Below are 57,671 nucleotides of genomic sequence, written 5' to 3'. Positions count from 1 at the left end.
TGCAGTGCAGGATCGCCTGCTCGGGGGCCTGCTCGATGGCCTGGGTGTAGCACGCCCGTGCCGCCTCGAGGTCTCCCGCGGACTGCAGGGTGTTGCCGAGATTGTTCAGTGCCGAGACATGGCCTGGCTGCAGCTCGAGCACGGCGCGCAAGTGTGCGACGGCGGCGGTGGGTTCACCGTGTCGGCGGGCCTGGCGGGCTGCGTCGAGATGGGCCGATATCCGCTGGCGGTGTGTTGTCGACCGGGCGGATGGGACAGGGTAAGGAACTGGGTGCTGAGGGTCCATGTCAGCTCTTCCATCCCTTTGGAGTTCGATTGATTGTAGAAAGATTTTTCTGGATGTGGGATAGCGCTGTGATTGTGTTCCGTCGAACGCGATTCTTTAGTTCTGATCTCGGGAGTGCTTGAGTATTCGTGATTCACGAATCGTGTCGCGTGTGCAATAACCTAAGGCGCGGGGTTCTATCTTCGATGCGTCGCCTGTTTTTGCATGTTCAAGAACCGCTGTCTCGACCCGTCTTCGGTGGTTCCTGATGCCGGGGCGAGGGGGGGGGAGGGCGTATTCTGGGCGCTGGGCAGGCTGAAGCAGATGCCTGTTAGCAGGTTTTAGGCGTGGTAGGTCGCGTAGAAGATCACGCTCGCCCTTGGTGAGCGTGATCGCCGGGTCCTGTCTGGGGGTGGGGGGCTCAGCCGATCGCCTGACCGGCCTGGATCAGCTCGATCGGGTAGCCGTCGGGGTCCTCGACGAAGGCGATGATGGTGGTGCCGGCGTTCATCGGGCCGGCCTCGCGGAGGATCTTGCCGCCCTGCGCGCGGATGCGGGCGGTGGCGGCCTGGGCGTCCTCGACCTCGATGGCGATGTGGCCGTAGCCGTTGCCGAGATCGTAGTGCTCGACGCCCCAGTTGTAGGTCAGTTCGAGCACGGTGTGCTCGGACTCGTCGCCATAGCCGAGGAAGGCGAGGGTGAACTCGCCCTCGGGATAGTCCTTCTGGCGCAGCAGCCGCATGCCGAGGACCTGGGTGTAGAAGTCGATGGCGCGTTGCAGGTCGCCGGTGCGCAGCATGGTGTGCAGCAGTCGCATGGGGGGCTCCTCGGGGCCGCCCGGTGGCGGCCCGTCGATCGTTGGTGGTGGAAGGGGTCCCTGTCAGTGCTCGTCGATGCGCCCGAGGTCGAGCCCGTCGAGCCGTTCGAGCTCGGCGGCGCGGCGCTCGCCGTAGCCGAGTGCGCGGAAATCCATGATCCCGTCCGGGGCGTGACAGTCGGCGCAGCCGTGGGCCTCGCGCTGAATGCCGTGGTTGACCATCAGGGTGCCCATCTGGCGCATCCAGTGCGGTTCGACCTGGGGGCCGAGCCGGCCGGTCTCGTCGAGCGGGTAGTCCGCCGTCCAGCCATCGAGCACGCCGAAGTAGGCCATGAACTCGTCCATCATGTAGACCTTGAACGGGGTCTGGTACATGCGCTGGACGATGGGGTCGCGCAGCGCCTGCACAACCGCCGCGCGACTGTCGCCGGTGGCGTAGTAGGTGGCATAGTCGAAGGGCAGGATCATGGCGCCGAAGGGACCCTGGTTGGCGGTGTCCTCGTACATCATCGCGTTGAACAGCTTGAACGGATAGATGCGGCTCTTGCCGCGCTCCATCACCGGGCGCAGGTTGCGCTCGATCATCGCGCGGCGCTGCGCGAGCAGCTCGGGGGTGAGCTGGGAGAGCGGGTCGGTGGCGGCGCGGACATAGGCCTCGACGTCGATCTCGGGATAGTCGGCCTTGAGCGCCTCGGCCCTGGCGCGCACCGCAGCGATGACCTCGGGGTCGTCGATGCGGGTGATCTGCGCCATCAGCGGGTCGTAGCTGCCGTCGCCGTCGGGATTGCTACCGAGGGCGTTGGCGAGGAAGGTGCCGTTGCCGTTGAACCACAGATAGGTGAAGCCCTTGCCGGGCGCGCCCGAGCGGTAGATGTCGGTCGGCTCGTAGATGCCCTCCTCGGCGTTCCAGGTCGGGTGGACCCAGTCGCGCAGCACTACGTTGTTGTCCTCGAGCGCGGTGATGTGGCAGGTCTCGCAGGCGAGGCGGTCGATATGGCCGTTGAGCAGCGCCTTGTGCTCGGAGGCGTTGTGCGGCGCGCGGCTGTGACAGCCCTCGCAGGCGACCTCCTTGTCGGGCAGGTCGTTGGCGACCAGGTCGACGCCGAAGCGCCCGCGCGGGATCTTGTGGCCCTCGGGGACGTGGCAGTCGGTGCACTGGATGCCGGCGGCGGCGTGGACGTCGGCCTCGGGGCTGAACGGGTTGCCGCGCTTGGCGCCCTGGTGGAGCAGGCGCTGGTGACGCTCGCCGAGTGCCTGGGCGGCTTGGTTGGCGTGATAGGCGTCGCCGCCCATGTTGTGCTGGTGACAGCGCAGACAGTTGTCGCTGGTTACCGGGCCGACGGTGAGCGCGGCGCGCATGCTGCGGTCCTGGTTCCAGCGCAGGCCGTGCTCGTCCTCGATCACATAGCGCTGGTTCATGTCGTAGTCGGTGGCGTGACAGATCAAGCAGTCGATTCCGGCCTTGGCCTCGGTCGGGACGTCGCCGATCGGCATCATCTTCTCGGTGGCCGGCTGGTAGTTGCCGCCGATGTGACACTGACCGCAGCCCTCGCTGCGCAGCACCACCTCGCCCTCGGCGTGCTCCGGTCGGCTCTCGATCAACGCCGCCCAGCCGGTCCAGGAGAAGCTGCCGGGGATGCCGCAGGCGCGGTTGATCTTGCCCACCGGGATCGGTCGTTCGCCGGGGGCGTTGACCTCGCGCCCGTCGTAGCCGTAGGTCGAGAAGCCGGGCGAGTCGCTCTGGAACTTGAAGTGCACCGAGTTGACCAGGTCGTCGAGGGTGTCGACCACCGAGGTGGTGCCGTCGCCGTGGGTGACCTCGATGGTGGCGTGACACTGCAGGCAGGTCTTGGGGCCCTCGTAGCGGCGGATGCCGGCCTCGCGGAAATATTTGATGTGGCTCGGCTCGGTGGCGCGGACCACCGAGGGGGTGTTCATCAGCATCTCGATGCGCACCTCGCGCGCGAACGCCGACTCGGCCTCGGCCTCGACCCGCTCGGCGGCGCGCGCGCGCCGTGCCTCCTCGGTCAGGTCGCGTGCCATGCGCTCGAAGGCCTGGTCGGTGAGCGCACGCGAGCTGGCGTAGTCCAGCGGCGCGTTGATCTTGCCGACATAGGCGTCGAACAGCACCGGGTAGAGCAGCCGGTAGACGAGATAGAGCGCGAGCAACGCCAGCGCCCCGGCGAGCAGGAGGCGCCTGCGTCTGGTCTGGAGTAGGGGTGCGAGTACGTGCTTCATGACGCGTGCCGATCGGTCTCTTGGGTGTCGTCGGAGGTGCCGTGCTCACCGGTGAGCATGGCGCGCAGGTTGGCGGTGAGGCTGTCGCCGATGGTGATGATGTAGACGTGCACGAGCAGGAAGAGCACCAGCAGATAGCTGGTGAGCACATGGGTCATCGCTACCAGCCACAGGCTGCTGATGCCCAGCAGGGTCTCGGGCAGCTGCGGTGAGAACAGGAAGCCCAGACCGCTGAGGATCAAGAGCGGCATCAGCAGGTACATGGCGCCGAGATAGCTCAGTTGCTGGAGCACGTTGAACTTGGCCGCCGGCCCGGCGTGGAAGGGGTGGGGTTCGTCACGGAAGATGCCGTAGGCGTAGTAACGCGCCTGCACCCAGAGGTCCCGCACCAGCCCGCGCGGTCGGGGTAGGTAGTGACGGCCGTTGTCACTCTTGAGGTTGGCGAGGACGAAGGCGATCCAGCCGAGCGCGAGCAGTGACCCGGAGACGTTGTGGATCGCCACCGCCTGGTTGAAGCCAAGCAACCAGGCGGTGCCGGCGTAGTGCATGCTCACGCCGCTGACCACCAGCGCCAGGAACAGCGCCGCGTTATACCAGTGCCAGACCCTCAGCCACAGTGGGTAGAGTGGGGATGTGCTCATCGGTCGTTCTCCTTGCGGCGGCGGGCGAGGCGGTAACGGCCATAGCCGTGCAGTGCGATGACCAGTGCCACCAACGCGAGGATGGTGAGGCTCAGGGCGTCGAGCAGCGGGCTGCGGCTCATGCCGACGATATAGGCGTCGTTACGCACCAGGCTCGCCAGCCAGCCGTGCTCGGCCTGGTCCTGGGCGAGGCGGTAGCGATAGAGCCCCTCGCGCAGCCGTGAGTCGCGGCTGTGACAGGCCACGCAGCGCTTGCTGCTGTCGGCGGCGGCGAGGATCTGGTGACTGGCCTGGGGCGTGCTCGGGGTGTGGCAGTCGATACAGCGCACCGCCGCCCAGTGGGCGTCGCGCTGCGGCAGCCAGGCGTGCGAGCCGCGCAGCGGGTCGGTCACCCGGTGGTGGCAGTCGAGACAGGTCTGGTTGTCGCGACGCACGATGGCGCCGAGGTCGTCGCCGACCTGGGAGGCACGGAAGCCGTGCGGGTCGTGACAGCTGTGACAGTCGAACTGGCGCAGCTTGTGGTGATCGGAGGTGGCGTGGACGCTGGCGTCGAACTCCTCGGCGATGCGGTCGAGCCGGTAGGTGGCGTCGGCCGGGTCGTCGGCGTGACACTCGACGCAGCCGAGCTGCTCGTCGGTGAGCCGGGCGCGGTGCGGATAGCGGCCATAGCCACGGGCGTGACAGTCGCTGCAGGCGAGTTCGGCGTGTACCGAGTGATCGAGCTGCTGGGGGTCGAGCGCGAGGCTGCGGATCTCGCCGCTGTCGGGCTCGCGATAGGCGAGGGTCGACATGGCGTGACAGCGCAGGCAGTCGTGGTCGCGCGCGGTCTCGACGGCGCTCGCTGCGGGGGCGAGCAGGCTCGTCACGAGCGCGAGCAGGGCGCCCGCCAGCCAGCGGGTTGGACGGGGACGTGAGCAGTGATGGGTCATGATCTCTGTGTCGGTGGCGGACGGTACGGGCGTCGGTTCGACGCCCCGTCGTTGCTGCCGCGATCGCGACGAGGTCGCGCCCGCGTTACCCGGGCGGCGTGTCGGCGGTCCCGGTGACGAGGGATCGGGATACGCCGCCGAGACTCAGCATGCCCAAACCCTCGTCCCCTTAGAAGGCGGATTCGTCGATTGGTTGCGACAGATCATCCCGGTGTCGAGGTCGGGTCGGAGGTGTCGGCGTCGATGCGAAACCGTGCGACCGCCTGAGCCAGGCCCTCGGCCAGGGCCGAGAGATCACGGCTGATCTGGGCCGCATCGCGGGCCCCGTCGCGCATCTGCGAGGCGCTCTCGCTGATGCTGCGGGCCTGGCCGTCGAGTTGGGTGGTGGCCGCCGATTGCTCGGTGACCGCGGCGGCGATCTCACCGCTCTGGGCGCGGATGGTGTCGATCAGGTCGGCGATCTCGTCGAAGTGGGTGGCGGCGGTGAGGGTGCGCTCGACCGCGCCCTCGGCGCGGGCCTCGCTGTTGGTGACGTCCTCGGCGAGATGCTGGGCATCACCACGCAGACGCTCGAGGATGGTGCTGATCTCACTGGTCGATGCCTGAGTGCGGTTGGCCAGAGTGTGGACCTCGCTGGCCACCACCGCGAAGCCGCGTCCGGCATCGCCGGCGCGTGCCGCCTCGATGGCGGCATTGAGTGCGAGCAGGTTGGTCTGTTCGGCGATGGCGTGGATCACCGTCAGCACCTGATCGACGTTGCGGGTATCGGCATCGAGCTGGCGGAGTTGCTCGGCCATGCCTGCGACCTCGGCGGCCAGTTGTTCGACGGCCTGACGGGAGTCGCCGACGATCTCGCGCCCGGCAGTTGCCTTTTGCTGGACCTGTTCGGCGGCGCTGGCGGCGCGTTCACTGCCATTGGCGATCTGATCGGTGCTGCTCGAGAGCTGGCTCAACGCCTCGGCGACCTGATCGGCCTCGGCATGGTGGGTGTCGGCGTGGTCGCTGATACGGTGGGCGATGGTCGCCGCCTGCTGGGTGTGGGAGAGGGTCGAGCCACTGGCGGTGGCGACCTCGGCGATCAGGGCGCGCATCTTCTCGGCGAAGTGGTTGAAGGCGGCGGCGAGCTGATCGATCTCGCTGATCGGTGAGGGGGCGAGACGGCGGGTGAGATCACCCTCGCCCTCGCCGATGTCGCGCATCGCCGCGATTGCGCCATGCAGTGGGCGTAGCACCGAGCGCAGGATGGCCACGCCGATCCCGATGACCAGGACGATCGCAATCAGGTTGATTGCCAAGGTGGTTCCGGCGATCTGGCGCATATCCGCGTCGCTGCCGCTGAATACCGCCTGCTGAGCCTTGGTGGTGCTCTGTTCCAGCGCCAGCAGCGCCTCGTGCATGGTGGCGGTGGCCGCGCGTTGATCGGCGAGCGCCTGGGTCTGGTGGCGACGCGCCCGCAACAGCGCCGCCCGTTGTGTCAGCAGCGAGTCCTGCTCACCGTCGAGTCGATGGGTGAGGTCGGTGAGGTCCTGCGCCAGCTCGGCGCCAATGCGTTGGGTGTCGGTGTCGTCGAGCAGTGCACGTAACTCATCGAGACTGACCCCGAGCCGCGCGATGGCCGGGGCGAGACGGTTGTCGTGTAGGCTCATCAGGGTGTCGTGGTGCTCGGCGGTGGCGAGCAGCCCGGCGAGCGAGGCGAGCTGGGCGGTCTGGATCTGCAGCTCGTTGCCGAGTCGGGTGGCGTTGCGCACCTGCTCGTCGAGTAACTGTGCCGCGGCCTCGCGCAGCGCGGTGGTGTCGTCTGCCGTGGTGGTGCGCAGCGCGCGGGTGAGCGCGATCTGGGCGCTGGTGTTGCGGAAGGTCAGCTCCTCGGCCAGCTCGGCGATGTGCGATTGCAGCACGGTGAAGGCCTGGTCGAGATCGGTCCCGGTGGTGGCGAGTCGAGCGCGTAGCTGATGGATGCGGAGCATCTCGGCGGCGACCCGGTCATCGGTGGCTAGCAGGGTCGCTAGTGCCGTCTCCAGTGCCTGGAGATGACGGTCTGCGGTGTCGGCATCGGCCACCGCCTCGCGCAATGCGCTGATGCCGGCGTCGAGCTGGCGCTCGATCGGATTTCTTGGGGTCAGACTCTTGAGCTGTGCGGCATCCTCGCTGGCGAGGATGCTGGTCTGCCGACTGAGCAGCGCCTGCAGGGCACCGAGGATGGCGCCGTAATGCCCCTGGGTCTGGGACAGCTCGACGAGTTCGGCGCGGTTGTCGCGCATCGCGTTGTTGGCGAACAGGATGGTTCCGCCGAGGATGGCCAGGGCCCCGACACTGATGACGAGCAGTACGACCAATAGGGTCCTAATTGAAGTGCGGCGGCGCGGCTTGGGCATCTGGTGCTCCTGCGTGGATGTTGGCGGACCTATCGATTATAGGCAGTCCGTCCCCGATGGCGTGGTCATTCAGGCGCCATGGCCACGCTGATCATGGTGAGGTGTCGTGTCGTGGTTCAGCCTGCGGCCTGTAGTGGCGGGTGGTCGGGGTTGTCGTCCGGGGAAGACTGGGACTGTAGATAGGCGAGGATGTGGGCGCTGAGATCGATGCCGTGCTCGCGTAGCCCGGCATTGCCGAAACGGGTGTTGAGTTCGATCAGGTACCAGTGTCCGGCGACCTCGGCGAGATCGAAGCCGCCGTGGTCGATGCCGAGGTGTCGCGCCACTCGGGTGACCAGCTCGAGCGGTGCTGCGGGGACGCCGTCGAAGTCGATCCGACCGCCGCGCGCAACGTTGTGATGGAATCCGTCGCCATCGCGGCGCCAGTAGGCGCAGAGCACCTCGTCGCCGACCCAGACCACGCGCAGGTCGCGATCGATATCGAGATACTCCTGGGCATAGAGCAGCGGCAACGTCGGCAGTAGGGTGCTGAGCGCGCGGCGGTGCTCGATGCGGTGCACGCCCAACCCCATGGAGCTGCGCGGTAACTTGACCACCAGCGGGAAGGTGAGGGTGTCGAGGAGTTGCTGCATCGCCTCGGCGGTGGCCGGCAGGATCAGGGTCTCGGGCAGGTGCTCGGGACAGAGGGCCGAGAGGGTACGGGTAAAACGCACCTTGTCCTGGCCGAGCAGATAGCTCTGCGGGCTCGGGAAGACCCGGACCTTGAGCGCGTAGAGCAGGGCGTCGAGTTGCCACTGCTCGGGGAACAGTACCCAGTCGGCGGCGGCGACCTCGGCGCGCCGGCGCAGCATCTCCTCGGGTTTGAGGTGCGTCACCCCGGGGATCCCGAGGGTGCGGAAGGGGTCGAAGCTGATCAGACGCATCACGTCACCACTTGAAACGCAACACGCCGGGGGCAGGGCGGGATGCGCGGCCCGGGGCGGGGCGGCGGATCTTACCGCCAGGCCCCCGCCGTCGACAAGCCGTGCGTGATCAGCGCCGTCGTCGCGCCGCGCGCGGGCCGTGTAACGAGGTCACCCCGGCGATGATCACCGCCAGGGTGACGACGGCCACGATCAGGGTGGCGAGGGCGTTGATTTGCGGCGAGACGCCCATGCGTACGCTCGAGTAGACGACCATCGGCAGGGTGGTCGAGCCGGGGCCGGAGACGAAGCTGGCGATCACCAGGTCATCGAGCGAGAGGGTGAAGGCGAGCAGCCAGCCCGAGAGCAGCGCCGGGGCGATCAGCGGCAGGGTGATGCGCAGATAGACGGTGAGCGGGCGCGCGCCGAGGTCCATCGCCGCCTCCTCGAGCGAGGCGTCCATCTGCGCCAGACGGGTGCGCACCACCACCGCGACATAGGCGGTGGAGAAGGTGATGTGGGCGATGGCGATGGTGGTGAAACCGCGCCCGTCGGGCCAGCCGAGGCCGTGCTGCATGGCCACGAACAGCAGCAGCATCGACAGACCGATGATGACGTCGGGCATCACCAGCGGCGCGGTGAGCAGCAGCTCGAAGGCGTTGCGGCCGCGGAAGCGGCCGTGGCGCACCAGGGCGTTGGCCGCGAGGGTGCCGAGCACCACCGCCAGGGTGGCGTTGACCGCGGCGATGCGCACGCTCAACCAGGCCGCCTCGAGCAGCTGCTGGTTGTGCAGCAGCTCGCGATACCACTTGATCGAGAAGCCCGACCACACCGTCACCAGTCGCGACTCGTTGAAGGAGTAGACGATCAGCAACAGGATCGGCACGTAGAGAAAGGCGTAGCCGAAGGCGAGCAGGCTGAGCAGGGGCCAGCGACGGCGTCTCATGATGTCTCCTCCATGCGTCGCTCGAGGCGCTGCATCAACACGAAGGGCACCACCAACAGCCCTAGCAGCACGATCGCCAGGGCGGCGGCGAGCGGCCAGTCCTTGTTGCCGAAGAACTCGGTCCACAGCAGTTTGCCGACCATCAGCGTCTCCGGGCCGCCGAGCAGGTCGGGGATGACGAACTCGCCGACCACCGGGATGAACACCAGCATGCTGCCGGCGACGATGCCGGCGAGCGACAGCGGTAGGGTGACGCGCACGAAGGCGCGCAGTGGCCGGCAGCCGAGATCGGCGGCGGCCTCAAGCAGGGTCGGGTCGAGGCGCGAGAGGTTGGCGTAGAGCGGCAGGATCATGAACGGCAGATAGGAATAGACCACCCCGACATAGACCGCGGTCTGGGTGTGGAGGATGTTGAGCGGGGTGTCGATCACCCCGAGCGCGAGCAGCAGGTGGTTGAGCAGGCCGTTGGTCTTGAGGATGCCGATCCAGGCATAGACGCGGATCAGGAACGAGGTCCAGAACGGCAGGATCACCAGCATCAGCAGCGGGATGCGCCAGCGCTGCGGGGCGGTGGCGATGGCATAGGCCATCGGATAGCCGATCAACAGACAGAGCAGGGTGCAGACTAGCGCCACCCACAGCGAGTTGAGGAAGGCGATCAGATAGATGCTGTCTTCCCACACCAGCATGAAGTTCTGCAGGTTGACCTGGATCTGCAGCACGCCCGATTCGAGCCACTCCCACAACGGCGTGTAAGGCGGCTGGCCGAGCCGTGGCTCGGCGACGCTGATCTGCAGCACGATCAGCAGCGGCAGTAGGAAGAACACGCCGAGCCACAGATAGGGCAGGCCGATGTTGACGACGCGGCTGAGGCGCTGGCGGCGCACGGGTGGGTTGTCTTGAGGTGCGGGCATCGCGGTGTGTCGGGGTTACTGAGCGGGTTGGGCCAGGGGCGCTGGCGTTGCTGGGGCCTCGGGGCGGTGCGGCGCAACGCCTGCACCCGCCCGGGCTGGTGCGGCGCGGGCGGGTACGGGGCGTGGCGCGGGGCTCGCGTCGGGCTATTCGGTTAGCACCACCGCGCTGGTGGGCGACCACTCGATGGCGACCTCCTGGTCCCAGGTCAGCACCTGCTCGGTGCGCGGCTGGGTGTTGGTCAGGGTCATCTCGACGCGCTGGCCCTCGACGCGCAGCCGGTAGATGGAGACGTCGCCGAGATAGGCGATGTCCTCGACCACGCCGCGGAGCTGGTTGACGCCGTCCTCGCGATAGTCGAGACACAGTCGCATCTTCTCCGGGCGCACCGCCACCGTCACCGGGGTGCCGAGGGCGAGCGGGTGGAAGTTGCGCACCCGCATCGGCCGGCCCAGTCGGGTCTCGATCAGCAGCTGGTCGCCGTCGCTCTCGACCACCTTGCCCTCGAACTGGTTGATCGAGCCGATGAACTCGGCGACGAAGCGGCACGAGGGGTACTCGTAGATCGCCGTCGGGGTGTCGACCTGCATGATCTGACCGGCGTCCATCACCGCGATCCGGGTCGACATGGTCATCGCCTCCTCCTGATCGTGGGTGACGGTGATGAAGGTGATGCCGAGTCGCTCCTGGAGGTTGACCAGCTCGAACTGGGTGTTCTCGCGCAGGCGCTTGTCGAGTGCCCCAAGCGGCTCGTCGAGCAGCAGCAGCTTGGGGTGCTTGGCGAGGCTGCGCGCTAGCGCCACGCGCTGGCGCTGGCCGCCGGAGAGCTGCTCGGGCTTGCGTCGGCGCAGTTCGGCGATGCGCAACAGCTCGAGCATCTCGTCGACCCGCTCGGCGCGCTCGCCGCGCCCGAGTCGCTCCTGCTTGAGCCCGAACTCGATGTTCTGCGCCACCGTCATGTGCGGGAACAGCGCATAGGACTGGAACATCATGTTGACCGGGCGCGAGTAGGGCGGCACGTCGGTGACATCGACCCCGTCGATGTAGATCCGCCCGGTGGTCGGGTATTCGAGCCCGGCGAGCATCCGCAGCAGGGTCGACTTGCCGCACCCCGAGCTGCCGAGCAGCGAGAAGAACTCGCCCTTGAAGATGTCGAGGCTCAGGTCCTCGACGGCGTGGTGCTCGCCGAAGCGTTTGCTGACCCGTTCGATGCGCACATAGGGCGTGGCCTTGGGGTCTTGCCAAGTGTCGAGGTTACGACGGTCGAGGGCGATGGGCATGGACGAGTTGCGTTCGCTCACGTCAGTGGTTGGCCTTGAGTCGGGTCCAGCGGCGGTTGAGGTCGCGGATCTGGCGATCGCTGCGCTGGTTGGGGACGAACAGCCGCGCCTTGACCTCGGCCGGCGGGTAGATGCCCGGGTCGTCGCGCAGCGCGGCGTCGACCAGCGGCGTGGCCGCGAGGTTGGGGTTGGCATAGTAGACGTAATCGGAGACCGCGGCGATCACCGCCGGTTGCAGCAGGTGGGCGATGAAGGCGTGCGCGGCCTCGGGGTTGGGTGCATCGCGCGGGATCGCCATCACGTCGGTCCACATCGCCGCACCCTCGCGGGGGATGCGATAGATCACCTCGACGCCCTTGTCGGCCTCGGCGGCGCGTTCCTGGGCCTGCAGTACGTCACCCGAGTAGCCGTGGGCGAGGCACAGGTCGCCGTTGGCCAGATCGCTGATGTACTGCGAGGAGTGGAAGTAACGGATATAGGGATGGATCGCCTTGATCAGCTCGGCGGCGGCGTCGAGGTCGGCACGCTCGAGGCTGTTGGGATCCTTGCCGAGATAGGCCAGCGCGGCGGAGAAGACCTCGGTCGGGTCGTCGAGCAGGGCGATGCCACAGCCGGCGAGCTTGGCGGCGATCTGCGGGTCGAAGACCAACGCCCAGGTGTCGAGCGGGACCTGGTCGCCGAGGATCTCGCGGACCTTACCACGATTGATCCCGAGTCCCGAGGTCCCCCACATATAGGGGACGAGGTGGGCGTTGTCGGGGTCGATCTCGGCGAGACTGGCCATGATCGTCGGGTCGAGTCGTTCCAGCCCGGGCAGCTGCGACTTGTCGAGCGGCAGGTAGAGTTCGGCACGGATGTGACGCGCGGCGAAGGGGCGCGCGGTCGGGAAGATCAGGTCGTAGCCGCTGCTGCCGGCGAGCAGCTTGGCCTCGAGGATCTCGTTGGCGTCGTAGAGATCGAGCACCGGGCGGATGCCGGTGCCGGCCTCGAAGGTCTCGAGGGTGTCCTCGGCGAAGTAGTCGTTCCAATTGTAGAGATGGACCTGCTCCTCGGCGTGGCCGAGGGGCGCGACGGCCCAGAGCGACAGCGACAGGATGAGGTTGGCGAGCTTACGCACGTGCGCGGTCCCCATGAATGGTGAGAAGGTTGATGGATGCGGTGATGATGGCGGTCTTCGAGCGCGCAATCCTACTGCATTCGTGGGCCTGCCCGCATTACCCGAGTGGCGAAAGGTGGCGCGGCGGGTCAGGGCGGTGAGGCCGTATCATGCACCGCGATAGACGACATCAATGGAGGGGCGGTTGACAACGCACGATGAGCAGGTTGAAGAGCAGCGGTTTCGCATCGGCTCGGTCTCGCAGTTGACAGGGGTGCCGGCCGAGACGTTGCGGGTCTGGGAGCGGCGTTACGCGGTGGCCAATCCGGCACGTTCACGCTCTGGGGTGAGGCTCTACAGTACCGCCGATGTCGCCCGCTTGACGCTGATCAAGCGGTTGGTCGATCGTGGCGACGCCATCGGCAGTGTGGCGCATCTCGACCTCGGGCAGTTGCGCGAGCGCTTGCATCAGACCGGCTTGCTCGAACCGGTCCCGGTGGCTCATCCGCCCTGCCGGCTGATGGTCATCGGTGCGGCCCTCGGCGAGCGGCTGCGGCTCGAGGGTGGACTGCCCGAGGAGGTGGTGCTCGAGCGCGCCTTCGAGAGCACCATGGCCTTCCTCGCCGAGCCCTTGGCCGCCTGTCCGGACGTGTTGGTGGTCGAGCAGCCGACCCTGCACCTCGATCAGCTCGACGACCTGCAACGGCTGCGTGCCCACGCCGGTGGCGCGCGCACCCTGGTCGTCTACGTCTTCTCCAACGGCGCTACCCTCAACCGGCTCGAGGCGTTGGGGATGACGGCCAGGCGGGCGCCGGTGTCGACCGCGGAGCTGGCGCGCAGCTGTCTGTCGCTGCAGCTCGGCGCGGGGCTGCAGGCCAGCCTTGATCCCGAGCTCGAACGTGATCCGCCGCCGCGGCGCTATTCCGATGCCGAGCTGATCGAGATCGCCGCCGCCTCGCGCACCCGCTGCGAGTGTCCGCGCCACCTCGTCGACCTGATCCTGGCGCTGGCGGCCTTCGAGCGCTATGGTGCCGAGTGCGAGAGCCGCAGCAGCGAGAACGTGCTGCTGCACGCCTCGCTCTACCGCTCGACGGCGCGCGCGCGCGCGATCCTTGAGGACGCACTGGCACGCACGCTGTCGCTGCTCGCCAGGGGTGGCTGTGATTGCGATAAGGACTGATCTGCGGCGTCGTTGCGGTTAAACTGGATCGCTTGGGCGTTGCCTGGCCTGTGGCCTCGCGCCCTTGGCGGCGCATCTTTTTCGATCGTCGCGCTTGCGGGACGATGCCTCGTTCCCCGCCCGCGCCCGGCTCTCTCCGGGCGCCCGCTGTCAACCACTGGACCGTCTCGGACTCTAGCTATGATTTCGCTCCTGGACTATGGCGCCGGCAATGTCCGCAGCCTGCGCAATGCCATTCACGCCCTCGGCTTCTCGGTCACCGAGATCGAGCGCCCCGAGGATATCCTCAAGGCCGAACGCCTCATCTTCCCCGGTGTCGGCGCCTTCGGCGCGGCCATGGAGCGATTGCACCGACTCGGCTATGTCGAGCCGCTGCGCGAGTATCTGGCCGCCGGTCGCCCTTATCTGGGTATCTGTATCGGTTTGCAGACGCTGTTCGAGGGGAGTGAGGAGTCCCCTGGGGTTGCCGGTCTGGGGTTGATCCCGGGGCAGGTGCGCCGCTTCGATGACAGCGAGCTGGCGGTGCCGCACATGGGGTGGAACGACGTGCGTGTCGAGCGTGATTCGCCGCTGTTCGCCGACTATGCCGGCGAGAAGCTCTATTTCGTCCACTCCTACCGCGCCGAGCAGACCGCCGAGAATGCCGATTGGGTGCTGGCGAGCACCGATTACGGGTGCCCCTTCATCAGTGCGGTGCAGCGCGGTCAGGTCGGCGCGGTGCAGTTCCACCCTGAGAAGAGCGGGGCGGCCGGGCTGCGGCTGTTGCGCCGTTTCCTCGCCGGTGATGCCGTCTCCGCCACCCCGGCGCGGCGTGGTGCGGCGGCGGCGCCGACACATCTGGCGCGGCGCATCATCGCCTGTCTCGACGTGCGCGCCAACGACGCCGGTGACCTGGTGGTGACCAAGGGCGATCAGTACGATGTCCGTGAGTCGGGCGCGGTACGCAACCTCGGCAAGCCGGTGGAGCTGGCCGCGCGCTATTACGAGGAGGGGGCCGACGAGGTGACCTTCCTCAACATCACCGGCTTTCGTGACTTCCCGCTCGCCGATCAGCCGATGCTCGAGGTGCTCGAGCGGGCCTCGGAGCGGGTGTTCGTGCCGCTGACCATCGGCGGCGGCATCCGCGCCTTCACCGATGGCGAGGGGACCCACTACTCGGCGCTCGATGTCGCCGATCGTTATTTCCGCGCCGGGGCCGACAAGGTCTCGATCGGCTCCGAGGCGGTGCACATCGTCGAACAGGTCCTGGCGCGTGGTGGCGAGGGCGATGGCTCCAGCGCCATCGAGCAGATCGCCGAGGTCTACGGCAACCAGGCGGTGGTGGTCTCGATCGATCCGCGGCGGATCTATGTCGAACGCCCCGAGGACACCCGCCACCACACCGTCGAGACCGCCGAGCCCGGCCCTGACGGCGAGCGTTACTGCTGGTTCCAGTGCACCGTCAAGGGCGGGCGCGAGGGACGCGATATCGACGCCGTGGAGCTGGCGCGGGTGTGTGAGCGTCTCGGTGCCGGCGAGATCTTGCTCAACTCGATCGATCGTGATGGTACCGGTGCCGGATTCGACCTCGAGCTGGTCGGTGCGGTACGCTCGGCGGTTCGCATCCCCGTTATCGCCTCCAGCGGCGCCGGTTGTGTCGAGCACTTCGCCGAGGTGTTCGAGCGGACCGGGGTCGAGGCCGCGCTCGCCGCGGGTGTCTTCCATCGTCGCGAGGTCCCGATCGAGGCGGTTAAAGGCTATCTGCGTGAACGCGCGATCGAGACCCGATTGCGTTGATGTAATACACGGTGCGCGTGATATCGGCGTTGTCGCCAATGCGCGCGCATCGTGATGGGCCGTGCTCGATTAGCGGCTTTTACGGGAGTGAGAATCGATCCCTGAAAAAGATCGCTTGCTTTACCTAATACTTACGATTTATATAATTACGAAAGTCAATAGATCATAATTTCGTAAACTCCCACAGGTTTCTCTGGCCGTGGCAACGCTCCGCTCTCTGGCACGGCCCCTGGTCTGTTGGCCAGGCAGCGTGATCGTCGCGCACGTCGGCGCATCCCGGGCGCCGAGTTTTCCAGACCGCCTTTCGCCGGAATCTCAAGTAGTAATATGGCAACCATCCTGACCGCAGTAGGATTCATGGCCGCGCTCGGCCTCATGCTCGCCCTGATGTTGGTGGTGGCGAACAGAAGTCTCTACGTCTACGAAGATCCCCGTATCGATCAGGTCGAGGACCTGCTCCCCAAGGCCAATTGCGGTGCCTGTGGTGAAGCCGGCTGTCGCACCTTCGCCGAGTTGCTCGTCAAGGGCGAGGTCGACCCCGGTAAGTGCACGGTCAATGCCAAGGCCACCAATCAGCTCATCGCCGATTTCCTCGGCGTCTCGCTGGGCAATACCGAGAAGCGGGTCGCGCGCTTGGCCTGTGCTGGTGGTGCCCATGTGGCCTACATCCGTGCCTCCTACGGCGGCATCTCCTCGTGTCGCGCCGCCGCCCTGGTCAATGGCGGCGGCAAGGGCTGCTCCTGGGGGTGTCTGGGGATGGGGGACTGCGTGGAGGTGTGTCAATTCGGCGCGCTCTCGCTCGACGAGCACGGTCTGCCGGTGGTCGATGAGGACAAGTGCACCGCCTGTGGTGACTGCGTGACCGTCTGCCCCAAGGACCTGTTCAGCATCCAGCCGGTCAGCCACCGGCTGTGGGTCGCCTGCAAGAGCCTGGATGCCGGTGACGAGGTCGAGCACCACTGCGCGGTCGCCTGCACCGCCTGTGGGCGCTGCGTGCAGGACTCGCCCGAGGGGTTGATCGAGATCCGCGACAACCTCGCCGTGGTCGATTACACCAAGAACGCCCTCGCCTCCAAGGTGGCGATCGAGCGCTGTCCCACCGGCGCCATTGTCTGGCTCGAGTCCGATGGCAGCGTCACCAAGGGTCGCGATGCCCGCAAGGTCGTTCGCAAGGCGCCGCTACCGATGGCCTGACGAGGATCTCCCTGGCCCATACCGTATCGTCCGTGCCGGGCGATCGGTGCCTCGCCTCCAGATCAAGGCCGCTCGACTCGGAGCGCAAGAATTCTGATCCAAACCCGCTTTGCGCCTAGGCGTCTCGACGCCGGCGTCTCGGTGGTTCAACAATAGAGAAGGCCCATGTTCGGAAAGAAAGACGATAAGCAGTACAAGTATCCTGGCACCCGTATGGCGATGGACGGCAATGCTGCCGTAATCATGTGCGAGCGCGAGGCATCCGATGCCGCTGGTGCCTATCCGATCACCCCCTCGACCCAGATGGGCGAATTCTGGGCCGAAGAGGTCGCCAAGGGGCATCTCAATGTCTCCGGGCAGCCGCTGATCTTCGTCGAGCCCGAGTCCGAGCACGCCGCCGCTGCGGTCACCGCCGGCATGTCGATGAGCGGCCTGCGCGCGGTCAACTTCTCCTCGGCCCAGGGCGTGGCCTTCATGCATGAGTCGCTGTATGCGGCCGTCGGCAAGCGCCTGCCCTATGTGCTCAACATCGGTTCGCGCGCCATCACCAAGGCCAGTCTCAACGTGCACTGCGCGCACGATGACTATCACTGCATCGACGACACCGGCTTCTTCCAGGTCTTTGCCAAGAACGCCCAGGAGGCCGCCGACCTCAACCTGATCGCGCGCAAGGTCGCTGAGCTGAGCCTGACCCCGGCGGCCGTCGGTCAGGACGGCTTCCTCACCACCCACCTGATCGAGCCGCTGCAGGTCCCCGAGCGCGCCCTGGTCGAGGAGTTCTGTGGTCGCCCCGACGATATCATCGAGTCGCCGACCCCGGCCCAGCGCCTCGCCTACGGCCCCACCCGCCGGCGCGTGCCGCTGGTGTGGGACGTCGACAACCCGGTCGCCTCGGGCACGGTGCAGAACCAGGACGCCTACATGCAGGCAGTGGCGGCGCAGCGCCCCTACTTCTTCGATCACATCGCCGAGATCACCGACCAGTGCATGGATGAGTTCTTCGAACTCACCGGTCGGCGTTATCACCGCGCCATGGGTTACCGCCTCGAGGACGCCGATTACGTGCTCCTCGGTCAGGGCAGCATGGTCACCCAGGCTGCGGCCGTGGCCGACTATCTGCGCGAGACCCGCGGGGTCAAGGTCGGGGTGATCAACCTCACCATGTTCCGGCCCTTCCCGGGCGAGCTGATCGCGGCCATGGTCGCCGGCAAGAAGGGCGTGGCAGTGCTCGAGCGCACCGACCAGCCGCTCGCCGAGGACCTGCCGATCATGCGCGAGGTGCGCGCGGCGCTGGCCAAGTCCCTCGAGAACGGCATGGTCGAGAAGGGCGAGGCGGCGCCTTACCCGGATTATCCGAGCTACGGCCGTGGCGAGATGCCGCGTCTCTACTCCGGCTGCTACGGCCTCGGCTCGCGCGACCTGCAGCCCGAGGGGCTGATCGCCGCGGTCGAGAACATGGTGCCGGGTGGGGCCCAGCGCAAGTTCTTCTATCTCTCGGTCGACTTCGTGCGCGAGCCGGTCGATCCCAAGGACGAGATCCGCATCCAGGGCCTCAAGGACGCCTACCCGAACATCGGCGAGCTGGCGCTGCGCGGCAGCGAGAACCCCAACCTGCTGCCCAAGGGTGCGGTGACGGTGCGCATGCACTCGGTCGGTGGCTGGGGTGCGGTGACCACCGGCAAGAACCTCGCCATGACCCTCTACGAGCTGCTCGGCTACGACATCCGCGCCAACCCCAAGTACGGCTCGGAGAAGAAGGGTCAGCCGACCACCTACTTCCTCTCGGCCGCGCCCGAACCGATCCGGCTCAACTGTGAATACACCTACGTCGACGTGGTGCTCAGCCCCGACCCGAATGTGTTCACCCACTCCAACCCGCTCGCCGGTCTCGACCGCAAGGGCAGCTTCATCATCCAGTCGAGCCTGGAGGATCCCGAGCAGGTGTGGGCCAGCTTCCCGGCGGCGGCGCGCAAGTTCATCGTCGACAACGAGATCCGCGTCTTCTTCATCGACGGCTTCAAGATCGCCCGCGAGGAGGCCTCCAACCCCGAGCTGCAGTTCCGCATGCAGGGTAATGCCTTCCAAGGCGCCTTCTTCGCCGCCTCGCCGTTGATGGAGCGCTCCGGGCTCGACGAGGCCGGGTTGTTCGCGGCCATCGAGGAGCAGCTGCGCGCCAAGTTCGGCGCCAAGGGCGAGCGTGTGGTGCAGGACAACCTGCGCATCGTGCGGCGTGGTTTCGACGAGATCGTCGAGATCGTCGACAAGCCGCTGGTCGCCGGCCAGCTGATGCCGCGTCAGGAGCCGTCGCTGCCGGTGATGCTCAAGGTCATGCCCGAGGGCGAGGGCGGCATCAGCGATGTCCACCGCTTCTGGGAGCAGACCGGCGCCTTCTATGCCAGCGGTCATGGCGACGACAACCTCGCCGATCCGCAGATGGCGCTGTCGCTGATGCCGGCGGCCAGCGGCGTCTACCGCGACATGACCCAGATCCGCTTCGAGTACCCGAAATTCATCCCCGAGAACTGTACCGCCTGCGGCAACTGCATCACGGTGTGTCCCGACAGTGCGCTGCCGGGGCTGGTCAACAGCGTCTCCGACATCTTCTCGGCGGCGATCCTGCGCGTCGAGCGCAGCATGCCCACCCAGCACCTGCGCCGCGAGTGCCGTAACGTCGAGAAGCGCCTGCGCGCGCTGATCAACATCAACGGCGAGACGGCCGATCTGCGTCAGCTGATCGACCAGGCGATCCTCGAGGTGCTCGCTGAGTTCTCCGGCGAGGAGGCGCAGAAGGCCGCGCTGGAACAGGAGTTCGGGCTGCTGATGCAGGCGCTTGGTGACTACCAGTTCGCCGTCACCAAGCCCTACTGGAGCAACCGCGAGAAGCAGCAGAAGGGCAGCGGCGGGTTGTTCAGCATCACCGTCAACCCCTACACCTGTAAGGGCTGCATGGAGTGCATCGACGTCTGTAACGACGGCGCCCTGGTCGCCGAGCCGCAGACCGACGAGAGCATCCGGCAGATGCAGGCGCGCTGGGACATGTGGCTCGATCTGCCGACCACCGACCCGGACTTCATCCGCATCGATGACCTCGACGACAAGGTCGGCGCGCTCGAGACCCTGTTGCTCGATAAGACCAACTATCTGTCGATGGTCTCGGGCGACGGCTCGTGCATGGGCTGCGGCGAGAAGACCGCGCTGCACCTGTTCACCTCGACCGTCACCGCGCTGATGCAGCCGCGGGTCAAGCGTCATCTCGCCGAACTCGACGACCTCATCAACCGCCTCGAGACCCATGTCCGGCTCAAGCTCGCCGAGAGCATGGACCTCACCAACACCGCCGCCATCACCAAGGCGCTCGACGAGCACAAGGACAGCGACCTGACCCTCAGCGGCCTGACCTCCGAGCTCGATCAGGGCAACGGCGCGCGTCCGGTCGACCCGGAGTGGCTGAAGTGGGCCACCGGCCTGCTCGACAAGCTGCGTCATCTCAAGGGGCAGTACACCGGCAACCAGCCGCGTGCGAGCATGGGTATCGTCAACGCCACCGGCTGTAGCTCGGTGTGGGGCGCGACCTTCCCCTACAGCCCCTATCCCTTCCCCTGGGCCAATCACCTGTTCCAGGACTCGCCGTCGATGGCGCTGGGCCTGTTCGAGGGCCACATGCGCAAGATGGGCGAGGGCTTCAAGGCCATCCGCCAGGCACGCATGGAACTCGAGGGGCGCTACAACCCGGCCGACCCGGCCTGCGACCTGACCTACTTCGGCTGGAAGGACTTCAGCGACGAGGAATGGCTGCTGTGTCCGCCGGTGGTCGCCGTCGGCGGTGACGGGGCGATGTACGACATCGGCTTCCAGAACCTCTCACGCGCGCTGATGTCCGGCCACCCGGTCAAGATCATGGTGCTCGACACCCAGGTCTACTCCAACACCGGTGGTCAGGCCTGTACCTCGGGCTTCATCGGCCAGGTCGCGGACATGAGCCCCTACGGCAAGGCGTGGAAGGGCAAGACCGAGATCCGTAAGGAGATGGGCCTGATCGGCATGGCGCATCGCACCAGCTTCGTGCTCAACAGCTCGGCCTCGCACCTCACCCATCTGCTCGAGGGCTATATCGACGGTCTGAACTCGCGCCACCCGGCCCTGTTCAACGTCTACACCAGCTGTCAGCCCGAGCACGGCATCGGCGACGACATGTCCAACCGACAGGGGCGCATGGCCGTCGAGTCGCGCGCCTACCCGCTGTTCCGCTACGACCCGGATGCCGGCTCGACCTTCGAGGAATGCTGCTCGATTGAGGGTAACCCGCAGCTCGAGCGCGACTGGATCAGCTGGAGCATCGACTACACCAACGAGGACGGCGAGCCGGCCAGCCTCGAGGTGCCGCTGACCTTCGCCGACTTCGCGCTCACCGAGGGTCGCTTCCGCAAGCACTTCCGCAAGGCCCCGCCGGAGACCTGGAACGACTCCATGGTGCCGCTGGCCGAGTTCCTCGAACTCGACGAGGACGATCGCGAGGGCCGCTTCCCCTACATCTGGGGCGTCGACGGCAAGAACCGGCTGATGCGCGTGCTGGTCTCGCAGGAGCTGGTGCTCAGCTGTGAGGAACGTCAGCAGTTCTGGGCGCAGCTGCGCGGGCTCTGTGGCGAGCTCAACCGCATTGACCTCGATCGGGTGCGCAACGAGGCCAAGGCCGACATGGCGCAGAAGCTCACCGCCAACCTGCTGGCGATGGCCGGCGGCGAGGGCGGCGGCATCGGCGCGCTGATCGGCAACGGCAATGGCAACGGTGCCAACGGGCACGGCGTCAATGGCGCCAACGGTCATGGTGTCAACGGTGCCAATGGCGCCAACGGCAGCAGCGACTGGGAGCCGGTGTGGATCGAGACCCCGGAGTGCACCGGCTGTGACGAGTGCGTGAAGATCAATCCCGCGATCTTCCGCTACAACGCCGAGCACAAGGCCGAGATCGTCGACCCCAAGGCCGGCCCGTTCAAGGACATCGTCAAGGCCGCCGAGAAGTGCACCGCTGCGTGCATCCACCCCGGCACCCCCTGGAACCCGTCCGAGCCCGGCGTCGATAAGCTGGTCAAGCGCGCCGAGAAGTTCCAGTAACCCGGCCGCCCCTGGCCGCCCGGCGCCTCGGCGCCGGGTCATGCTAGAGGAGAGTGCGCGCGGCGCCGCGTCAGGCGGCGCGCGCCCCCGTTCGCCAGACACCCGTCGTGGTGTCGATCACACAGCAGTACTGACGCATGGCTCTATTCAGCATCTTTCCGCGCCGCAAGACCTTCGATCACGGGATCTATCCCGTCGAACACAAGGAACTGACGGCGGACAAGCCGATCCGGCGCCTGCCGTTCGCCCCAGAGCTGGTGATCCCGCTGGAGCAGCACAAGGGTAAGCCGGCCATCCCCACCGTGCGGGTTGGTCAGGAGGTGGTGCGTGGCGAGCCGATCGCCGAGGCCGATGGTCATGTCTCGGTGCCGATGCACGCGCCCGCTACCGGGGTGATCAGCGATATCGCCTTGGCCCCGACCGCCGCCGGCCCCAAGGCCCTGGCGATCTATCTCAAGGTCTATCAGGCCGCGAGTCAGCGGGTGTTGTTCGGCCTCGAACGTGATCTCGCGACCCTGTCGCGCGAGGCGCTCGTGGCCGCTGTCCAGCAGGCCGGCCTGGTCGGGCTCGGTGGCGCCGCCTTCCCCAGCCACGTCAAGCTCATGCCGCCCGCCGGGCGGACGATCGAGACGGTGTTGGTCAATGGTTGCGAGTGCGAGCCCTATCTCACCTGCGACCACCGCATCATGCTCGAGCAGACCGAGTCGTTGGTGCGTGGCATCGAGCTGGTGCTGCGCGCCACCGGCGCCGAGCGCGCCATCATCGGCGTCGAGGACAACAAGCTCGATGCCGTCGAGCATCTGCGTCGTCAGCTCCCGGCGCATCTGCCGATCACCGCCGAGGCGGTGCGGACCAAGTACCCGCAGGGGGCCGAGCGCATGCTCATCACCAGCCTGACCGGGCGCGAGGTGCCGATCGGTGGGCTGCCGGCCGATGTCGGCGTGGCCGTCTACAACGTCGGCACCCTGGCGCAGATGGGTGAGCTGTTGCCCAAGGGGCAGGGGTTGATCGAGCGGGTGGTCACGGTCAGCGGCCCTGGGGTCGAGCGTCCCGGTAACTTCATGGTGCCGGTCGGCACCCCGGTGCGCTTCCTGCTCGAGCAGGTCGGGCTCAAGGACAGCTACGGCGAGGTGATCCTCGGTGGGCCGATGATGGGCATGGCGGTGGCCTCGCTCGACGTGGCGGTGACCAAGGCCGTCTCCGGGGTGGTGGTGCTCGAACGCGAGGACCTCGACCTGGCCGAGCGCAAGGTCTACCCCTGCATCAAGTGTGGTGCCTGTGTCGAGGCCTGCCCGATCTCGCTCAACCCCTCGGTACTGGGCGAGCTGGCGCAGGTGCGCGAGTATGCGGCGATGGCCGAGCACTATCACCTCGATCAGTGCTTCGAGTGCGGTTGCTGTGCCTATGTGTGTCCGTCGAACATCCCGCTGACCCAGTACTTCCGCATCGCCAAGGCGATCAACCGAGAGGACAAGTAGCAGGGGCGGGCGTCATGACCGTCTCCCGGCCGGTGGCATGCGGGCCTGGGGACGGCGACTGGCGCCGCCCCGTGCCCCAGGACCTCCGTCGCCCCGGTCTCGGTCGGGTGTGCGCGGACCTCAGGATATTCCGGCGCTGCGGCGCCGTTGCGGTTTCGAGAATCTATGGCTAAAGGCATCGAAATAAGAACGTCGCCACACCTCAAGAAGGTGTTGACGGTCGACCAGATCATGCGCTCGGTGGTGCTCGCGCTGCTGCCGGTGAGCGCCTTCGCCGTCTATCAGTTCGGTCTCAGCGTACTGCTGTTGCTCATCACCACCACGGTGGTCGCGGTGGCCACCGAGTGGCTGTTTGCGCGCCTCTCGGGGCGGGGCAACACGGTTGCCGACTGGTCGGCAGTGATCACCGGGTTGCTGCTCGGCCTCACCCTGCCGCCGGGCTTCCCGCTGTGGATGGCCGCGGTCGCCGCCTTCGTCGGTATCGCCCTCGGTAAGGCGCTGTTCGGCGGGCTCGGCTACAACGTGATGAACCCGGCGCTGGTCGGGCGCGCCTTCGTGCAGGCCGCCTTCCCGGTGGCGATCACCACCTGGACCCCGGCCTTCGCCCCGGAGCGCTTCTCCGAGCTGATCCCCTCGACCCTGACCCTGCCGTTCATGCAACCGGTGCCGATCGACGACTGGGTCGCCGGGCTCGGGCTCGATGCCTGGAGCGGGGCGACGCCGCTGGCGCTGCAGAAGTTCCAGCAGATCGAGCTGCCGCTCGGCGAGGTGTTCTCCGGCACCATCGCCGGTTCCGCGGGTGAGACCTCGGCGATCCTGATCCTGGTCTGCGGGCTGTGGCTGGCGTGGCGGCGGATGCTCGACTGGCGCATCCCGGTGGCGGTGATGGCCGGCGCTGCGCTCACCGCGCTGCCGTTCTGGCTGCTCGACCCTGCGCTCTATCCCTCGCCCTGGTTCGTGCTCTGCTCGGGCGGGTTGATGCTCGGCGCCTGGTTCATGGCCAGCGACATGGTCGCCTCACCGGTGACCGCGCGCGGGGCCATCATCTACGGCCTGTTCATCGGCGTGCTGACGGTGATCATCCGGCTCTTCGGCGGTCTGGTCGAGGGGGTGATGTACGCCATCCTGCTGGCCAATGCCCTCGGTCCGCTGATCTCGGGCTGGACCCAGCCGCGCGTCTACGGCGCCGGCTCGCGGCCCAAGGCATGAAGCGCCGGTCCCAACCTCTATCGGGCATTGACTCATGACGATCGAACAACAGATCCAAACCCCGGCCCCGAGCACCCCGGCCTGGGCGATGCTGCGCACCCTCGGCGGCATCGCCATGCTCTCCGGGTTGCTGGTGGTGCTGGTCTATCAGCTCACCCTGCCGATCATCGCCGAGAACCAGCGGGTGATGACCGAGAAGGCGGTGTTCCACGTCCTCGACGGCGCGGTGGCCAAGCGCGACTTCGTGCTCACCGCCGAGGACGCGCTGGTGCCGGCCGGTGAGGGCGCCGAGGGCGTCCATCTCTATGCCGGCTACGATGATGACGGCGCGCTGGTGGGCGTGGCCTTCCCGGGCGCCGCGCGCGGCTATCAGGACGTCATCCAGTTCCTCTTCGGTTACGACCCCGCCTGTCAGTGCGTGATCGGCAGCAAGGTGCTGAAGTCGACCGAGACCCCGGGGCTCGGCGACAAGATCTCCACCGACGCCGAGTACCTGAAGAACTTCGAGGCACTCGATGCACGGCTCGACGCCACCGGGACGGCGCTCGCCAACCCCATCGTCCCGGTCAAGCACGGCACCAAGACCCAGCCCTGGCAGGTCGATGCCATCTCCGGCGCGACCATCTCCTCCAACGCCATGGCGCGTGCGGTCAACGACGCCGCCCAGCGGGTGGCGCCGGTGGTGCAGCGCGAGCTGGCGCTCCTCTCCGAACCGAACCGTAGCGAGGGCCGATGAATGGCTGAATTGCCCAACCAACAAGAGAGCCTGTCGCTCGACACCTTCGTGCGCGGGCTGTGGGAAGAGAACCCGGTGTTCGTGATGCTGCTGGGCATGTGTCCGGTGCTGGCGGTGACCAACACCACGGTCAACGCCATCGCTATGGGCCTGGCCACCACCTTCGTGCTGGTGTGCTCGAGCCTGCTGGTGTCGCTGCTGCGCAACTGGATCCCCAAACAGGTGCGCATCGCCAGCTATATCGTCATCATCGCCACCTTCGTCACCGTCGTCGACTACGCCATCCAGGCCATCAGCCTCGAGCTCTATGCCGCGCTCGGCGCCTTCATCCAGCTGATCGTGGCCAACTGCGTGATCCTCGGTCGCGCCGAGGCCTATGCCTCCAAGCAACGGCTGCACACCACCCTGGTCAACAGCCTCGGCATGGGCGCGGGCTTCACCCTGGCGCTGCTCAGCCTCGGCACGGTGCGCGAGGTCCTCGGTAATGGCACCATCCTCGGCATCCCGCTGTTCGGCGCCGACTTCCAGCCCTGGGTGGTGATGATCCTGCCCCCGGGCGGTTTCTTCGTGCTCGGTGCCTGGCTGTTGCTGTTCAACTGGCTGCGGTTGCGTAAGGAACGCCGACTGCAGGCCGCTGCCGCGGAGAGCGCATATGCACGCTGAACCCCTGTCGCTGATCTTCCTCAATGCCGCGGTCGTCAACAACTTCGTGCTGGCGCTGTTTCTCGGTATCTGTCCCTTCCTCGGCGTCTCGGCGAAGAAGGAGACGGCTTGGAACATGGGGCTGGCGACCATGTTCGTGATGCTGGTGAGCTCGGCTGCGGCCTATGGCATCAACTGGGTGCTCGGCGAGCTGCAGCTCGAGTTCCTGCGCCTGATCTGCTACATCGCGGTGATCGCCTCGGCGGTGCAGCTGGTGGAGATGTTCGTCAAGCGCTTCAGCCCGGCGCTGTTTCGCTCGCTCGGTATCTTCCTGCCGCTGATCACCACCAACTGTGCGATCCTCGGTCTGGCGCTGTTCCAGACCGCCAAGGAGTACGACTTCGTGCAGAGCCTGGTCTATGCCGTCGGCGCCGGGGTCGGCTTCACCCTGGCGCTGATGCTGATGGCCGGGCTGCGCGAGAAGCTCGCCCTGGCGCGAGTGCCCCGGGTCAGCGAGGGCGCGGCGATGAGCCTGATGCTCGCCGGGCTGCTCTCGCTCGCCTTCATGGGTTTCGCCGGGTTGGGTGGCAGTCATGGCTAGGCTGCTGCTGGTCCCGGTGATCATCTTCGTCGTGCTCGCCGGCTGGGTGGGGGTGCAGCAGTTGTACGCGCGCTTTGCGCGGCGTCATCCGCAACTCGGTCCCTTCCGTCCCGAGGGTGGTGGCTGCTCCTGTGGCAGCGGTCACTGCGAGGTCGAGGTGGCCGTGCCCGGTCCCGCGCACGGCGCATGCAACGCCGATCGTTCCTGATCGGCGTCCCTCTCGCGGCCCCGCGCGGGGCCGCAAGACAGCGTTTTAAGGAGCTGACATGAGTGAACCACAGGCCGCTGGCGGCCCGCAGACCGAGGCCCTGATCAAGGCCTCGCGGCGCATCACCCCGGAGGACACCGAGGAGGTCCGTCACCTCACCCTCGAGGTGCTCGATCCGGCCTTCCAGTTCGTCGAGGGGCAGAGTATCGGCGTGCTGGTGCCGGGGCCGCATCCCTTCGGCAACGCCGTGCACCTGCGGCGCTACTCGATCGCCAACGCCCGGCCGATGCCGCTCGACGAGGGGGTGGTGATCGAGCTGCTGGTGCGCCGCTGCTTCTATCTCGACGAGGTCAGCGGCGAGCGCTATCCGGGCATCGCCTCGAACTATCTGTGCGACGCCCAGCCCGGCGACAAGATCACCATCACCGGCCCTTATCCGAGCCCCTTCCGGATGCCGCTCGACAACCGGGCCAACCTGCTGATGATCGGTACCGGTACCGGGATTGCACCCTTCCGTGCCTTCGCCCAGCACATCTATGAGCGGCGCGGTGACTGGAACGGCCAGGTGCGGCTGTTCTACGGCGGTCGTACCGGGCTCGACCTGATGTATGCCAACGACGAGACCTCGGATCTCGCCAACTACTACGACGAGAAGACCTTCAAGGCCTTCCGTGCGCTCGGTACCCGACCGCTGATGCGCTCCTCCGAGGCGTTGGCCCAGGGGCTCGAGGCGCATGCCGAGGAGACCCTGCGGTTGATGCGAGAGCCCAGCACCCAGGTGTTCATCTCCGGTCTGCGCAAGACCGCCGAGGCGTTCAACCGGGTGATGGCCGAGCAGGCCGGCGGCGAGCAGGCGTGGGAGACGCTCAAGCAGTCGCTGATCGAGGATCAGCGCTGGTCCGAGTTGTTTTACGACTGAGGCCCGTCGTGGTCGGGGCGGGAGGCCCCGGCCGGCGACAGGCTTGAATCCGACCGCCGCGCTTGTCAGGCTGGCGGTCGGACCCTGCTGCTCCATGTCGTCACCCGGCCAAGGAGGCCGACGTCATGTCCCTTGCCCCGCCCCGTTCGTCTCCGTTCCAGCCCGGTGTGCTGTTGCGCCGTCTGCTGGCGCTGCTGTTGTTGGCCGCGCTGATCCCCCTGTTGCTGCGCTTCCCGGTGCTCGTGCCCTGGTTGGTGCTCGGCCTGGTGCTCTATCTGGTGCTGCTGCAGCGCGATCCCGACGCCTGGCTGGTGGTGGTGCCGGCGGCGCTGCCGCTGCTCCAACTCGCGCCCTGGAGCGGCTGGCTGTTCGTCGATGCCTTCGACGCCCTGCTGCTCTGCACCCTTGCCGCCGGGCTGTGGCATGGCGGCCATGCGGGCCAGCCACGTCCGACCCCGGGGGGCTGGCTGGTGTTGGCGTTGTTGGCGCTGCTCGCCGCGATCGGCTGTTGGCGCGGACTCGGTGGTGGCTGGCCGCAGCTCGATGCCAATGCCCTGGTCTCCTATTACAGCCCGCTCAACGCCCTGCGTCTGACCAAGGGGCTGGTCTGGGCGCTGTTGCTCTATCCGCTGTGGTTGGCGGCCCGCGGGCGCGATGCGGCGGGTGCCGAGCGGCGCTTCGTCGTCGGGGTGCTGATCGGGCTGCTCGGGGTCGCGTTGGTGGTGCTGTGGGAACGCGGGGTGTTGCATCAGCTGATCTTCTTTGAGGGCCCCTATGCACTGCTCGGGACCCTGCTCGATTTCTCCACCGCCTACCGTGTCACCGCGCTCTTTGCCGATATGCATGTCGGCGGTAGCGCCATCGACGGCTATCTCAGCCTCACCTGGCCCCTGGCGCTGCTGGCGCTGCTCGCGGCGCGTACCCGTTGGCAGGGCGCGCTGGCGGCCCTCGTCCTGCTCGGGACCTGTTATGCGATGGTGGTGACCTTCTCGCGCGGGGTCTATCTCGGTTTCCTGGTGGTGGTGGTCGCGGCCCTGCTGCTCGGCTATTGGCGTCAGCGTCGGGTGTTGCCGCATGGGGTGGCGCTGCGCACCCTGGTGGCGCTGGGTGGTGCGGCGGCGATGGCGCTGTGGTCGTTCCGCTCCGGGGGGATGCTGGCGATGACCTGCGCGCTCCTCGCCCTGGTGGTGGCCGCGCTGCCCGGTTGGCTGGCCGCGCTGGGGCGCGGGTCGCGATCGCTGCACGGGGTGGCGCTGGTCCTGGTCGCTGCGCTGGCCGGACTTGCGGCGCACGGGGCGGCGACCAGCAAGTGGACCAGTCTGCCGTTACCGCTGGCGATGACAATCGTCGCCAGCGGCGTGGTGTTGCTGGCGGCGATCGGTTGGCGACTCGAGCGCGACTGGGGCGGGCGGCTGGCGCTACGTCAGCGCGTCGTGGTGGTGATGCTGTGGTGCGTGATCCTCGGGGTCTTCATCCCCGCGCTCTTCGGTACGCGGATGGAGGCACGCTTCGCCGCCGCCGGCAGCGACCTGCAGGCGCGGCTGACGCACTGGCAGCAGGCGCTGGCGCTGGTGCCGTCGGACTGGTCGAACCGGTTGCTCGGGCTCGGCGCCGGGCGCTTCCCAGAACGCTATCTGTGGACGCGCAGCGAGCCCCAGGCGTTCGGCACCCTGGGCATTGCCACGGTCGCGGGCAATCGCTATCTGCGCCTCTCCGGGGCACGGGGGATGCGTCTCGGGCAGCGTGTGGCGCTACACCCGAACCGCGCCTACCGGTTGCGCCTGGCGGTACGCACCGCCGCCCCCGAGCTCAAACTGCAGCTGCGGCTGTGTCATCGTCAGCTGATCGCGCCGAGCGAGTGGAACCCACGTTGCGTCACCTTCTCCCCGGTGGTGACCGATACCGGCGGGGGCTGGCGGCCGCTGGAGTTCGTCTTCGACAGCGCCAACCTCGGCTCCTTCGAACAGGCGCTGCGCGCGCCGCTGTTGCTGACCCTTGCCAATCGCCGCGAGTACCGCCTGCTCGAGCAGCCGCAGACCCTGGTTGATATCGACAACGTCTCGTTGCAGCCACTCGAGGGGGGGCGCGAGCTGGTCCGTAACGGCGATTTCGGGCAAGGGATCGATCACTGGTTGAGCTATTCCGACTTCGACCACCAGCGTTGGCATACCGACAACCTCTGGGTCCATCTGCTGGTCGAGCGAGGCGTGTTCGGGCTGGGGGTGTTGCTGCTGCTCCTGCTCGTGGCCAGCCGTGGTCTGTTGAGCGCTCGTCTCACCTCGCCGGGGTTCGGTATCAGTGTCTGGCTGGCGTTGCTCGGCTTCCTCGCAGTGGGGACCTTCGGGACCCTGCTCGATGCGCCGCGGGTGGCATTGTTGTTCTACCTGCTGGCGTTGATGGGGCTGCCGGTGGCGACGCGGCGTCGACGTGACGTGCTCGAACGCGGTTGATCACGCTTGCCTTGGCAGGAGGCTAGCCTCTACCCTAATCGGCTGAGTCCCATTTCGATGAGTCGCACGGGTCATGTCGATCGCCACGGAATACTTCGCCTTCCATCGGCAATTGCAGGAGCACGGGGTGGTGTTCTCCTTCGCCGGCTATCTCTCCGAGGGCATCCTGTTCTCGCTCGGCGAGGCACTCAAGCAGAAGATGAGCCTCGAGGAGGCCGACTCGCGGGTGATCAAGCGCGTGTTCTCGGTCTTCGTCGAACAGGTGCAGAATATCATTCGCTACTCGGCCGATCGCGTCGAAGGCGATCTCGGTCGCCCGGTCGAGCTCAGCTCCGGGATGGTGGTCGTCGGCCGCGAACAGGGTCGTTTCTTCGTCGTCTGTGGCAACATGGTGCGACGTGACGAGGCCACCGAGTTGCAGCGTCGGCTCGAGCGGTTGGCGTCGATGGATAAGGACTCACTCAAGTCCTATTACCGCGAGCGGTTACGCGCGCCGGTGGAGGACGATAGTCGGGGGGGCAATATCGGTCTGATCGAGATCGCACGTCGTTCGACCGATCCCATCGAGTTCGGCTTCGTCGAGGTCGCCGGGGATCGCTCCTTCTTTTGCCTCAAGGCCTATATCTGAGTGAAGGATGGAGACGTTGGAGACGCTGTACCGCGCACCGACCGAACGCTCGCCACTGCTTGAGTTCGATTTCACCAATCGCCGCCTGCGCATCGAGGGCGAGTCCTACCCGGAGGATGCCGCGGCCTTCTACGGCCCGGTGATCCAGGCGCTCGAGACCTTTCTCGCCGCCGCCGTTGCCGCCCCTGACGCGACGGTGCGATTCGAGCTGCGGATGAGCTACTTCAACAGCAGTAGCGCCAAGGCCCTGATGAACATCTTCCAGCGTCTCGAGGCGGCTGCCGCCACCGGGGTCGGGGTGCACATCCGCTGGCACTACCATGTCGAGGACGACACCATGCAAGAGTTCGGCGAGGACTTCAGCGAGGACTTCGCGCACGCCGTCTTCGAACTCTGTGAGTTCGACGACGACTGAGCGGTGGCGACGATGAGCTCGGATGCCGACGAGGAATTCTCGCTCTACGCCCATGAGCAAGCGGTGATCCGCCGTGCCGAGGAGATGCTCGAACAGCTCGACGAGGTCGCCGCGGGGGTGCGTCAGCTCGCCCGCGCCTATCAGGACGGTTATCACGAGTCGCGGCGCATGGTGCGGATCAGCGATCGCATGCAGCTCGATCTGCACGATGCCAATCGCACCCTGTCGCTGCAGACACGTGAACTCAACGCCCTCAACGCCGCCCTGCTCAAGGAGATCGAGCGACGCGAGCAGCTCGAGCAGGAGCTGCGCCGGATCGCCTCGGTCGACGAGCTGACCGGGTTGCACACCCGTCGCCACCTCCTCGAACTCGGCGAGCACGAACTCAAGCGCATGGGTCGTCATGGGCGTGGGCTGTCGGTCCTGCTGCTCGATCTCGATCACTTCAAGCGCGTCAACGACGCCCATGGTCACGCCGCCGGTGACCGCGTGCTCGAACACTTCGGGACCCTGTTTCGCAGCGCGTTGCGCGAGGACGACATCCCCGGGCGTTTCGGTGGCGAGGAGTTCATGGCGGTGCTCCCCGAGACTGCTCTGGCGGCCGCCACCGAGATCGCCGAGCGATTGCGTGGGCGCGTGGCCGATGCCGAGACTGCGTGGAAGGGCGAGCCGTTACGCGTCACCATCAGCATCGGGGTCGCCGAGGCGGTGCCCGGCGAGGCCTTGGAGCGGGTGATCGCGCGGGCCGATCATGCCCTCTATGTGGCCAAGCGCAACGGCCGTAACCGTGTCGAGCAGGCGGCCACCGAGCCCCCCCCGGCGACCGGGCAGGAGTCGCCATGAGTCGCGCGTTGCGTCTTCGCTCGGCGGCACTGCTGCTGGGGCTCTGCATTGGTCTGGCTCAGGCCGCCGAGGAGCGCTATGTGATCGGTGTCGAGAACATCGACTATCTGCCGCACTATGCCGCGCACACCGGGCGCTTCGAGGGCTTTGCCCGCGAGCTGTTCGACGCCTTTGCCGCCGCGGCCGGGATCGAGTTCGAGTACAAGCCGTTGCCGGTGCCGCGGATGGTCGTCAGCCTGTTGCGTGGCGAGGTCGATTTCCTCTATCCCGACGACCCGAGTTGGCGCACCGAGGCACGCAACGGCCAATCGTTCCACTACAGCGCCCCGGTGGCCTCTTACATCGACGGTACCCTGGTACGGCCCGAGTCCCTGGGGCAGGGGATCGAGCGGGTGCGGCGACTCGGTATCGTCGTCGGCTTCACCCCCTATGCCTGGTGCGAGCGGCTGCAGACCGGGGCACCGCTGTTGCGTGAGAACGCCGGTTTCGCGGCACTGCTCGACCAACTCCACAGTGGCCGGATCGATGCCGCCTACGCCAACGTTGCCGTCGCCGCCGAGCGGGCGCGCCAGTCGTTCGGGCGTGCCGATGCACTGGTCTTCGATCCGGAGTTGCCGCAGGTGCGGGGTGATTACCGCCTCTCCACCCGCGCGCATCCCGCGTTGCTGGCGCGCTTCGATCGTTGGCTGGCGCGTGAGGTGGAGCAGGTGGCGGCGCTCAAGCGCCGTCATGGTGTCGATACGGTCACGGGCCACGGGGAGGGACGGTGAGCCAGGAGTCGTCATCCTCCTCGTCGTCCGGTATCGAGATCCCGTTCTGGCGTGGGCTGACCTTCCGTCAGGCGGGCATCACCCTGATGGTGGTGCTGTTGTTGGGGTTGGTGGTCGGGGCGCTCGAACTCTTTCTCGACTGGCGTGGGATGCGCGCCGATGTCGAGCGCGACTTGCGCGCGACCCTGACCCTGGTCGAGGGCTCGGCCTCCGAGGCGCTCTATCAGCTCCACCCCGAACTCGGGCGTCAGCTCGTCGACGGTCTCTTCGCCTCGACCTCGGTGCGTCGCGCCGAGCTGCGTGACAACTTCGGCCGGGTGCTGGCCGAACGGGTGCGCGAGCCAGCCGCCAGCGAGCTGGCCCTGGCCTGGTCGTGGTTGTTCGCCGATGTCACCCAGATACACCTGGTGCTCGACTACGGCTTCGCCGGGGCCAGGCCCGAGCCGGTCGGCACGCTCGAGATCGAGCTCTCGGCGGCGGTGTTGACGCAGCGCTTCCTCGACCAGGCGGTGCGCGATGCGTTGTTCGGTCTGGCGCGCGCGCTGGTGATCTCGGCGCTGGTCGCGTTGCTCTTCTATCTGATGATCACCCGCCCGCTGGTGCGCCTGGCCGGGGCCATCGCGGCGGTCGATCCGGCACGACCGGGAGGCTGGTCGCCGCCGCGTCTGCGTCACCATCGCGGGGACGAGTTCGGGCTGTTGCGCGCGCGCCTCGGGCACCTGTTCGCCGCCTCGCAGCGGGGGCTCGACCAGCGCGACCGGGCCCAGACCGAGTTGACCGCGCTCACCCATGAACTCGAGCAGCGCGTCCAGGCCCGTACCGCCGAACTCGAACGCCAACGCGACGCCCTTGAGCAGGCCTTCGGCGAACTCGATCGGGCCCACCGGGAACTGGCCAAGGCCAACCGTATGGTGGTCGAGAGCATCCAGTACGCGCGGCGCATCCAGACGGCGATGTTGCCCGACAAGGGCGCTCTCGGTGACGGGGTGCGCGAGATCCAGGTGTGCTGGGAGCCGCTGCACCTGGTCGGCGGCGACTGGTTCTGGCTGGAGCGGCTCGACGACGAGCGTTATCTGATCCTGATCGCCGACTGTACCGGGCACGGCGTGCCCGGCGCCTTCATCACCCTGGTACTGGCCTCGGCGATGACCGACATTCTGCGCGGTCACGCTGCCGCCGATCCGGCGAGCATCCTGCACGCGATCGATCGGGTGGTGCGGGCGCGGTTGCGTCAGGATCACCCCGAGGCCGAGTCCGACGACGGCCTGGACGCGGCGGTGGTGATCTGGGAGCCGGCACGTGCCGAGCTGAGCTTCGCCGGGGCCGGTATCCCGCTGTTGTGCATGGACCCTGCCGGGCAGGTCGAGACGGTGCGCGGGGCGCGGGCGCATCTCGGTTATCGCAGCCTGCCGTCGCCTGGCGAGATCCCGGTGCACCGTCTCGCCGTGGAGCCGGGGGCGCGCTTCTATCTGCTCACCGATGGGATCTCCGATCACATGGGCGGCCAGCCACGGCGTCTGCTCGGGCGTCGGCGTCTGGCGCAGTGGCTCGAGCGTCACGCCGAACTCGGTCTGGCCGAGCAGCTCGCCGCCGTCGAGCAGCTGCTCGAGGACTATCGTGGCGACGAGCCCAGGCGCGACGACATGACCCTGATCGGCTTCCAGCCGCGCTGAGTCGGCGCGCGCCGGTTCTCAGCGGATGATGTCGGTGATCCGCCACTCGCGCCCCTCGAGTTCGAGACGCACATGGGTCGGTGCCTTGCCGAGTTCGCCGATGCGTACCAGGAAACGGTCGTAGGACTCGAAGAAGGCGTAATCGATGGCGGCGAGCAGATAGGGTGGGTTCTGCGAGGTGGCACGCCCGACCGCCTCGCGCAGCGCCTGCCGTGCCCAGGGGAGGGTGATGGCCTGCTCGAGGGCGACGTCGCCGATCTCGCCGATGTTTTGGCGTAACCAGTGCGTTACCCCATCGGCGTCACCGGCCGGCAGTACGCCCTCGACGCCATCGGCGATGCGTGCCTTATAGTGGCCGCGGATTGCCGCCAGGTCGACCAAGGCCGCCAGCTCGGTGGTGTCCTCCTGGTTGATGGCGTCATCGAGCTGGTAGACGGCATAGTAGGGCCACAGCCCGTAGCCGAGCAGGGCGAGTAGGATCAGATAGCCGAGAAAACGCATCATCGCTCCTCAAATCACGTCAGGGCAGGGCGCAAACCGATGGGGCATTCTAACCGCAACCATCGCCCCGATATAATCACCCATCCCAGATCAGCCCGAGGTGCCCGTGGACGACCCGACTCCCAACCCAACCCTGCAATCCGATCCAGCCACCGCGGGGTTGCGCGTCTATCTGGTCGGTGGCGCGGTGCGCGACCGGCTGCTCGGGCGGGTGGTGCACGAGCACGACTACGTGGTGGTGGGCGCGCACGCTGCGACCCTGCGCGCGCGCGGTTTCCAGCAGGTCGGCAAGGATTTCCCGGTGTTCCTGCATCCGCTCACCAAGGACGAGTACGCGCTCGCCCGCACCGAGCGTAAGACCGCCCCTGGCTATCATGGCTTCGCCGTGCACGCCGACCCCGAGGTCACCCTGGAGCAGGATCTGTTGCGGCGTGATCTCACCATCAACGCCCTGGCCGAGGACGCCGAGGGCCGCATCGTCGACCCCTATGGCGGGCTCGCTGATCTCGAGGCGCGGGTGCTGCGTCACGTCTCCCCAGCCTTCGCCGAGGACCCGGTGCGCATCCTCCGTCTGGCGCGCTTCGCCGCGCGCTTTGCCGATCTCGGCTTCACCGTCGCCGCCGAGACCCAGGCGCTGATGCGCGAGATGGTCACCGCCGGTGAGGTCGATGCCCTGGTCCCCGAGCGGGTGTGGCAGGAACTCTCGCGCGCGCTCTGCGAGACCCGCCCCTCGCGCTTCTTCGAGGTGTTGCGCGAGTGCGGTGCGTTGGCGCGACTGCTGCCCGAGCTCGACCGACTGTGGGGGGTGGCGCAGCCGCTCAAGTGGCACCCCGAGGTCGATACCGGGGTGCACGTGATGCTGGTGCTCGACATGGCCGCGCGGCTCTCGCCGCTGCTCGAGGTGCGCTTCGCCGCGCTCTGTCACGACCTCGGCAAGGGCACCACGCCGGCGGAGATCCTGCCCAGCCACAAGGGCCACGAGGCGCGTAGCGTCGAGCTGCTCGAGGGGGTCTGCGACCGCTTCCGGGTGCCCAACCGCTGTCGTGAGCTGGCCCGGATCACCGCGGGTTATCACGGCCTGGTGCACAAGGTCGAGGAGCTGCGCGACACCACTGTGCTCGACCTGCTCGAGCGTACCGACGCGCTGCGTCGGCCCGAGCGTTTCGAGCAGATGCTGGTCGCCTGTGAGGCCGATTTCCGTGGCCGCACCGGCTATGCCGAGCGCGACTATCCGCAGGCGGCGCTGTTGCGGCGGCTGCAGGCGGCGGTGGCCGCGCTCGATGTCGGCGCCATCGCCCGCGCCGCGCCGGCGCCGCAGCTGATCGCCGGGCGCATCCGCGAGGCCCGGCTGGCGGCGCTGCGCGCGGCGCGCGGTGGGTGAGCGCCCTGGTTTGTCCTCACGGCCGCCTTGGCGCATCATGATGGGTTTCCCTGCGAGCCGACCTCCCACGAAGTATCGAGAACCATGAGCGAGACCATCAGCTATTCCGCCGAGGGCCTGGAGCAGCGCCCACTCAAGGCCTTTACCGAGAAGGCGTATCTGGATTATTCCATGTACGTCATCCTCGATCGCGCCTTGCCCCATGTCGGCGACGGTCTCAAGCCGGTGCAGCGGCGCATCCTCTATGCGATGTCGGAACTGGGGTTGTCGGCGACGGCGAAGTTCAAGAAGTCGGCGCGGACCGTCGGCGACGTGCTCGGCAAGTTCCATCCCCACGGTGACTCGGCCTGCTACGAGGCGATGGTGCTGATGGCGCAGTCCTTCACCTACCGCTACCCGCTGGTCGACGGTCAGGGCAACTGGGGCTCGCCCGATGATCCCAAGTCGTTCGCGGCGATGCGCTACACCGAGTCGCGTCTCGCCCCCTACGCCGAGGTGCTGCTCGACGAGGTCGGGGAGGGCACGGTCGACTGGCAACCGAACTTCGACGGCACCCTCGATGAGCCGCGGCTGTTGCCGGCACGCCTGCCCAACCTGCTGCTCAACGGCGCCACCGGTATCGCGGTAGGCATGGCCACCGATATCCCGCCACACAACCTGCGCGAGCTGGCGCACGCCTGTACCCATCTGCTCGAGCACCCCGAGGCCGATGTCGACGCGCTGATGCGCTTCGTCCCCGCGCCCGACTATCCCACCGAGGCCGAGATCGTCACCCCCGCTGCCGACCTGCGCAAGCTCTACCACAGCGGTGGCGGCAGCGTGCGGCTGCGTGCCCGTTACGAGATCGAGCGTGGCGACATCGTCATCACCGCGCTGCCGCACCTGGTCTCGGGCAGTCGCGTGCTCGAGCAGATCGCCCAGCAGTTCAACGCCAAGAAGCTGCCGATGGTCGAGGACTTCCGCGACGAGTCCGACCATGAGTTCCCGACGCGGCTGGTGATCGTGCCGCGCTCCAATCGGGTCGACGTCGCGCGGCTGATGTCGCACCTGTTCGCCACCACCGATCTCGAACGCAGCTATCGCGTCAACATGAACATGATCGCCCTCGACGGTCGCCCGCGGGTGATGAACCTGCGCGAGATCCTCGTCGAGTGGCTCGCTTTCCGCACCGAGACGGTGCGCCGTCGACTCGGCCACCGGCTCGAGAAGGTGCTCGAGCGTCTGCACCTGCTCGACGGGCTGCTGATCGCCTTCCTCAACCTCGACGAGGTGATCCACATCATCCGCACCGAGGACGAGCCCAAGGCGGTGCTGATGGCGCGCTTCGCGCTCACCGAGACCCAGGCCGACTACATCCTCAACACCCGGCTGCGCCAGCTCGCGCGACTCGAGGAGATGAAGATCCGCGCCGAGCAGGAGACGTTGAGCGCCGAGCGCGACCGGTTGCGCGCCACCCTCGACGATCCCGCCGCGCTGCGCCGGCTGCTCGCTGCGGAGTTTGCCGCCGATGCCGAGCGCTACGGCGATGCGCGCCGTTCGCCGCTGGTCGAGCGCGCTGCGGCGAGCGCCATCGACGAGACCGAGCTGGCGCCGAGCGAGCCGGTGACCGTGGTGCTCTCGGAGAAGGGCTGGGCGCGTGCGGCCAAGGGGCACGACGTCGACCCGGCCGGGTTCAACTATCGCTCGGGGGATCGCTTCCTCGCCGCGGCGCGTGCGCGCAGCAACCAGGCCGTCGCCTTTCTCGACTCGCGTGGGCGCAGCTACAGCCTGCAGGCCCATACCCTGCCCTCGGCACGTGGCCAGGGCGAGCCGCTCACCGGGCGTTTCGACCCGCCCACCGGGGCGCGTTTCGTCGCGGTGCTGGCCGCTGCCGAGGGGCGCTATCTGCTCGCCTCGGACGCCGGCTACGGCTTCCTCGTGCGTGCCGCCGACCTGGTGGCCAAGCCCAAGGGCGGTAAGGCGGTGCTGACCCTGCCCAAGGGCGCCGAGGTGCTCGACCCGGTGGCGGTCCCGGCGGTCGAGGGTGCGCTGGTGGCGGTGGCCAGCAGCAGCGGTCATCTGCTGCTCTTCCCCCTCGACGAGCTGCCGGAGATGACGCGTGGCAAGGGCAACAAGCTGATCGCCATCCCCACCGCCCGCGCCGCTGCGCGCGAGGAGCTGATGGTGGCGATGGCGGTGGTCGCGCCCGAGGGCGCATTGCGGGTGCGCGCCGGCAAGCGCGAGCTGACGCTCAAGGCGCGTGACCTTGAGGCCTATCGCGGTGATCGCGGGCGTCGTGGGCGGTTGCTGCCGCGCGGTTTCCAACGGGTCGAGGCCTTGAGCGCAGAGTCCTGAGGCCGGCGCCCGGGGCGTATCCAGACAGGCAAAGGGAGGTGGCCATGCTCGAAGGGGGACGTGCGACGATCCTACTCGTCGATGACTCGCCCGAGAACCTGGTGGTACTCAGCGAGTTGCTGCAGCCGGAGTTCCGGGTCCGGGTGGCCACCTCGGGCGAGAAGGCGTTGCGGGTGGTGAGCCGGGCGCCACACCCGGACCTGGTGTTGCTCGATGTGATGATGCCGGGGATGGATGGTTATGCGGTGTTCGAGCGGTTGCGCGCCGACCCGCTGACCGCCGACACCCCGGTGATCTTCGTCACTGCCATGGACACCGAGGAGGCCGAGTCACGCGGGCTCGATGTCGGGGCGGTCGACTACATCGCCAAGCCGGTCAATCCGCGGATCCTGCTCGCGCGGGTCCGCACCCAGCTCGAACTCAAGCATGCCCGGGATCTGCTGCGCGACCAGAACGCCCTGCTCGAACTCGAGGTCAAGCGGCGGCTGCGTGACAACCTGATGACCCAAGAGGTCAGCATCCTCGCCCTGGCACACCTGGCCGAGATCCGCGACCCCGAGACCGGCAACCATCTGCGCCGCACCCAGCGCTATGTCGAGACCCTTGCGCAGCAGCTGCGCACTCACCCGCGTTTCGAGACCTTTCTCGCCGGGCGCACGGTCGAGGAGCTGGCGCGCTCGGCGCCGCTGCACGACATCGGCAAGGTCGGTATCCCCGATCACATCCTGCTCAAGCCGGGCCGACTGTCGGCCGATGAATGGGAAATCATGAAGACCCATGCCAAGCTGGGTAGCCTCGCCATCGAGCAGGCCGAGCGCGAGGCCGAACGGCCGGTCGAGTTCCTCGCGCTCGCCAAGGACATCGCCCACTATCATCACGAGAAGTGGGATGGCAGCGGTTATCCCGAAGGGCTTGCCGGGGATGCCATCCCCATCGCCGCGCGTCTGATGGCGCTCGCCGATGTCTTCGACGCACTGATCTCGCGTCGGGTCTACAAGGCGCCGATGAGTCACGAGGAGGCGCGCGACATCATCCTCGGCGGACGGGGGGCGCATTTCGACCCGGACGTCACCGATGCCTTCCTGGCCAGGTTCACGACCTTCTGCGAGATCGCGGGGCGTTTTGGTGAGAGCGAGGGGTGAGACGGAGACCGAGGAGGGGCACGGCTGGTCACGCCAGGCCGCCGTTGGTGTCGCCCCGACCCCGGTCGGCATTCACTAGGAGGCGAGTGCGATGCTTGGGTCGGTACGTATCGAGTCGGTGCTGTCGGTCGACGGTGTGCTCGCTGAACGGCGCCAGTGCCGATGAGTGAGGACGATCAGCAAGGCGCCGCCGAGCGCGACGAGCCGCGCGCCGGGCGGCGGTGGCTGACCGGCTATGCCGTCGTCGCCGGTGGCTGGGTGGTGCTCTCCGATCTGCTACTGGTGGTGCTCGGTGGCGGCTCGTGGTGGTTGGCCGTGGCCACACTGCTCTGTGGCCTGGCGCTGGTGGCCGCGACCGGGGTCTGGCTCCATGCCTCCGGCGCGCACCCGGTGGCGGCCTCAGGGTCATCGCCGCCGGCCTCGCGGGCGCAGTGGTCGCCGGTGCTGTTGATGCTCGCCGCCATTGTCTCGCTGGCCTTCGCTGGGGGGCTGCTTTCGTTGGAGCACCAGCGCGCCAAGCTCGGCGAGACCCTCAAGACCATCGCCGAACTCAAGGTGCGCCAGGTCGAGCACTGGCTCGACGAGCGTCTTGGCGATGCGCGCATGATCCAGACCAGCCGTTTCTATGCCGAGCTCTATCGCAGCTGGCAGGGCGGCGACGAGCGTGCCGGCACGGCCTTGTGTGAGCGGATTACCGAGTACGCCGGGTTCAACAACTTCGGCATGGCACGGCTGGTCGGCGCCGATGGGCGGCAATTGTGTGGTCCTGACGGTGATGCGGCGGCGCTACCGGCGTCCTTGCGGACGGCGGTGGCCGAGGCCGCGAGCGGGTCACGACCCCTGGTCCAGGGGCCGGCTCGCGATGCCGAGGCGCAGCTGCATGTCGACTTCCTGGTGCCGCTCCCGATCGCTGGCAACGGGCCACCGCCGGTGGCGGTGCTACACAGCGACCCCAATAAGCACCTCTATCCCCTGCTGACCTTCTGGCCGTTGCCGGATTCCTCGGGCGAGAGTCTGCTGTTCCGGCGTGAGGGCGAGACGGTGGTCTCGCTCAACGAGTTTCGCTATCGCAGCGGTAGCGCGGCACGCAAACGCACGTCGCTGGCGGCCGAGCGGGTGATCGCGGTGCAGGTGCTACGTCATCCGGCGCTGCTCGGCACCCTGGTCGATGGGGTCGACTACCGTGGTGTGCCCTCGGTCGGGGTGGTGCTGCCGGTTGCCGGTACCGATTGGTTCCTGGTGGCCAAGGTCGATCGCCGCGAGCTGCTCGAGGAGGTGTTGCAGGATCTGCGCTGGATCGTGCTCGCGGCGCTGTTGGCGTTGTTGATGACCCTGGCCGGGGCGGTGTTGCTACGTCAGCGCCAGCGATTGCTCTATGCCGAGCGGCTGCAGCGTTCGCACGACGAACGCCTGCGGGCGTTGAGTCTGCTCGGGGCGATCGCCGATGCCTCGCCCGATGCCATCTTCGCCAAGGACCAGCGGGGGCGTTATCTGCTCTTCAATCAGGCCGCCGGGGCCTTGGTCGGGCACCGCCCCGAGGAGGTCATCGGTCATGATGATCGCTGGTTGTTCCCGGCCGAGCAGGCCGCCCAGATCATGGCCAAGGACCGCGATACCATCGAGCGGGCGGTGAACTCGACCTTCTTCGAGCACCTGACCAGTGTCGTCGGCGAGCGCATCGTGCAGACCATCAAGGGGCCGCTGCGCAATGGTGACGGGGAGATCATCGGGGTGTTCGGGGTGTCGCGCGACGTCACCGAGATCCGCCGTGCCGAGCAGGCCCAGGCCGACGAGGCGCTGATGCGCAAGATCCTGATCGAGCAGTCGCGCGATGCCATCGTCGTGCTCGATCAGGACGGGTGCGTGCTCGAGGCCAACGAGAGCTTTGCGAAGATGCTCGGGCGTCCACTCGAGGAGGCGTTGCGGCTACGTCTCTGGGACTGGGATCCGCACTGGTCGCGCGATCGTACCCTGGAGGTGTTGCGCGACTTCGAACTCAATTCGGGGCTGCTCGAGACCCAGTGGCGTCGTCACGATGGCACCCTGCTCGATGTCGAGGTCGCCTTCAACCAGGTCGAGCATCGTGAGATGCGGTTGGTCTTCTGTGTGTGTCGCGACATCACCGTGCGCAAGCGCGCCCAGGAGGAGGTGACGCGACTCTCGCGGGTGATCGAGCAGACCCAGGAGAGCATCGTCATCACCGACCTCGATGGGCGCATCGTCTTCGTCAACGAGGCCTTCCTGCGCACCTCCGGTTACAGCTCGGAGGAGGTGCTCGGCGAGACCCCGCGGCTACTGTCCTCGGGCAAGACCCCGCCCGAGACCTATGCGGCGCTGTGGGGGGCGATCGCCAGCGGTCGCGCCTGGAGTGGCGAGTTCATCAACCGGCGCAAGGACGGTGGTGAGTTCATCGAGTTTGCGATCATCACCCCGATCCGTCAGCCCGACGGCGCGATCAGTCACTATGCGGCGATCAAGACCGATGTCACCGACCGACGCCGGATCGAGCACGAGCTGGCCGCCCATCGCGACCATCTCGAGGAGCTGGTGGCCGAGCGCACCGTAGAGCTGGAGCGGGCACGTCAGGTGGCAGAGGCCGGCACCCGCGCCAAGAGCGCCTTCCTGGCCAATATGAGCCATGAGATCCGCACCCCGATGAATGCCATCCTCGGCCTGACCTATTTGCTCCAGCGCGACGAGCTAACCCTCGAGCAGAGCGAGCGACTGGACAAGATCAGCGGCGCGGCGCGTCACCTGCTGGCGATCATCGATGACATCCTCGATCTCTCCAAGATCGAGGCCGGGCGGATGGAGTTGCGCCGGGTCGACTTTCCGCTACTCTCGATCCTCGATCACGTGCGCTCGTTGATCGCCGACCAGGCGCGGCTCAAGGGGCTGGCCGTGGAGCTCGACTGCGACGACGTCCCGCACTGGCTGCATGGGGACCCGACACGGCTGCGTCAGGCGCTGCTCAACTATGCCGCCAACGCCGTCAAATTCACCGAGCGCGGTCGTATCGCGTTGCGCGCGCGCTTGCTCGAGCAGCAGGGGGACGAGGTGCTGGTGCGCTTTGAGGTCAGCGACACCGGCATCGGTCTCGCCCCGGAGCAGCGCCGGCGTCTGTTCACCGCCTTCGAGCAGGCCGACGTCTCGACCACCCGACGTCATGGCGGTACCGGGCTGGGGTTGGCGATCACCCGGCGCCTGGCCGAGTTGATGGACGGGGAGGTCGGGATCGAGAGTGAGCCCGGCTTTGGCAGTACCTTCTGGTTCACCGCGCGCTTGTCGCGCGGCCGCGGTAACGCCCCGGTGCTGCTCGATGAGATCGGTCAGGCGCAGGAGGACGAACTCAGCGAACGCTTCAGCGGGACCCGGGTACTGTTGGTCGAGGACAATATCGTCAACCGAGAGGTGGCGATCGAGTTGCTGCAATCGGTTGGGCTCAAGGTCGATGTCGCGCACAACGGTGTCGAGGCCCTGGCCAAGGTCGAGAGCGAACGCTATGCGCTGATCCTGATGGACGTGCAGATGCCGGAGATGGACGGCCTGGAGGCGACGCGCCGGATCCGCGCGCTGGAACTCGAGCGTCAGCCGGCGATCCTGGCGATGAGCGCCAATGTCTTCGACGAGGACCGCCAACAGTGCATCAGGGCGGGGATGAACGACTTTGTGGCCAAGCCGGTCGATCCCGAGGTGCTCTATGGGATCTTGCTGCGCTGGCTATCGAACACCGCACCGCTGAACGAGCCGCCATCACGTGCCCAGACGGTGGTGGCCGGTCCCGATGATGCAGAACTCGCCGCCCGTCTCGAGGGCCTCCCGGGGGTGGATGCCGGGCGTGGATTGGCGGCGGTGCGAGGACGGACCCAGTCCTACCTACGGTTGTTGCGGCTGTTTCTGCGCGATCATGGCGAGGATCCGGTGCGCATTGCCGCTGCCCTGGCGCAACGCGACCACGCGCGCGTCAAACAGCTGGTGCATGCCTGCAAAGGGGCGGCAGCGACCGTCGCCGCTGAGGCCGTGCTCAACCCGCTGGTGCGGCTCTCGCCACTGATCGAGCGTGACGGCGAGGAGGTGCAAGGTCAGCGTGCACGCCTGCTCGACGAACTCGCCCTGGTGTTGCAGCATCTCGGTCAAGGGGTGGAGCGCCTCGCTGCCGCCACCGGGCAGGTCGATGCCGCCGAGGGCCTGGTCGATCCGGTCGATTTTGTCGCGACCTTCGATGAACTCGAACGCCTGTTGCGTGAGGACGACGCCTATGCGCTGCGTCTGCTCGAGGATTCCGAGGCGCTGTTGCATGCGGCCCTGGGCGATGCCTTCCATGCCCTCGTCCATGAGATCGAGCGCTTCGACTTCGAGGCCGCATTGGTCACCCTGGGGGCGGCCCGGGCACGGATGCACGCTCCCGGATGAACGCCCCGGCGTCGCTACGGTGCGGTGGGGGAGGGGGTCGTCGATGGCCCGAAGGGGTGCGACCCGAGTGATCCGTGCGGCCCTCGGCGATGAATGCTTCAAATGGGCTTGACACGATCGGATCGATTGCTGTAGATTTGCAGTCCTCGCCAGGGAGCGACGGGCAAATGCCTGTAATCCCGACCCTCATGCCGAGGTGGCGGAATTGGTAGACGCGCATGGTTCAGGTCCATGTGGGCGAAAGCTCGTGGAGGTTCAAGTCCTCTCCTCGGCACCATCTCTCCAGATCGCATCTCGACGGATGTCGATCAGCAAGACCCGAACCGACCGACTGGTCGGTTTTTTTGTGCCTGGACAGACCGCCCCTCGAGTCCTGCTCGTGGTCCGTCGTGAGGCGCGGTGGTTGGTCTGCAGGTATGATGGGCGTCCGTTTGGCGCGCCCGAGGGTGCGCCGCAGCCTTGCCGTCATCCTCTCAGCGTGCTGGATTCATGACCCGTATCGATTTCTACACCCTCGCCCCGGACAGTGGTGGCGATCGCTTCATCTTCACCTGTCGCCTGCTCGAGCGCATTCGCGCCGAGGGGCTGCGCGCGCTGGTGTATTGTCCTGAGCACGAATGGGCGCGCCATCTCGATCGATTGCTGTGGACCTTTCGCGAGGACGGTTTCCTGCCGCACGGGTTGGTCGGCCAGGTCGATCCGTCGCTGACCCCGGTGCTGATCGGTGCCGATCCGCGTCCCCCGGTGCCGACCGAGGTGCTGGTCAATCTGGCGCTGGTGCCGCCGGAAGACCTCTCGCCCTTCGCGCGAGTCTGCGAGCCGATCGATCAGACGCCGTCGATCATCGAGGCCGGGCGCGCCCGTTATCGTCACTATCGCGGGCTCGGCCTTCCGCTCGAGCATCATCAGATCCGGCTTTGAGTCCGATGCGTCCGGGCGCGGGGTGCCCTCGATCCTGCGCGCGCGAGGGGCCGTCGGGTGTGATCGGTCAGACCGCTGGTCGGATGATCGGCCGTCGAGTGCAAGGTCTTTTGGGGCAACGCGATAGCGATCAGGACGCGCTTGTCGTGATCGACGCCAATGCTTGGGAGAGGGGGGTTCTAAGGGGAGATGGTGCCGAGGAGAGGACTTGAACCTCCACGAGCTTTCGCCCACATGGACCTGAACCATGCGCGTCTACCAATTCCGCCACCTCGGCATGAGGGTCGGGATTACAGGCACTTGCCCGTCGCTCCCTGGCGAGGCGGCAAATAATAGTGAGACAAGCCGACCCTGTCAACGCTAAACTGGATTTTTTTCCGACTGATTGGATTCACGTGCCAAAAAGAAGACCCTCATCGACCGCGCGACACGCGGACCCGCATCGCCAGCGCGAGGCGAAGAAGTACGCAAACCCCATCCCCAGCCGCGAGTTCATCCTCAAACGCATGGAGGAGGCGGGCGCGCCGCAGTCCTTCGAGGAGCTTGCCGGCGCGCTCGATCTCAGCGACGAGCAGGACCAGATCGCCCTCGAGCGCCGTCTCGGCGCCATGGTGCGCGACGGTCAGCTGGTGCGTAACCGCAACGACGCCTTCTGTCTGGTCAACAAACGCGATCTGATCGCCGGCCGGGTGATCGGTCATCCCGATGGCTTCGGCTTCCTGCGTCCCGATGCCGGTGGTGACGACCTCTATCTCTACAACAAGGAGATGCGCACGCTGTTCCACGGAGACCGCGCGGTGGTCCGGGTCAGCGGGCGCGACCGTCGTGGCCGTCTCGAGGGTGCGGTGGTCGAGATCCTCGAGCGCAACACCCGCTCGGTAGTGGGGCGTCTCTACAAGGAGAGCGGTGTCGGCTTCGTGATGCCCGACAACAAGCGCCTGGCCCATGACGTCATCATCCCCAGCGATCGCTGTGCCGGGGCCGAGCAAGGGCAGATCGTGGTCGCCGAGATCACCGACCAGCCAACCCGTCGCACCCAGCCGATCGGGCGGGTGGTCGAGGTGCTCGGCGACAACATGGCCGCCGGCATGGAGACCGACATCGCCATCCGCACCCACGACCTGCCGGTGGAGTGGCCGGCCGAGGTCGAGGCCGAGATCGCCGGGCTCAGCGAGCAGGTGCCAGAGGCGGCCAAGGCCGGTCGGGTCGACCTGCGCAAGCTGCCGCTGATGACCATCGACGGGGCCGATGCACGCGACTTCGACGATGCCGTCTACTGCCAGCGCACCCCCAAGGGCTGGAAGCTGCTGGTGAGCATCGCCGATGTCTCGAGCTATGTCCGTCCGGGCACCGCGCTCGACACCGAGGCCTATGCCCGCGGCAACTCGGTCTACTTCCCCGATCGGGTGATCCCGATGCTCCCGGAGGTGCTCTCCAACGGGCTGTGCTCGCTCAACCCCGATGTCGACCGGCTGTGCATGACCGCCGAGCTGTATTTCAACAGCGAGGGCAAGATGATCCGCAGCCGCTTCTACGAGGCGGTAATGCGCTCACACGCGCGCCTGACCTATGACGAGGTCTGGGCGATGCTCGATGCCGGCGACCCCACGCTCTGCGAGCGGTATGCCGAGGTGTTGCCCCACCTCCACGAGCTCTATCAGCTCTTCCGGGTGCTGCAGCAGGCGCGCAACGCCCGTGGTGCGATCGATTTCGATACCACCGAGAGTAAGTTCGAGTTCAACGACCAGGGGCGCATCGCCGGTGTGGTGCCGGTGGTCCGCAACGATGCCCATCGCATCATCGAGGAGTGCATGCTCGCGGCCAACGTCGCCGCCGCGCGCTTCTTCGAGCGTCGTCGCATTCCGGCACTCTTCCGTATCCACGACACCCCCAGCGAGGAGAAGCTCAGCGACCTGCGCGAGTTCCTCGGCCAGCTCGGGCTGCGTCTGCCCGGTGGCGCCAAGCCGACGGCCTCCGACTATGCCGAGCTGCTCGACTACGTCAAGGATCGCCCCGATCGTCGTCTGATCCAGACCGTGCTGCTGCGCTCGATGCAGCAGGCGATGTACAGCTCCGACAACGCCGGTCACTTCGGTCTGGCCTTCGACGCCTATACCCACTTCACCTCGCCGATCCGGCGTTATCCCGACCTCATCGTCCACCGCATCATCAAGCAGGTGCTCAGCGGCGCCACCGCCGCTGACTTGGATTACTCCAAGACCGAGCTGCAACAGGCCGGCGAGCACTGCTCGGGCACCGAGCGACGCGCCGACGAGGCCACCCGCGACGCCTCCGACTGGCTCAAGTGCGAGTTCATGCGCGACAAGCTCGGTCAGGAGTTCGACGGCACCATCACCAGCGTCAACTCCTTTGGCATCTTCGTCGAACTCGACGAGGTCCATATCGACGGTCTGGTGCACATCACCGCCCTCGACAACGACTTCTACCACTTCGACCCCATCGGGCACCGGCTCGACGGTGAGCGCACCGGCACCGTCTACCGGCTCGGCGATCGGTTGCGGGTGCAGCTCGCGGCGGTCAACCTCGACGATCGTAAGATCGACTTCGTGCTCGCCGAATCGGCGCGGCCGCAGCCTAGCGCCAAGCCCGCTGCCCGTAACGGTCGCAAGCGCAACAATCGCAGCCGTAAGCCGCGTACCGACAAGCCGTCGCAGCAATCGGTCGAGGCGCTCGAGCAGGCTGCGCCCGAGGTCGCGGCGCCCGATGCACCCGAGGTCGGCGCCACCGAGGAGACGCCGAAGCCGCGCAAGCCTCGCCGTAAGTCCAGGGGCGCGCGCAAGCCCGCGGTGTCCGAGCAGGCGCAGCAGCGACAGCCGGAGCCGGCCGCCGAACCCGCTCCCCAGGGTGAGTCGGGCGAGGACGCCCCCAAACCGGCGAAGAAACGCCCGCGCAAGCGCAAGCCGAAGAAGAGCGCCGAGGCCGCCGCACCCGTGCCGCAACCGACCGAGGCCGCCAAGGCCGAGCCGCCGCAGGCCGAGGCCAAGCAGGGTGAGGCCAAGGCGCGCAAGCCACGCTCGCGTAATCGACGCAAGCGCAAGAGCGGCAATGGTACGGGTAACAACGGGGCCCCGCAGGCATGAAGGACTGCGCCGCTGTCGCCGGGATCCACAGCGCCCGCGCGGCGCTGAAGTTCGGCGCCGATGGGGTCGGTGCCCTCTGGCTCGAACGCAGCCGGCGCGACCGTCGGCTCGGTGAACTCGCCGAGCTGGCGCGCGCCGCCGGTGTCGAGGTGCGCCAGGTCGATCGCGACACCCTGGAGCGCGCCGCCGAGGGCGCCAACCACCAGGGTGTCGTGGCCTGGGTGCGGGTGCCGGCGGCGCGCGCCGAGGCCGATCTCGATCGTCTGCTCGATGCCCTCGAGGCGCCGCCGCTGCTGCTGTTGCTCGACGGCGTGCAGGACCCGCACAACCTCGGCGCCTGTCTGCGCAGTGCCGACGCCGTCGGGGTGCACGCGGTGGTCGCGCCCAAGGACAACGCCGTCGGTCTCACCCCGGTGACCTGCAAGGTCGCCAGTGGTGCCGCCGAGACCGTACCCTATGTCCAGGTCACCAACCTCGCGCGCACCATGGATCGACTCAAGGAGCGTGGCATCTGGTTGATCGGCACCGCTGGCGAGACCACCACCGAGCTCTACGACACCGACCTGCGCGGTCCGCTGGGGCTGGTGATGGGCAGCGAGGGCAGCGGGCTGCGTCGTCTCACCCGGGAGCGTTGCGACGCCCTGGTGCGGCTGCCGATGCTCGGTCAGGTCGAGAGCCTCAACGTCTCGGTCGCCGCCGGCGTCTGCCTCTACGAGGCGCTGCGCCAACGGCGTCGCTGAACCCACCAATGCGCCGCACCCCGTCGTTGCCGTCATTCGGTGGCGATGGGGTGGTGGCGTGTCATCTTGTCCATGTCGATCCGCGATGAATCGCCTCGTACGAGCGATCAGCGCCCAGCGATCCGTCCGCCGCCACCAGCGCTTACCCGCCCACGACCCAGCAATCCACCTCCAGCGGCCAACCGCGAGCCATCAGTCGCCCGTGGGCAACGGGGGCCGAATCGTCGAGGCGCGAGGAGACGCCGGGGAGGGTGCGAGGTCGTGAGCAGAGGCGTTTCGCCGGGCATGCTGCGCCTCGTTGGGCCTGAGGCCGGATCGCGCTTCTCCGTTTTGGGGCTAGGCGATCTTGCGATTCAACCTTTGCGGCCGACGCTGATGATTGCTTCGATCCCGCGAACGCGTAAAATCCCACAGAGATTTTAGTGATTTGCGTCGCGGCCCGACTCGGTCAGACGCCCACCCCCCGATCGTGATGGAACGATGGGGATCGTATCGTTGAAGCCTGACGGAATCGACCGCTATGACCGCACTGGAATGGATGCTCATTCCGCTCCTCACGCTCACCCTGGTGGTGCTGACGTTCTTCTCATCCAACCTGGCGACCCTGAGTCTGGCGCGATTGCTGGCGCCGCGACGGCCACTCGCCAGCGCCGAACTCGATCCTGCACATTACCCCGAGGTGCTGGTGCAGTTGCCGCTCTACAACGAGGGGGAGCTGGTCGGCCCGTTGCTCGAACATATCGCCGCGCTCGACTGGCCGCGTGAGCGGCTGCGGGTACAGGTGCTCGACGACAGCACCGACGACTCGCTGGCGCTCAGCGAGCAGGCGGTGGCCCGCGCCTGCGCCGCCGGGCTGTCCATCGAGCTGATCCATCGGCGCGAGCGCACCGCCTTCAAGGCCGGCGCCCTGGCCGCCGGACTGGAGTGTTCGGACGCTCCGCTGGTGGCGATCTTCGATGCCGACTTCGCGCCGCCGCCGGACTTCCTGCGGCGCACCGTGGCGGTGCTCAAGGCCGATCCGGGACTGGCCTATGTGCAGACCCGGTGGGCGCATCGCAACCGCCACCACAGCCTGCTCACGCGGGTGCAAGCGCGGCTGCTCGACAGCCATTTCCGCGTCGAACAGGAGGCGCGCTGGCGACTCGGGTTGCCGGTGCCCTTCAACGGCACCGGGGGGCTGTGGCGGCGCGAGGCGATCCGGTCCGCCGGTGGCTGGCAGGGCGATACCCTCACCGAGGACCTCGACCTGAGCCTGCGCGCGCACCTGCGCGGCTGGCGTTCGGCCTTCCTCGGCGGGTTGGAGGTGCCGGCGGTGCTGCCGACCTCGACGCGCGCCTGGCGTGCCCAGCAGTTTCGCTGGAGCAAGGGCTTTGCCCAGTGCTTCCTCAAGCTCGCCCCGATGATCTGGTCGAGCCCACGGCTGGCACCGTGGCAGAAGCTGATGATCAGCCTCGAGCTGGCCCAACCCCTGGCCTTCCTGCTCGGCTCGCTGTGTCTGCTGATGGGGCTGCCGTTCATTGCCGGGGCGGCCGTCGGTGGACCGGTGCTGGGCACGGTGGCGATCCTCGCCTCGGTGCTCGGATTGCTCGCGCCGGTCGGTTTCCTGGTGCTTGCCGGTCATGGCGGCGGTGTGCGCGAGACCACGCGCGAGGTCGCCGGCGCCCTGGTGTTGACCAGTGGATTGCTGCTCTCCAATGCCCGTGCCGGGGCCGAGGCGCTGCTCGGTCACCGTAGTGAATTCGTCCGCACCCCCAAGCGGCAAGGACCGGCGAGCGCGCGTCGCCGTCAGTGGCGCGGCGGTCTGCCGGAGCTCGTCGCGGGACTCGCGCTGCTCGGCTTCGTGTTGCAGCAGCAACCCGTGGCGGTGATCTATCTGCTGGTGGTGATCGGTGGCCTGCTCGGGGTCGGCGTGCTGCAGGTGCGCGATGCGCTGATGCTCGGCCGGCCCAGCGAACCGCACGCCTGATCAGCGCCGAGCACGTCACCCCGGGGTGAAAATCACGCCGGGGTGGCGATTTTTGGGGTGATGGTCAAGTATCATGTTCGGTCTTCGCTTGAAACCCGAACCATGAGCACATTGCCAATGCTGGTCCTCCGTGGCGCGCCCGCCTTCTCCGATCTCCGTCTACGCAAGCTCGCCGAGCGGCTGAGCGAGCATACCGCCCGCCCGCTGCGGGTCTATGCCGAATACGTCCACTTCGCCCAGCTCTCGCGCCCGCTGGACTGGTCCGAGCAGCAGGTGCTCGAACGCCTGCTGAGCTATGGGCCGAGCCTGCCCCAGCACGAGCCCGAGGGCGCGCTGGCGCTGGCGGTGCCGCGCCCCGGCACCATCTCGCCGTGGTCGACCAAGGCCACCGACATCGCCCACAACAGCGGGCTGGTGGCGGTCGAGCGCATCGAGCGCGGCATCGCCTACTACGTCACCCTGGAGGACGGCACGGCCCCCGAGGCGGCGCTGCTGGCGCGCGCCGCCGAGCTGCTCCACGACCGCATGACCCAGGTGGTGCTGGGCGCGCTGGAGGAGGCCGAGCAGTTGTTCGTACGCGCCGAGGCGCGTGCGCTGCGCCGCGTCGACCTGCTCGGCGGCGGGCGCGCGGCGCTGGTCGCGGCCAACACCGAGCTGGGGCTGGCGCTCTCGGAGGACGAGATCGACTATCTCGCCGAGAGCTTCGGCGCGCTCGGGCGCAACCCCAGCGACGTCGAGCTGATGATGTTCGCCCAGGCCAACTCCGAGCACTGTCGCCACAAGATCTTCAACGCCGACTGGACCATCGACGGCGAGGCGCAGCCGCGCTCGCTGTTTGCGATGATCCGCAACACTACCCAGTGCGCGCCCGAGGGCGTGCTCTCGGCCTACAGCGACAACGCGGCGGTGATCGAGGGCAGCATGGGAGAGCGCTTCCTCCCCGACCCCGATAGCGGCGTCTACGGCACGCACGCCGAGCCGATCCACGTGCTGATGAAGGTCGAGACCCACAACCACCCGACGGCCATCGCCCCCGATCCCGGCGCGGCCACCGGCTCCGGCGGCGAGATCCGCGACGAGGGCGCCACCGGCCAGGGCTCCAAGCCCAAGGCCGGGCTGTGCGGCTTCTCGGTCTCCAACCTGCGCATCCCCGGCTTCGAGCAGCCCTGGGAGGTCGACCACGGCAAGCCCGGGCGCATCGTCTCGGCACTCGACATCATGCTCGAGGGGCCGATCGGCGCGGCGGCCTTCAACAACGAGTTCGGCCGCCCCAATCTCGCCGGCTACTTCCGCACCTACGAGCAGACCGTCCCCGGTCTTGCTGAGGGTGAGGACGAGCTGCGCGGCTATCACAAGCCGATCATGATCGCCGGCGGGCTCGGCAACATCCGCGCCGAGCACGTCAACAAGCAGTCCTTCCCCGCCGGCACCCCGCTGATCGTGCTCGGTGGCCCGGCGATGCTGATCGGGCTCGGCGGCGGCGCGGCCTCGAGCATGGCCACCGGCGCCTCGGCCGAGGACCTGGACTTCGCCTCGGTGCAGCGCGCCAACCCCGAGATGCAGCGCCGCTGTCAGGAGGTCATCGACCGCTGCTGGGCGCTCGGCGAGGACAACCCGATCCTCTTCATCCACGATGTTGGCGCCGGCGGGCTGTCCAACGCGCTGCCCGAGCTGGTGCACGACGGCGAGCGCGGCGGGCGCTTCGAGCTGCGCGAGGTGCCCAACGCCGATCCCGGCATGTCGCCGATGGAGATCTGGTGCAATGAGGCCCAGGAGCGCTACGTGCTGGCGGTCGACGCCGCGCGGCTCGAGCGCTTCCGCGCCATCTGCGAGCGTGAGCGCTGCCCCTACGCGGTGGTCGGCGAGGCGACCGAGTCCGAGGCACTCAAGCTCGGCGATCGTCAGCTCGAGGACACCCCGATCGACATGCCGATGTCGCTGCTCTTCGGCAAGCCGCCGAAGATGCACCGCGAGGTCAGCCACGTCAGCCCGCGCCGCGCGCCGCTCGACACCGCCGCGATCACCCTCGACGAGGCCGTCGAGCGGGTGCTCGGCCTGCCCACGGTGGCCGACAAGAGCTTCCTCATCACCATCGGTGACCGCAGCATCACCGGTCAGGTGGCGCGCGACCAGATGGTCGGCCCCTGGCAGGTGCCGGTGGCCGACTGTGCGGTGACCCTGAGCGACTACCAGGGCTACACCGGCGAGGCGATGGCGATGGGCGAGCGCACCCCGCTGGCGCTGCTCGACGCCCCGGCCTCGGGGCGGATGGCCGTCGGCGAGGCGCTGACCAACATCGCCGCGGCCGATATCGCCCGTATCGGCGACATCAAGCTCTCGGCCAACTGGATGGCCGCCGCCGGTCACCCGGGCGAGGACGCACGGCTCTACGACACGGTGCGCGCCGTGGGCCTGGAGCTGTGTCCGGCGCTCGGCATCGCCATCCCGGTCGGCAAGGACTCGATGAGCATGAAGACGGTGTGGCAGGGCCCCGAGGGCGAGCGTCGCGAGATGACCGCGCCGCTGTCGCTGATCGTCTCGGCCTTCGCCCCGGTGCGTGACGCGCGCACCACCCTGACCCCGCAGCTGCGCACCGACCTCGGCGACACCGAGCTGCTGCTCGTCGATCTCGGGCGGGGCGCCAACCGGCTCGGCGGCTCCTGTCTGGCGCAGGTCTACGGCCAGCTCGGCGAGGTCGGGCCCGATCTCGACGACCCGGCGCTGCTCAGCGGCTTCTTCGCCGCGATCCAGACACTGCGCGCCCAGGGCCACCTGATCGCCTATCACGACCGCTCCGACGGCGGTCTCCTTGCCACCCTCGCCGAGATGGCCTTCGCCGGGCGTTGCGGGCTCGATATCGATCTCGCGCCGCTCGCCGGCGACGACCTGGCGGCGCTGTTCAACGAGGAGCTGGGCGCGGTGGTGCAGGTGCCGAGCGCGGCGCGCGCCGCGGTGCTGGCCGAGTTCGAGGCGGCCGGTCTGGGCGACTGCGTGACCCGTCTCGGCGCGCCCTCGGTCGATGGTCGGGTGCGCATCCGGCGCGGTGAGCAGACCCTGTTCGCCGCCACCCGTGCCGAGCTGCAGCGCACCTGGTCGGCGACCAGCCATCGCATGCAGACGCTGCGCGACGACCCGGAGTGCGCCGACGAGGCCTATGCGCGCATCGCCGATGCCGCCGATCCCGGTCTCAACGCCAGCCTCGGCTTCGACCCGGCCGAGGACCTCAGCGCGCCCTATATCGCCCGTGGCGCGCGCCCGCCGATGGCGATCCTGCGCGAGCAGGGCGTCAACGGTCAGGTGGAGATGGCCGCGGCCTTCCATGCCGCCGGGTTCGAGTGCGTCGATGTCCATCTCTCCGACGTCGTTGCCGGGCGCGCCGAGCTGAGCCGCTTCCGCGGTCTGGTCGCCTGCGGCGGCTTCTCCTACGGCGACGTGCTCGGCGCCGGCGAGGGCTGGGCCAAGACCATCCTCTTCAACGCCCGCGCCCGCGATCAGTTCCAGGCCTTCTTCGAGCGCGCCGACACCTTCGCCCTGGGGGTGTGCAACGGCTGTCAGATGCTCTCCAACCTTCACGAGCTGATCCCCGGCGCCGGTCACTGGCCGCGTTTCGTGCGCAACCGTTCCGAGCAGTTCGAGGCCCGCACCCTGATGCTCGAGGTCGCCGCCGACACCCGCTCGGTGCTGCTCGCCGGCATGGCCGGCTCGCGGATGCCGGTGGCGGTGGCCCACGGCGAGGGACGCGCCGAGTTCCGCGACGAGGCCCATCTCGCCGCGGCGCGTGCGGCGGTGGCGGTGCGCTACGTCGAGAACGACGGTCATGTCGCCGAGCAGTACCCGGCCAACCCCAACGGCTCGCCCGAGGGCATCGCCGGCCTGACCACCGACGATGGTCGGGTGACCATCATGATGCCGCACCCCGAGCGGGTCTTCCGCACCGTGCAGCACAGCTGGCACCCGGATGGCTGGGGCGCGGATGCGCCCTGGATGCGGCTGTTCCGTAACGCGCGGGTCTGGGTTGACTAGTCCGGTCTAGTCGCATCTCGGTCGCGCCTGCAACGGGCGCGATCGGTCTTTGGCAGCATGGACGTTGCCCTTCGCATCGAGTGTTCGGTGATGGCGTATCGTGCGTCGGTGTCGTCTCGGCACTGGTGCCGGGCGCGATACGCCGTCTCCGGCCAGGGACCCCGTCGCCTCCTGAGGGCGGGGTAACGGGCGGCGAGGGCGCGAGCGGTCGTTCGAGTCGCCTTGGGATCGCGATCACATTGAGGTGATGTCCATGGATGCTCGCAAATCGTTGTGTTGTTCCTTGCTCGCCGTTACCACGAGCCTCGCGGCGCATGTCGCGCTCGCCGATGACTGGCAGCGGATCGAGGCCGCCGCCCCCTTCATCGACACCGAGGGGGTCTTCCGTACCCCCGCCTGTTCCGGTTCGCCACGGCTGGAGGGGGGGGAGGTGGTGGCCACCGATACCGACTACGCCTTCTTCATCCGCGATGGTGATCCGCGGCGGCTGTTGCTGTTCTTCGATGGCGGCGGCGCCTGTTGGGATGCCGGGACCTGTATCGATGCCGCGCTCGCCGGCTCCAAACTCTACTATCCCGTCGTCGACGAGACCCCGGACGAGCTGGCCGGTTTCGGCGGCATACTCGACATCCACCGCCCCGATAATGCATTGCGAGGCCATCTCCAGGTCTATCTGCCGTACTGCACCGGGGACCTGCACCTGGGCGCGCGTGATACCACCTATCCGCTACCCGATGGTCGTGACTGGACCATCTATCACCGCGGACACGACAACGTCATCGCCGTGCTCGAATACCTTGCCGATTACTATGCCGAAGAGCTCGGCGAGCCGCCCCAGGAGATCATCTTGGTCGGTGCCAGTGCCGGCGGCTACGGTGTGCTCTACAACTATCCAGCGGTGGCGCAGCGCTTTCCCGGGGTCGAGCGGGTGCGGGTGCTGGTCGACTCCTCCAACGGCGTGATCTCCGAGGACCTGTTCGAGCGCGCGCTCGCCCCGGATGGGGTGTGGGGGGCGCGCGAGAACCTCGCCCCCGAGATCGCCGCCGCCTTCGACGGCACTGCCGGGGGGCTGGTGCCAGGACTGTTCAACGCCCTCGGCTGGCGGTATCCGGGCGCTCGCTTCGGCCAGTACACCCGCGCCTATGACGCCGTGCAGGTGCTCTTCTTCAACGTCTCGAGCAATATCGGTAACCCCGAGCGCTGGTTCGATCCGATGCAATTACTGCTCTCTGGGCTGGAGTGGACCGCCCGCGCCCGCGCCTCGATGTGGGGCACCGCCTTCACCACCTGGAACTACCGCTTCTACCTCGCCCAGGGGCAGACCCACATGGTCTCTTTCTATGACGACTTCTATAACGAGGACAGCGCCGGTGGCGTCGAGCTGAGCGACTGGTTCAACGACATGATCGAACGCCGTTGGTTGTTCGGGAGTGCTTGGCGCAATGCGAGCTGTGTGCCCGCCTGTCTGCCGCCCGAGGGCTTGGATCTGACGCTCTGACCCTGTTGCAGCTGCTGCTGGGGCGGCTCAACGTCGCGCCAGCCGTCGGTCCTGGTGGTAATCGAGCCCGAGGCGCAGTGCGGTCTCGGCCTTGGCCAGTTCGGCGCCGAGATAGCCGGCGTGGTCGAGCTGGGTGACGAGTTCGGCGCGCAGCAGGCCGAGCAGGACGCGCTCGGCGGAGTGGGAGCGGATCTCGTGCCCGGGGTTGTGGTCTGGCCAATAGTGACGGCAGAGGATCTCGCCGGCGGCGGGGTCGACACTGATGATGAAGAATCCCTTGGGGTCATAGCCAACCGGCCGGCGTTGTCCTCCGGCGGGCAACGGGGTGAAGTGGGGTGTCTCGACCGTCTCCGCCTCGATCGCCGTCAGCGGGTCGAGCTGGGCGGCGCGGCGTGCCGCCTCGGCGATCTCGCGGGCGATCCGGCTGCGCTCATCGATGCCTACCAGGTCGATGAGCTGGATCTGGCGGCGAAAGCGCGCGATGCGCTCGGCGGTGACGTTGGCGAGGACCGGGAAGTGGCCCTGGGCGTCGATGATGCGCTGCTCCGGCGTGACCCCATTGGCGATGAGGGCGCCGAGCCCCTGCGCGGTGTGGAAGACCGGTGAGTCGCGTCCGCATAACAACAGGAAGCGGATATTGGGGTTGGCGGTGGTGTTCGTCAGCAAGCGCTCGATGCCCAGGTTCACCGTGACCAGCCGTCCCGCGATCGCCACCCCGGGCAGCGCCGCGAGCGGTTCGAGTGGGGTTCGGTCCGAGAGCGTGCACACCGCCACCGGCGCCGTGGCGTCGCCGACCACGTAGTCGCCCGGTAGCGGTGGCCAGCCGGGGATGCTCGATGCCGCTCGCTGTCGCCGTGCTGCGCCGCCGAGTCGGTCGCGAACCCACTGGAGGCGTTGGAAGGCGGCGACGGCCAGGCGGTTCTCGCCATCGGCATCCCGAGGCAGGAGTTGCGCCATTGCGCGCATGAGAATCAATAACGTTTTTGGGCGTTTCCGGGCAGGTCCAATGAGGCTGTGTCGATCCGACATGGTGGGTCTTGGTACGCGGGATGGGTAATCAGGGGCTCGGCGGCGCCAATGTGCCGGCGAGTATCTCGACCTCAGTCTATCGTGCCAGCGTCTCGGGGGCGATAGTCGACCGGACAGGGGCGTGTATCCTGGCTGTACTCGTGAGAGGTGCGGAGAGCATGCATTGTGGAGCGGCTTTCGGCGAGCCATCAGCGAGCCGTATCGGCATTGAGGTCTTGAGAGCCAAGCCCATTTGCGCGCTTTGCGGTTCAATCTCCCCGGTCGCGGGCACGGGTCTAGCGTCGGTTGGGCTGGCGCGCAGCGACCCGTCAGCCGCCGCATCGACGAGCCGGGAACGTCCGTGGACGGTTCACCCAGCATCGGCACGCCATCATCGGGCAACGGCGT

Annotated in this window: 40 protein-coding genes and 2 tRNA genes (1 of these 42 running past the window's edge); 28 read left to right on the top strand and 14 right to left on the bottom strand. The window is 67.6% G+C overall.

Going from position 1 to position 57,671, the window contains the following annotated elements; all coding sequences use genetic code 11:
- The 11 genes from HF203_RS12660 to HF203_RS12610 all read right to left on the bottom strand — a co-directional run.
- On the bottom strand, positions 1-220 hold the start of the coding sequence (locus HF203_RS12660) for a tetratricopeptide repeat protein (RefSeq protein ID WP_343043921.1). The gene continues 1,868 nt to the left of window position 1, outside the view; only the first 220 of its 2,088 coding nucleotides appear in the window; the start codon lies at positions 218-220; its stop codon lies beyond the left edge, outside the window.
- Positions 221-686: 466 nt separating this feature from the next.
- The gene (gene gloA, locus HF203_RS12655) at positions 687-1,082 is read right to left on the bottom strand and encodes a lactoylglutathione lyase (protein WP_005223330.1); all 396 of its coding nucleotides are present in this window, start codon (positions 1,080-1,082) and stop codon (positions 687-689) included.
- Positions 1,083-1,145: 63 nt separating this feature from the next.
- Positions 1,146-3,320 carry a multiheme c-type cytochrome gene (locus HF203_RS12650; protein ID WP_168670255.1) on the bottom strand — a complete coding sequence of 725 codons (2,175 nt, stop codon included), beginning with the start codon at positions 3,318-3,320 and terminating at the stop codon, positions 1,146-1,148.
- Positions 3,317-3,961: a cytochrome b/b6 domain-containing protein gene (locus HF203_RS12645; protein WP_168670254.1), complete on the bottom strand. Its 645-nt coding sequence runs from the start codon at positions 3,959-3,961 to the stop codon at positions 3,317-3,319. Before HF203_RS12645 ends, HF203_RS12650 begins: the two co-directional genes overlap by 4 nt.
- Positions 3,958-4,890 carry a cytochrome c3 family protein gene (locus HF203_RS12640; protein ID WP_168670253.1) on the bottom strand — a complete coding sequence of 311 codons (933 nt, stop codon included), beginning with the start codon at positions 4,888-4,890 and terminating at the stop codon, positions 3,958-3,960. The genes HF203_RS12645 and HF203_RS12640 overlap by 4 nt, the downstream gene beginning before the upstream one ends.
- A 203-nt stretch (positions 4,891-5,093) precedes the next feature.
- The gene (locus HF203_RS12635) at positions 5,094-7,265 is read right to left on the bottom strand and encodes a methyl-accepting chemotaxis protein (RefSeq protein WP_168670252.1); all 2,172 of its coding nucleotides are present in this window, start codon (positions 7,263-7,265) and stop codon (positions 5,094-5,096) included.
- 116 nt (positions 7,266-7,381) lie between these two features.
- Complete coding sequence (locus HF203_RS12630; protein WP_168670251.1) at positions 7,382-8,188, bottom strand: ATP-grasp domain-containing protein; 807 nt, start codon at positions 8,186-8,188, stop codon at positions 7,382-7,384.
- Between the two features lie 109 nt (positions 8,189-8,297).
- The gene (locus tag HF203_RS12625; RefSeq protein WP_168670250.1) at positions 8,298-9,113 is read right to left on the bottom strand and encodes an ABC transporter permease subunit; all 816 of its coding nucleotides are present in this window, start codon (positions 9,111-9,113) and stop codon (positions 8,298-8,300) included.
- Positions 9,110-10,027, bottom strand: a complete 918-nt coding sequence (locus HF203_RS12620) for an ABC transporter permease subunit (RefSeq protein ID WP_168670249.1) — start codon at positions 10,025-10,027, stop codon at positions 9,110-9,112. The genes HF203_RS12625 and HF203_RS12620 overlap by 4 nt, the downstream gene beginning before the upstream one ends.
- Before the next feature lie 144 nt (positions 10,028-10,171).
- Complete coding sequence (locus HF203_RS12615) at positions 10,172-11,305, bottom strand: ABC transporter ATP-binding protein (protein WP_168670247.1); 1,134 nt, start codon at positions 11,303-11,305, stop codon at positions 10,172-10,174.
- 22 nt (positions 11,306-11,327) lie between these two features.
- Positions 11,328-12,437 (bottom strand): polyamine ABC transporter substrate-binding protein, encoded by a 1,110-nt coding sequence (locus HF203_RS12610; RefSeq protein WP_168670245.1) that lies wholly within the window; start codon positions 12,435-12,437, stop codon positions 11,328-11,330.
- A 169-nt stretch (positions 12,438-12,606) separates the two neighbouring features.
- On the opposite strand from HF203_RS12610, the gene HF203_RS12605 reads away from it, so the two are divergent.
- The 17 genes from HF203_RS12605 to HF203_RS12525 all read left to right on the top strand — a co-directional run bounded on the left by HF203_RS12605 (position 12,607) and on the right by HF203_RS12525 (position 34,235).
- On the top strand, positions 12,607-13,581 hold the full coding sequence (locus tag HF203_RS12605; protein ID WP_246221770.1) for a MerR family transcriptional regulator: 975 nt from the start codon (positions 12,607-12,609) through the stop codon (positions 13,579-13,581).
- A gap of 180 nt (positions 13,582-13,761) precedes the next feature.
- Positions 13,762-15,357, top strand: a complete 1,596-nt coding sequence (gene hisF, locus HF203_RS12600) for an imidazole glycerol phosphate synthase subunit HisF (protein WP_168670241.1) — start codon at positions 13,762-13,764, stop codon at positions 15,355-15,357.
- A gap of 327 nt (positions 15,358-15,684) precedes the next feature.
- Positions 15,685-16,551 carry an RnfABCDGE type electron transport complex subunit B gene (locus tag HF203_RS12595; RefSeq protein ID WP_168670239.1) on the top strand — a complete coding sequence of 289 codons (867 nt, stop codon included), beginning with the start codon at positions 15,685-15,687 and terminating at the stop codon, positions 16,549-16,551.
- A gap of 165 nt (positions 16,552-16,716) precedes the next feature.
- Complete coding sequence (locus HF203_RS12590; protein ID WP_168670237.1) at positions 16,717-21,663, top strand: 2-oxoacid:acceptor oxidoreductase family protein; 4,947 nt, start codon at positions 16,717-16,719, stop codon at positions 21,661-21,663.
- A gap of 137 nt (positions 21,664-21,800) precedes the next feature.
- The gene (rsxC, locus tag HF203_RS12585) at positions 21,801-23,141 is read left to right on the top strand and encodes an electron transport complex subunit RsxC (RefSeq protein WP_168670235.1); all 1,341 of its coding nucleotides are present in this window, start codon (positions 21,801-21,803) and stop codon (positions 23,139-23,141) included.
- Positions 23,142-23,306: 165 nt separating this feature from the next.
- A complete protein-coding gene (locus tag HF203_RS12580; RefSeq protein ID WP_168670233.1) occupies positions 23,307-24,350 on the top strand; it encodes an RnfABCDGE type electron transport complex subunit D in 1,044 nt (347 codons plus the stop codon).
- Positions 24,351-24,384: 34 nt separating this feature from the next.
- On the top strand, positions 24,385-25,086 hold the full coding sequence (locus HF203_RS12575; RefSeq protein ID WP_168670231.1) for an RnfABCDGE type electron transport complex subunit G: 702 nt from the start codon (positions 24,385-24,387) through the stop codon (positions 25,084-25,086).
- On the top strand, positions 25,087-25,749 hold the full coding sequence (gene rsxE / locus HF203_RS12570; protein WP_210424768.1) for an electron transport complex subunit RsxE: 663 nt from the start codon (positions 25,087-25,089) through the stop codon (positions 25,747-25,749).
- Positions 25,739-26,329 carry an electron transport complex protein RnfA gene (locus HF203_RS12565; RefSeq protein WP_168670229.1) on the top strand — a complete coding sequence of 197 codons (591 nt, stop codon included), beginning with the start codon at positions 25,739-25,741 and terminating at the stop codon, positions 26,327-26,329. The genes rsxE and HF203_RS12565 overlap by 11 nt, the downstream gene beginning before the upstream one ends.
- A complete protein-coding gene (locus HF203_RS12560; RefSeq protein WP_168670227.1) occupies positions 26,322-26,537 on the top strand; it encodes a hypothetical protein in 216 nt (71 codons plus the stop codon). Before HF203_RS12565 ends, HF203_RS12560 begins: the two co-directional genes overlap by 8 nt.
- A gap of 58 nt (positions 26,538-26,595) precedes the next feature.
- On the top strand, positions 26,596-27,456 hold the full coding sequence (locus HF203_RS12555; RefSeq protein WP_168670225.1) for a ferredoxin reductase domain-containing protein: 861 nt from the start codon (positions 26,596-26,598) through the stop codon (positions 27,454-27,456).
- Between the two features lie 125 nt (positions 27,457-27,581).
- The gene (locus HF203_RS12550) at positions 27,582-29,906 is read left to right on the top strand and encodes a hypothetical protein (RefSeq protein ID WP_168670223.1); all 2,325 of its coding nucleotides are present in this window, start codon (positions 27,582-27,584) and stop codon (positions 29,904-29,906) included.
- 73 nt (positions 29,907-29,979) lie between these two features.
- Positions 29,980-30,534, top strand: a complete 555-nt coding sequence (locus HF203_RS12545; protein WP_168670221.1) for a SiaB family protein kinase — start codon at positions 29,980-29,982, stop codon at positions 30,532-30,534.
- Positions 30,535-30,541: 7 nt separating this feature from the next.
- On the top strand, positions 30,542-30,949 hold the full coding sequence (locus tag HF203_RS12540) for a DUF1987 domain-containing protein (protein WP_168670219.1): 408 nt from the start codon (positions 30,542-30,544) through the stop codon (positions 30,947-30,949).
- A 12-nt stretch (positions 30,950-30,961) separates the two neighbouring features.
- The gene (locus HF203_RS12535) at positions 30,962-31,792 is read left to right on the top strand and encodes a GGDEF domain-containing protein (protein ID WP_168670217.1); all 831 of its coding nucleotides are present in this window, start codon (positions 30,962-30,964) and stop codon (positions 31,790-31,792) included.
- Positions 31,789-32,562 carry a substrate-binding periplasmic protein gene (locus tag HF203_RS12530; protein ID WP_168670216.1) on the top strand — a complete coding sequence of 258 codons (774 nt, stop codon included), beginning with the start codon at positions 31,789-31,791 and terminating at the stop codon, positions 32,560-32,562. The genes HF203_RS12535 and HF203_RS12530 overlap by 4 nt, the downstream gene beginning before the upstream one ends.
- A complete protein-coding gene (locus tag HF203_RS12525) occupies positions 32,559-34,235 on the top strand; it encodes a PP2C family protein-serine/threonine phosphatase (RefSeq protein WP_343043919.1) in 1,677 nt (558 codons plus the stop codon). The genes HF203_RS12530 and HF203_RS12525 overlap by 4 nt, the downstream gene beginning before the upstream one ends.
- Before the next feature lie 18 nt (positions 34,236-34,253).
- Here the strand turns inward: HF203_RS12525 and HF203_RS12520 are convergent, their stop codons facing one another.
- Positions 34,254-34,739, bottom strand: a complete 486-nt coding sequence (locus HF203_RS12520) for a DUF2939 domain-containing protein (RefSeq protein ID WP_343043918.1) — start codon at positions 34,737-34,739, stop codon at positions 34,254-34,256.
- 157 nt (positions 34,740-34,896) lie between these two features.
- Here HF203_RS12520 and HF203_RS12515 point away from each other — a divergent pair, with 157 nt between their 5' ends.
- The 6 genes from HF203_RS12515 to HF203_RS12490 all read left to right on the top strand — a co-directional run bounded on the left by HF203_RS12515 (position 34,897) and on the right by HF203_RS12490 (position 44,927).
- Positions 34,897-36,117, top strand: a complete 1,221-nt coding sequence (locus HF203_RS12515; protein WP_168670264.1) for a multifunctional CCA addition/repair protein — start codon at positions 34,897-34,899, stop codon at positions 36,115-36,117.
- An 84-nt stretch (positions 36,118-36,201) separates the two neighbouring features.
- Positions 36,202-38,451 carry a DNA topoisomerase IV subunit A gene (parC, locus tag HF203_RS12510; RefSeq protein WP_168670214.1) on the top strand — a complete coding sequence of 750 codons (2,250 nt, stop codon included), beginning with the start codon at positions 36,202-36,204 and terminating at the stop codon, positions 38,449-38,451.
- A gap of 44 nt (positions 38,452-38,495) precedes the next feature.
- Positions 38,496-39,593 carry a response regulator gene (locus HF203_RS12505; RefSeq protein ID WP_168670212.1) on the top strand — a complete coding sequence of 366 codons (1,098 nt, stop codon included), beginning with the start codon at positions 38,496-38,498 and terminating at the stop codon, positions 39,591-39,593.
- Positions 39,594-39,755: 162 nt separating this feature from the next.
- The gene (locus HF203_RS12500) at positions 39,756-44,006 is read left to right on the top strand and encodes a PAS domain S-box protein (protein ID WP_168670210.1); all 4,251 of its coding nucleotides are present in this window, start codon (positions 39,756-39,758) and stop codon (positions 44,004-44,006) included.
- 190 nt (positions 44,007-44,196) lie between these two features.
- Positions 44,197-44,283: transfer RNA gene (locus HF203_RS12495), tRNA-Leu, on the top strand.
- 212 nt (positions 44,284-44,495) lie between these two features.
- The gene (locus HF203_RS12490; RefSeq protein ID WP_168670208.1) at positions 44,496-44,927 is read left to right on the top strand and encodes a DNA polymerase III subunit chi; all 432 of its coding nucleotides are present in this window, start codon (positions 44,496-44,498) and stop codon (positions 44,925-44,927) included.
- A 190-nt stretch (positions 44,928-45,117) separates the two neighbouring features.
- On the opposite strand, the gene HF203_RS12485 is transcribed toward HF203_RS12490, so the two are convergent.
- Positions 45,118-45,204 (bottom strand) — tRNA-Leu (locus HF203_RS12485).
- Positions 45,205-45,322: 118 nt separating this feature from the next.
- On the opposite strand from HF203_RS12485, the gene rnr reads away from it, so the two are divergent.
- From rnr to HF203_RS12460, 5 genes are all read left to right on the top strand, one after another.
- On the top strand, positions 45,323-48,028 hold the full coding sequence (gene rnr / locus HF203_RS12480) for a ribonuclease R (protein ID WP_168670205.1): 2,706 nt from the start codon (positions 45,323-45,325) through the stop codon (positions 48,026-48,028).
- A complete protein-coding gene (rlmB, locus tag HF203_RS12475; RefSeq protein ID WP_168670203.1) occupies positions 48,025-48,768 on the top strand; it encodes a 23S rRNA (guanosine(2251)-2'-O)-methyltransferase RlmB in 744 nt (247 codons plus the stop codon). Before rnr ends, rlmB begins: the two co-directional genes overlap by 4 nt.
- A 520-nt stretch (positions 48,769-49,288) precedes the next feature.
- Positions 49,289-50,734: a glycosyltransferase gene (locus tag HF203_RS12470; RefSeq protein WP_168670201.1), complete on the top strand. Its 1,446-nt coding sequence runs from the start codon at positions 49,289-49,291 to the stop codon at positions 50,732-50,734.
- A 117-nt stretch (positions 50,735-50,851) separates the two neighbouring features.
- Positions 50,852-54,757 (top strand): phosphoribosylformylglycinamidine synthase, encoded by a 3,906-nt coding sequence (gene purL / locus HF203_RS12465; protein WP_168670262.1) that lies wholly within the window; start codon positions 50,852-50,854, stop codon positions 54,755-54,757.
- 253 nt (positions 54,758-55,010) lie between these two features.
- Positions 55,011-56,255 (top strand): pectin acetylesterase-family hydrolase, encoded by a 1,245-nt coding sequence (locus HF203_RS12460; protein WP_168670199.1) that lies wholly within the window; start codon positions 55,011-55,013, stop codon positions 56,253-56,255.
- 27 nt (positions 56,256-56,282) lie between these two features.
- Here HF203_RS12460 and HF203_RS12455 read toward each other — a convergent pair whose 3' ends face one another.
- Entirely contained in the window at positions 56,283-57,212 is a 930-nt protein-coding gene (locus HF203_RS12455) for a DUF4346 domain-containing protein (protein WP_168670197.1), read from the bottom strand.
- Positions 57,213-57,671 lie beyond the last annotated feature (459 nt).

Origin of the sequence: Marichromatium bheemlicum (assembly GCF_012276755.1) — a bacterium.
Lineage (GTDB): Bacteria > Pseudomonadota > Gammaproteobacteria > Chromatiales > Chromatiaceae > Marichromatium > Marichromatium bheemlicum.
The sequence above is the reverse complement of the archived record's forward strand: the minus strand, read 5'-3'. Positions and strand labels throughout refer to the sequence as shown.

Coding starts and splice junctions, on each gene's coding strand:
- rsxE (WP_210424768.1), top strand. CDS start 25,087: ATGGCTGAATTGCCCAACCAACAAGAGAGCCTGTCGCTCGACACCTTC.
- HF203_RS12630 (WP_168670251.1), bottom strand. CDS start 8,188: ATGCGTCTGATCAGCTTCGACCCCTTCCGCACCCTCGGGATCCCCGGG.
- HF203_RS12560 (WP_168670227.1), top strand. CDS start 26,322: ATGGCTAGGCTGCTGCTGGTCCCGGTGATCATCTTCGTCGTGCTCGCC.
- rlmB (WP_168670203.1), top strand. CDS start 48,025: ATGAAGGACTGCGCCGCTGTCGCCGGGATCCACAGCGCCCGCGCGGCG.
- HF203_RS12500 (WP_168670210.1), top strand. CDS start 39,756: ATGAGTGAGGACGATCAGCAAGGCGCCGCCGAGCGCGACGAGCCGCGC.
- HF203_RS12470 (WP_168670201.1), top strand. CDS start 49,289: ATGACCGCACTGGAATGGATGCTCATTCCGCTCCTCACGCTCACCCTG.
- HF203_RS12645 (WP_168670254.1), bottom strand. CDS start 3,961: ATGAGCACATCCCCACTCTACCCACTGTGGCTGAGGGTCTGGCACTGG.
- HF203_RS12520 (WP_343043918.1), bottom strand. CDS start 34,739: ATGATGCGTTTTCTCGGCTATCTGATCCTACTCGCCCTGCTCGGCTAC.
- HF203_RS12565 (WP_168670229.1), top strand. CDS start 25,739: ATGCACGCTGAACCCCTGTCGCTGATCTTCCTCAATGCCGCGGTCGTC.
- HF203_RS12550 (WP_168670223.1), top strand. CDS start 27,582: ATGTCCCTTGCCCCGCCCCGTTCGTCTCCGTTCCAGCCCGGTGTGCTG.
- HF203_RS12555 (WP_168670225.1), top strand. CDS start 26,596: ATGAGTGAACCACAGGCCGCTGGCGGCCCGCAGACCGAGGCCCTGATC.
- HF203_RS12575 (WP_168670231.1), top strand. CDS start 24,385: ATGACGATCGAACAACAGATCCAAACCCCGGCCCCGAGCACCCCGGCC.
- HF203_RS12460 (WP_168670199.1), top strand. CDS start 55,011: ATGGATGCTCGCAAATCGTTGTGTTGTTCCTTGCTCGCCGTTACCACG.
- purL (WP_168670262.1), top strand. CDS start 50,852: ATGCTGGTCCTCCGTGGCGCGCCCGCCTTCTCCGATCTCCGTCTACGC.
- HF203_RS12620 (WP_168670249.1), bottom strand. CDS start 10,027: ATGCCCGCACCTCAAGACAACCCACCCGTGCGCCGCCAGCGCCTCAGC.
- HF203_RS12640 (WP_168670253.1), bottom strand. CDS start 4,890: ATGACCCATCACTGCTCACGTCCCCGTCCAACCCGCTGGCTGGCGGGC.
- HF203_RS12580 (WP_168670233.1), top strand. CDS start 23,307: ATGGCTAAAGGCATCGAAATAAGAACGTCGCCACACCTCAAGAAGGTG.
- HF203_RS12615 (WP_168670247.1), bottom strand. CDS start 11,305: ATGCCCATCGCCCTCGACCGTCGTAACCTCGACACTTGGCAAGACCCC.
- HF203_RS12650 (WP_168670255.1), bottom strand. CDS start 3,320: ATGAAGCACGTACTCGCACCCCTACTCCAGACCAGACGCAGGCGCCTC.
- HF203_RS12590 (WP_168670237.1), top strand. CDS start 16,717: ATGTTCGGAAAGAAAGACGATAAGCAGTACAAGTATCCTGGCACCCGT.
- HF203_RS12490 (WP_168670208.1), top strand. CDS start 44,496: ATGACCCGTATCGATTTCTACACCCTCGCCCCGGACAGTGGTGGCGAT.
- HF203_RS12635 (WP_168670252.1), bottom strand. CDS start 7,265: ATGCCCAAGCCGCGCCGCCGCACTTCAATTAGGACCCTATTGGTCGTA.
- HF203_RS12595 (WP_168670239.1), top strand. CDS start 15,685: ATGGCAACCATCCTGACCGCAGTAGGATTCATGGCCGCGCTCGGCCTC.
- HF203_RS12540 (WP_168670219.1), top strand. CDS start 30,542: ATGGAGACGTTGGAGACGCTGTACCGCGCACCGACCGAACGCTCGCCA.
- HF203_RS12530 (WP_168670216.1), top strand. CDS start 31,789: ATGAGTCGCGCGTTGCGTCTTCGCTCGGCGGCACTGCTGCTGGGGCTC.
- rsxC (WP_168670235.1), top strand. CDS start 21,801: ATGGCTCTATTCAGCATCTTTCCGCGCCGCAAGACCTTCGATCACGGG.
- gloA (WP_005223330.1), bottom strand. CDS start 1,082: ATGCGACTGCTGCACACCATGCTGCGCACCGGCGACCTGCAACGCGCC.
- hisF (WP_168670241.1), top strand. CDS start 13,762: ATGATTTCGCTCCTGGACTATGGCGCCGGCAATGTCCGCAGCCTGCGC.
- HF203_RS12610 (WP_168670245.1), bottom strand. CDS start 12,437: ATGGGGACCGCGCACGTGCGTAAGCTCGCCAACCTCATCCTGTCGCTG.
- HF203_RS12625 (WP_168670250.1), bottom strand. CDS start 9,113: ATGAGACGCCGTCGCTGGCCCCTGCTCAGCCTGCTCGCCTTCGGCTAC.
- HF203_RS12535 (WP_168670217.1), top strand. CDS start 30,962: ATGAGCTCGGATGCCGACGAGGAATTCTCGCTCTACGCCCATGAGCAA.
- parC (WP_168670214.1), top strand. CDS start 36,202: ATGAGCGAGACCATCAGCTATTCCGCCGAGGGCCTGGAGCAGCGCCCA.
- HF203_RS12505 (WP_168670212.1), top strand. CDS start 38,496: ATGCTCGAAGGGGGACGTGCGACGATCCTACTCGTCGATGACTCGCCC.
- HF203_RS12455 (WP_168670197.1), bottom strand. CDS start 57,212: ATGGCGCAACTCCTGCCTCGGGATGCCGATGGCGAGAACCGCCTGGCC.
- HF203_RS12545 (WP_168670221.1), top strand. CDS start 29,980: ATGTCGATCGCCACGGAATACTTCGCCTTCCATCGGCAATTGCAGGAG.